A 57196-nucleotide genomic window follows, 5' to 3' on the forward strand; every position below is an offset into this window, starting at 1 on the left:
GGCGCCGACGCCGTCGTCAACCTGGCCGGAGCCGGCATCGGCGACAGGCCCTGGACACGGCGCAGGATCGAGGAGCTGTTCAGTTCGCGGCTGGCGCCCACCAGGACCCTGGTGCAGGCCATGGCTCGGCTGGAGGCCCCGCCCGCCACCTTCATCAGCCAATCAGCCTCAGGCTATTACGGCGACGCCGGCAACACGGTCCTGCGCGAGGACGCACCTGCCGGTTCAGGCACCCTGGCACAGATCTGCATCGAGTGGGAACGCGAAGCCAACCTGGCGCCAGCGGGTGTCCGCGTCGTGACGCCCCGCACCGGGGTGGTATTCAGCCGTTCCGGCGGAGCATTGGGCAAGCTGCTCCCCCTGTTGCGCCTGGGCGTGGGCGGCCCGTTCGGCAACGGCCGCCAGTTCTGGCCGTGGGTGACGCTTCCGGATGTCTCGGCCTCCTTCCTGTTCCTCCTAGAATCCCAGGTGGCAGGGCCCGTGAACGTCGCGGCACCCGGGCAGGCGGACGTCAATGCGATCGTCGCGGCACTGGCGCGGGCCCTGCACCGGCCTGCCGTGCTGCGGGTTCCGGCGCCCGTGCTGCGGACCGTCATGCCCGGCCTCGCCGAAGAGCTTCTGTTGTTCAGCCAGCGGATGGAGCCTGCAGTTTTGTCGGCTGCCGGCTTCCGGTGGCAGCACGGGAACCTTGACGCCGCAGCCCGCTGGGTGGCCGGGAAGGACAACGCCGGCTGACCCGGTGCTCCGGTGCGGCAGCCCCTGCCCGCGGGCGGTCAGCCACCCGGAAGGATGTCGCTGATCCTCCACCGGCCGTCGACGGACACCAGGACCAGCCTGAGCCGCTGCGCCGGGCTGGCCGGCCCTGTAGCCAGCACCTCGTCTTCCGGGCCCACGGCCTGGTAACCCGAGGAGGCGGAGGTCAGCTGCACGACGGCATAGTCCTGCGTCGACCCGGGTTCTGGCGTGACATCCGAGACCTTCGTGGCGAAACCGTCGAGGCGCTGGCGGGAAGCACCCAGAGGCCCGGCAATGTCCTGGTCAGCGGCCGCCGCGGGCGAACCGGGCGCGTTGACGGCGGACAGCAGATCCAGGCTGCCGGCAGAGAAGGCATAATCCCGCAGCGCGGCGAGCCCCCGCACAGCCACCGCAGGATCGGCAGCCGCAGCTTGCTGCCGGGCCTCGGCCAGCGCGTCGACAGGGCCACGCCCGGCGTCATGGCCTGGCGCGGCCGGTAAATGGGGAACGCCAGCAGCGGACGGCAGGCCCGGCGCGGCGTCGCCGAGCCCCGGTCCTGCACCGGCGGAAGCGGCCAGCCACCACATCCCAGCCGCCGCCACGCCCACTGCCGGCAAGGCAAGCCGGGCCGGCAGCCGCGGAATATGCAGTGCCCGGACCCCTGCAGGGCCGGCCGCATGCTTCCCATGCGACGTTGCTTCGGCCTGCGGCGAACGCACGGGGCGGATCCGGGCGCGCGCTGCCGGGCCCGGCCACCGCACGATGGAGACCCTCCGCCGCAGTCTCCGGAGCCTCGTACCCAGCGCGGTACCCTTCGCTTCGGCGGGGATACTGCGGCGGGTGAGCAGCTCCGGCAGGACCGTTGGATGGACGGCACCCGAGAGGTCAAGCGGCAGCGCCTCCGCACTGCGGAAGACGGCAGTACCCAGCGCCATGGCAGTGGGCCGCAGCCGGCGGTCCTCGTTCAACCCTTGTTCGAGGGCTGCGGCAAGCTCCTTAGGTACACCGGGAACCAGCAAGGACAGCGGCGGGCGGTCCAGCGTGCGGCCGGGCGCTTCGCCAGTCAGGCAAAACCAGCCAATCGCAGCCAGCGAGAACACATCGCGCCCGGGCTGAAGCCCCGCGCGGGCGGCATCAACCGGCGACGGGTCAACGAAGCCGCCGGTTCCAGGCATTACCGCACGGCCGGGATCGCCGAGCATCCGGGCGACACCGACGTCGGAAAGCATCGGTTTCCCCTGCCCGGTGAACAGGATGTTCCCGGGCGCCACGTCCGAGTGCGTGAACCCCTGGGCGTGCAGGTACCCCAGGGCCTGCGCAATGGGAGTCAGCACGGTGATGCTCTCCCCCACGCTGAGGCTGCCCCGGGATGCCACCAACTGCGCCAGCGAACCGCCCGCGGCGAAGTCCAGGGTCAGGGCTGTCCGCGGTGCGGGCCCGGCGACGCGCACGGCATCGTGGGCCCTGATGAGGTGCGGGTGGTCCAAGACGGAGAGGATGCGGATTTCCCTGCGCATCTCCTCCTCCGGCAGGGCCTCGTCCGGGGCACGGCCGGCCGGGGCACGGAAGCATTTCAGCGCGAAGTCCCTGCCCGTGCGCTGTTCCCTGGCCAGCCACACATCCGCGCTGCCGCCGCGGCCCAGCAGCCGGCCGACGTCGTAGCCGGGGACTTCCGGAGCCTGTGCACCATCCATGCTCCATGTCTATCGGAATCCCGGGCGCGCTGCAGAAGTTATCCACAGGCCTTGGCCGCTGCAGTCACATTGGGTGCCGCCGGTGAGCTTGGACACTAAACCGGGCCGGGACGGCTTCGGGGTCTAAGCTGGATCCCATGACTCTTGAGTTTTCACGGCTGGGTCTTGCCCCCGACTTCGTTGACTACATGGAAGGCTGGGAAGCCCAGCGCGAGCTCCATGACAAGGTTGTCGCCGGAGTTGCCCCCAGCACAGTCCTGCTCCTGGAGCACGCAGCCGTTTATACGGCCGGCAAGCTCACCGAGGACCACGAACGGCCGTTTGACGGCACGCCGGTCGTCGCGGTGGACCGCGGCGGCAAACTCACCTGGCACGGCCCCGGGCAACTGGTGGCCTACCCCATCCTGAAGCTGAAGAACCGCGCCGGCATCCGCGACTACGTGGAACGCCTCGAAGACATCATGATCACGGTCATGGCGGACTACGGCATCACGGCGGAACGCATCAAGGGGCGCGCAGGCGTCTGGATCAAGGCGGACGCCAACGGTCCCGACCGCAAGATCGCCGCCATCGGCATCCGGGTCTTGAACGGCGTCACCATGCACGGCATCGCCATCAACTGCAGCAACGACCTCGCCCCCTACGGCCAGATTATTGCCTGCGGCATCACCGACGCAGGCGTGACCACCATGTCCTTGGAAACAGGACAGGACATCCGTCCGGCCCACATCGTGGACCGGTTCGTGGAGGAATTCCACAAGCACGAAGAAGCATTGGTTTCGAGCCCTGAAGGAGCTCTACTGTGACATTGGCACCTGAAGGCCGGAAGATGCTGCGGATCGAGCAGCGCAATGCTGCCGTTCCGGTGGAGCGGAAGCCGGAATGGATCAAGGCCAAGGTCCAGATGGGCCCGGAGTTCGTCGGGCTGAAGAACCTGGTCAAAAAAGAAGGCCTCCACACCGTCTGCGAAGAAGCCGGCTGCCCCAACATCTTCGAATGCTGGGAAGACAAGGAAGCGACCTTCCTGATCGGCGGGTCCGAATGCACCCGCCGCTGCGACTTCTGCCAGATCGACACCGGCAAACCCTCCCCCGTGGACATGTTCGAACCCACCAAAGTGGCCCGCTCCGTCCAGTCCATGCAACTGCGCTACGCCACCGTCACCGGCGTCGCCCGCGACGACCTCGAAGACGAAGGCGTCTGGCTCTACGCCGAAACCGTCCGCAAGATCCACGAACTGAACCCCGGCACCGGCGTCGAACTGCTCATCCCCGACTTCTCCGGCAACCCCGACCACATCAAAGCGATCTGCGACTCCGCCCCCGAAGTCTTCGCCCACAACGTCGAAACCGTGCCCCGGATCTTCAAACGCATCCGGCCCGCGTTCCGCTACGACCGCTCCCTGGACGTCATCACCCAAGGCCGTAACCTGGGCATGGTCACCAAATCCAACCTCATCCTGGGCATGGGCGAAACCCGCGAAGAAATCTCCGAAGCCCTCCGCGACCTCCACGACGCCGGCTGCGACCTGATCACCATCACCCAATACCTCCGCCCCTCCGAACGCCACCTCCCCGTGGACCGCTGGGCCAAACCCCAGGAATTCGTCGACCTCCAGCACGAAGCCCAGGAAATCGGCTTCCTCGGCGTCATGTCCGGCCCCCTGGTCCGCTCCTCCTACCGCGCCGGCCGCCTCTGGGCCACCGCCATGCGCAAAAAAGGCCGCGACATCCCCGCCGAACTCACCCACATCGCCGACGGCATCCAAGACTCCGGCACCACCCGCCAAGAAGCCAGCACCCTCCTGGGAGCACGGTCCTGACGTGACCCCGCGCTGATTGGACACAGGGCCGGACACCGGAGGATTCCGGCGTCCGGCCCTGGCGTTTATGTCACGTAGAATTGAGGCACTATGGCTAAATCCCCTGACTCCAGCAACTCCACCCCGGCGGGCCCAAGCGCGGTGAAGCGCGGCCTGTTCTCGCGCAAGCCGAAGGAAGCGAAGGCCAAGAAGCCCAGCAGGCTCAAGCAGATCGGCGAGGTCTTCACCATGACCCGCCGCCACGACCCCATGGTTCCGTGGCTGATGCTCCTGGTGTTCCTGGGCGTTGTGGCTGTGAGCTTCCTGGTGGGCTTCTGGCTGGATAACTGGATCACCGGCCTGATCATCGGTATTCCGCTGGGCCTGCTGGCAGCAACCTTCATTCTCTCCCGCCGCGCAGAACGCGCAGCGTTCGCACAAATCGAAAACCAGCCCGGCGCCTCCGGTGCCGCGTTGGGCACGCTGCGGCGTGGCTGGATCACCGAGGAACAGCCTGTGGCTGTCAACCCCCGCACGCAGGATGCCGTGTTCCGCGCGGTAGGCCGTCCCGGCGTCGTCCTTGTCAGTGAAGGCCCCACCCACCGCGTGAAGCCCCTGTTGGATGCCGAGCGCAAGCGCCTCGCACGGATCCTGCCCAACGTTCCGGTCCACACGATCCAGACCGGGCACGGCGAAGGCCAGGTGCCGCTGAGCCAGGTGGCCAAGAAGATGGGCAAGATGAAGAACGAACTGACCAAGCTGGAGGTCAGCACCGTGTCCAAGCGCATCGCATCCATGGGCACCCGGCTGCCGATCCCCAAGGGCATCGACCCGTACAAGGCCCGTCCCAACCGCGGACGCTAGCTGGCCGAACGCCCCGGTACCGGCACAGCCGGCCGCCGGGGCGTTTTTGCATGCCGCCGAAACGGCGTCCACCGTACGACGAACCGGACAACCTACCAACGACAGGAACACCACCATGCCGCTGAGGACCACCGTGATCCGGGCTTTCCGGATCCTCGCCATCGCCGAAGCCTGCAGCTGGGCAGCACTGCTGGCCGGGATGTACTTCAAATGGATCGCCGGAACCACCGAACTTGGCGTCCAGGTGGCGGGCCCGGTCCATGGCGCGCTGTTCATCGGCTACGGTTTGGCAGCGCTCACGCTATGGCGCGTGCAGCGGTGGCCCTTCAGGGTGGCGGCGCTGGCAGGTTTCTCGGCGATCTTCCCGTTCGCGACCATCCTTTTCGAGCGCTGGGCCGGACGCCGCGGCTACCTTGGTGCGCCCATGCCGGAGAGTACGCCGGGCACCCTCACGTCCAACCGCACCTGACAAGCGCAGCGGCTACCGGCGGATAAGCAGCGTATTCATGGCCTTATCATGAAGGCCGCGCTGGTCGGGGTCGAATATGACGGCGGGGATGACCAGGCACAGCAGCACCGTCCTCACCAGGGCCGCGAGCGGTCCCGGGGTGCCGCCGCCTGGCCTCACCACGGCAATGCCCATGACCCGGTGGCCGATGCTGTAGCCGAGGGTTCCCACCAGCAGGATCTGCTCGATGGCGAAGACCGCAAGCGTCGCCCAGGAGTCGCCACCGAAGGCGAAGTTGCTGATCAGCAGCGCAATGCCCCAGTCGATCATGATCGCGACGATCCTCCGCCCTGCCCGCGCGATGGAGCCGGGACCGGACTCCGGCAGGCCCAGCCGCTCCCCCGGATATTTGGAGACGCCGGAGGTGTCCGGTCCGCTGAGCCAGGAGCCAATGTCTTTGCGATCTACCACCGTCCAAGCCTACCGGCCCTGCGGCCGGCAGGGGCGCCCACAGTGTGGATGGGGTTGGACCACACTGTGGACGGGCGATAGCGTTTCCATAGCAGGGCATTCTGTAACCTGCCCGAAACAATGCGGACACGGACGGGAAATGCCTGATCCATAGGCTGTGAGAAGTTTCAAGCAAATCCCCACGGCAGGTGTACCAGCAGGGAAAACCTTGCGTTCTCCCTGCCTTTGGATTGCGCTGGACCACATGGCTTGCATGCCAGATATTTACATATGCGTTAGGAGCATAGATGTTCAAGACTGCGGACGAAGTCCTCAAGTTCATCAAGGACGAAGATGTAAAGTTCGTCGATATCCGCTTCACCGATCTTCCGGGCGTCCAGCAGCACTTCAACGTCCCCGCCAAGAGTGTTGACGCCGATTTCTTCGTCAACGGCCAGCTCTTCGACGGTTCCTCGATCCGCGGCTTCCAGGGCATCGCCGAATCTGACATGCAGCTGATCCCGGACGTGACCACCGCGTTCCTGGACACTTTCCGCATGGAGAAGACCCTCGCGCTGAACTTCTCGATCGTGAACCCGCGCACCGGCGACCCGTACCACCGCGATCCCCGCGGCGTGGCCGAGAAGGCAGAGGCCTACCTGGCCTCCACCGGCATCGCCGACACCGCGTTTTTCGCTCCCGAAGCCGAGTTCTTCGTGTTCGACAACGTCCAGTACCAGTCCTCCCCGCAGGGCAGCTTCTACAAGATCGACTCCGAGGAAGCCCACTGGAACACCGGCCGCGAGGAAGAGGGCGGCAACCTGGGCTACAAGACCCCGGTCAAGGGCGGTTACTTCCCGGTCTCCCCCACCGACAAGCAGGCCGACCTGCGCGATGCCATGTGCGTGGCCTTGGACGAAGCCGGCCTCGAGGTCGAGCGCAGCCACCACGAAGTCGGCTCCGCCGGCCAGGCCGAGATCAACTACAAGTTCACCACCCTGACCCACGCGGCCGATGACCTGCAGAAGTTCAAGTACGTCATCAAGAACACCGCCGACGCCTGGGGCAAGTCCGTCACCTTCATGCCGAAGCCGGTCTTCGGTGACAACGGCTCGGGCATGCACTGCCACCAGTCGCTGTGGAACGGTGGCGAGCCGCTGTTCTACGACGAGAAGGGCTACGCCGGCCTGTCCGACACCGCCCGCTGGTACATCGGCGGCCTGCTCAAGCACGCCTCCGCCGTCCTGGCCTTCACCAACCCGACGGTGAACTCCTACCGCCGCCTGGTCAAGGGCTTCGAGGCCCCGGTCAACATGGTCTACTCGCAGGGCAACCGCTCGGCCGGTATCCGTATCCCGATCACGGGTTCCAACCCGAAGGCCAAGCGCATCGAGTTCCGCGCGCCGGACCCCTCCTCCAACCCGTACCTGGCGTTCGCCGCACAGCTTATGGCCGGCATCGACGGCATCCGCAACCGGATCGAACCGCCGGCTCCGATCGACAAGGACCTCTACGAGCTCCCCGCCGAGGAGGCCAAGGACATCCCCAAGGCACCGGGCACCCTTGAGGAGGCCTTGGAGGCACTGGCCGAAGACAACGAGTTCCTGCAGGCCGGCGGCGTGTTCACCCAGGACCTGATCGACACCTGGATCGAGTACAAGTACGAGAACGAGATCCGTCCGCTCTCGCTGCGCCCGAACCCGTACGAGTTCGAGCTCTACTACGGCGTCTAGCAGGCAGCCTGCCTGCCAGGCCTGCTGACCCAACGAAAAGGCGGCTGCCGGAATCATCCGGTGGCCGCCTTTTCCGTTGCCCCGGGCCGGAAGCCCGCGGGAACGGTGGGCAAAAAGGTGGGGGCCCGGCTCCAGACGTGCTGAGACCGGGAACCGGACCCCCTGACGAATGCCCCCCGAGACGAAGACTCAGTACAGCCTTCCCCCCAACAAGGTTGAAGAACACCGCCAATCCACATGATCGGGCAAACGCTTGCTGAGCGCAATGCCGGTCCGGCGAGTTACGGCCGCGCCACGCAGCCGAAACTGTGGAACATGGTCCGTTGCGGCCCCGCGGATCCACCCAGGTACTTCCCGGCATCGACGAAACCGGCGCGCCGGTAGGCGGACAGGCCCGCCAGGTTTGCCTCATTGACGGACAGCACGACGCCGGCCTCACCGCCTTGGTGCCGGGCGGTCAGCCGCCGGGCCGCATCCACGGCGGCCACGGCAGCGAGCGTCCCCAGCCCCTTGCCCTGATACCTGCGGTCAATGAGGAAACCCCGGAGCAGCCAGGCTGAATCGTCGTCCGGCCAACCGGCCAGCCCCGCAGCGCCCAGCTGCAGCGTCAGCACCCCGACGGCGGACCCGGAGGCCTCCACCACGTACGGGCGCCGGGAGTCTTCTTCCAGCCCTGCCAGTGCCATGCGCAGGGGGTCGCCGACGAAGCGTTCTTGGCCTGGCTGGAGTCCCAGACCGGCAACGGCACCGAGCTGGATGGCGCGGGCGTCCGGGTCCAGGTCGCGGAGCGGGATGAGCCAGACCCAGCCCGGATCCTCACTGCCCATAGAAGACGCGTTCAAAGACCGCCCGGGCCCGCCGGCTCACCCTCAGGTAGTCCTCCTCGAGCGCTGCGGCGCGGCCCGGCTCGTAGCCGCACCAGCGCGCTACGGCTTCCAGGTCCCGCCGGGAGGATGGCAGGAGGTCCGACGCCTTGCCGCTCCAGATAACGTTGGCGGACCGGATCCGGCTTGCCAGCCGCCAGGCGTCGGCCAGGAGCACCGCGTCGGCGTCATCCAGCAGCCCCAGGCCGGCCGCTGCGGACAGGGCTTCCAGGGTAGAGGTGGTTCGCAGCTCCGGATGCTTCCCGGCGTGCTGGAGCTGCAGCAGCTGCACCAGCCACTCGACGTCGCTCAGGCCGCCGCGCCCCAGCTTCAGGTGCCGTGCGGGGTCGGCGCCGCGCGGCAGCCGCTCCGATTCCACCCTGGCCTTGATCCGCCGGATCTCGCGCACGTCCTGGTCGGATACCGACGCCGGATACCGGATGGGATCGATCAGGTCCAGGAAATCAGCGGCGAGGGCATCGTCGCCGGCCATCGGCCGTGCCCGCAGCAGTGCCTGCGCCTCCCACACCAGGGACCACCTGCGGTAGTACTCGGCAAAGGAGTCCAGGGAGCGCACCATGGCCCCGTTCTTGCCCTCGGGCCGGAGGTCGGCATCCATCTGGAGCACGCGTTCGGCCATGATGGCCGGTTTCAGCGGCTGGGTGAGCAGGCTGGAGACCTTTGCCACGAGGCGGGTGGCCTGCTCCTGTGCCTCGGCCTCCGTGAAGCCCGGGAGTGCCCGGTGCACGTACATGACGTCGGCATCGGAGCCGTAACCGATCTCCCTGCCGCCCTGGCGGCCCATGGCGACCACCAGGACGGTGGTCTTCAGCGGGCCGCCGGCGGAAACGATCCCCTCGGCCACCCTGAGTGCGCCCAGGACGGCGGCACGGTCCGTGTCCGCCAGTGCCCTGCCCACCCGGTCCTGGTCAAGGAGGCCCGCCGAGTCGGCGATGGCAATGCGCAAGATCTCCCGGCGCCGGATCAGGCGGATCAGGCGCATGGCGCTCTCCGGGTCCGCGTGCCGGGACATTTTGGCGGTGATTTCATGCCACTGGGCTTCAAAGCCCACCGGCACCAGGTCCTTGTCTTGCCCGAGCCATGCCACGGACTCCGGCGAGACCTCCAGCAGGTCGGCGATCAGCCGGGAATTGGACAGCATGTGGCACAGCCGCTCGGCGGCGGCGTTGGAGTCCCGGAGCATGCCCAGGTACCAGTGCGTGGTACCCAGCGCCTCGCTGACGCGCCGGAACGCGAGGAGGCCGGCGTCGGGGTCGACCCCCTCAGCGAGCCAGTCCAGCAGGATGGGCAGCAGCTGCCGCTGGAGCGCCGCGCGGCGGCTGACTCCGGCCGTCAGCGCCTCGATGTGGCGCATCGCCCCTTGCGGGTCCCGGTAGCCGAGGGCGGCAAGGCGCCCCTGGGCGGCTTCCGGCGTCAGTTTTGCGTCTTCGGTGCTGAGCTTGGCTGCGGTGTTCAGCAGCGGCCGGTAGAAAATGCGTTCGTGCAGTTCCCGGACCGAACGTTTGGTCCGCTGCCACGCGGACAACAGTGCATCGGGTCCGGGGCGCTCGTTGGAGAACGGTCCCAGGACTGCCTTGGCCAGGGAGCGCAGGGCCGGTTCCGCCACGGGCATGAGGTGGGTACGGCGCAGCTGGAACAGCTGGATCCGGTGTTCCAGCAGGCGCAGGTACCGGTAGGCGTTGTCGAACGCGGCAGCGTCAGACCGGCCGATGTACCCTCCGGCGGACAATGCGGCGATCGCCGAGGTGGTGTCCCGTCGTCGTAATGACTCATCAGCCTTGCCGTGCACCAGCTGAAGCAGCTGGACGGTGAATTCGACGTCACGCAGGCCGCCACGGCCCAGCTTGATCTGCCGCTGTTCCTCCGCGGGCGGGATGTGTTCGGTCACCCTGCGCCGCATGGCCTGGACGGATTCAACGAAGCCTTCGCGCCCCGCCGAATTCCAGATCAGCGGTGCCACGGCTTCCTCGTACCGCCGGCCCAACGCGGCGTCGCCGGCCATGGCCCGTGCTTTCAGCAGCGCCTGGAATTCCCAGCTTTCAGCCCACCGGGCGTAGTACGTTTCGTGCGAGGCAAGGGTGCGCACCAGCGGACCGGATTTCCCTTCCGGACGGAGGTTCGCGTCCACCTCCCACAGCCCGGGCTCCCGGGCCACGGACGAGATGGCCCGCGAAATGCCGCTGGCCAGTGCGGTGCCGATGGTGTTGGCGTGCGCGTCGTCCAGGCTTCCGGCGTCCACCACGTAGATGACGTCGACGTCGGAGATGTAGTTAAGCTCGCGGGCTCCGCATTTGCCCATCCCGATGACGGCCAGGCCCACGTCCGCGACGTCGGCGGCACCGAACTGGCCGGCCGCCTCGGCGCGGGACACCGCGAGGGCGGCTTCGATGGCGGCGGCGGCGAGGTCCGCCAGTTCACGGCCCACCGACGGCAGGAAGTCCAGCGGATCGGCGGCGCAGAAGTCCTTGACGGCCAGGTCCACCAGACCGCGCCGGTACGCCGTGCGCAGGGCGGCATAGGCGTCGACGCCGGTCACGGCGGCGACGGGACGGGCGGCGCGCGGGTCTGCGCCCACTGACTGCAGGAGTGTGGCCCGCAGCCTGTCAGGATCGGCGGGCAGCGGTTCGGGACTGGCGCGGACCCAGAATGCGTCCAGGTGTTCGGGGTGCCGGATGAGGAACTCCCCCAGCGCCTCGGAGGCCCCCAGGACGCGGTACAGCGGTTCGCTGGCCTCCGGTTCGGCGGCTGCCAGGTCCCGGAGCTGCGGGTGCTTTTCGATCAGCCGGACCAAGGACTGCAGTGCAGTATCCGGGCTGGCCGCAAGCTGCAGTCCGGCGAAGAGCCTGTCCTGGTCCAGCCCCTCGAGTTCGCGCGCGGCCAGGAACCGTTCGCCCTTCTCCAGGTCGCTGAATCCGGCCGCGATGAGGCGGCGTGCCAGGCTCACGCCGGGCACCTAGAGGATGCCGAGGTTGCGCTGCAGCTCGTAGGGCGTCACCTGCAGGCGGTAGTCCTGCCATTCCGCTCGCTTGTTGCGCAGGAAGTGCTCGTAGACCTGTTCGCCGAGGATCTGCGGCATCAGCTCGGAATCTTCCATGGAACGGATGGCATCGTGCAGGCTCGCCGGGAGCGGATCGTGGCCCATGGCGCGCCGTTCTGCCGAGCTCAGCGACCAGACGTCGTCTTCTGCGGCCGCAGGCAGGTCGTAGCCTTCCTCGATGCCTTTCAGGCCCGCACCGAGCAGGACGGCGTAGGCCAGGTAAGGGTTGGCCGCTGAGTCGATTCCACGGTATTCGATCCGTGCGGACTGGCCCTTGCCCGGCTTGTACAGCGGCACGCGGACCAGCGCGGACCGGTTGTTGTGACCCCAGCTCAGGTAGCTCGGTGCCTCGCCCCCGCCCCAAAGGCGCTTGTAGGAGTTGACGAACTGGTTGGTGACGGCGGTGAACTCCGGGGCGTGCTTGAGGATGCCGGCAATAAACTGCCGGGCCGTCTTGGACAGCTGGAACTCGGCGCCGGCTTCGAAGAACGCGTTGGTGTCGCCTTCGAACAAGGAGAAGTGCGTGTGCATGCCGGAGCCCGGGTGGTCGGTGAACGGCTTGGGCATGAAGGTGGCGTACGTGCCCTGCTGCAGCGCCACTTCCTTGATCACGGTGCGGAAGGTCATGATGTTGTCCGCCGTTTGGAGGGCGTCGGCGTAGCGGAGGTCAATCTCGTTCTGTCCGGGTCCGGCCTCGTGGTGGCTGAACTCCACGGAAATGCCCACCGATTCCAGCATGGTTACCGCGGTGCGGCGGAAATCCTGCGCCACGCCACCCGGGACGTGGTCGAAGTAGCCGCCCTCGTCAACCGGCACCGGTGCACCGTTCGGGCCCGGTTCCTGGGACTTCAGGAGGTAGAACTCGATTTCCGGGTGGGTGTAGCAGGTAAAGCCCATGTCCGCGGCCTTGGCCAGCGTGCGCTTCAGGACGTTGCGGGGGTCCGCTGCGGAGGGTTCGCCGTCGGGGGTGAGGATGTCGCAGAACATGCGTGAGGTCTGTTCCGTCTCGCCACGCCAAGGCAGGATCTGGAACGTGGACGGATCGGGCTGGGCCAGCATGTCGGATTCGAAGACCCGGGCCAGCCCTTCGATGGCGGAGCCGTCGAAGCCAAGGCCTTCTTCAAAGGCGCCCTCGACCTCGGCCGGCGCCAGGGCTACGGACTTCAGCGATCCCACGACGTCGGTGAACCACAGGCGCACGAAACGTACGTCGCGCTCTTCGATCGTGCGCAGGACAAATTCTTGCTGGCGGTCCATGATGGCCTCTTCTCCGGTCAACGTTCATGCTCCGGGGCCCGCGCAAAGGGGAAAGCCGGCAGCAGTTCATCAACACTGTACTAATCATTCGGCGCCGATGCTTGAGCCTGAGCCGTGCGTAACACAGCATTAACCTCCGGAGCGGTCCGGGAAGCGCCCTGGCGGCTTTCGTGCGGGATATCGACGGCGTCCCGGGACGGCCGCTATGACGCTAATCACCTTTGCCCGGAACGGGCTGCGGTAGAAAGCACGGCAGGTCCCGCACTACGCTCATCCCATGGCCACCAGCAACAGCTCCGACTCCAGCGCGTCCGCCGAAGTACCCGCCCCGTACGGCAGCGGACCCGGCCAGCACGAGGCTCCGGCCGCCGGCCGGAAACCAGCCAAGGTCCGGATCCACCACCTGCAGCAGGCCAAGCGGGACGGCACCAGGTTTGCCATGCTCACCGCCTACGAGCAATACACGGCGGAGATCTTTGACGCCGCCGGCATTGAGGTGCTGTTGGTCGGTGATTCGGCCTCGAACAACGTCTACGGCAACGAAACCAGCCTTCCGGTCACCGTGGACGAACTGCTGCCGCTGTGCCGGGCCGTGGCCAGGACCGCCAAGCGCGCCATGGTGGTCGCGGACCTGCCTTTCGGCAGCTACGAGGTCAGCGCGGAACAGGCCGTCGCCACCGGCGTCCGCTTCCTGAAGGAAGGCCTGGCGCATGCGGTGAAGATCGAGGGCAGCGCTTATTACGCCCCAACGGTGCGCGCAATGGTTCAGGCGGGCATCCCGGTGATGGCCCACATCGGCTTCACGCCGCAGAGCGAACACGCACTGGGCGGATACCGGGTGCAGGGCCGGGGCGAGGACGCCCGGCGGCTGATCGATGATGCCCGCGCCCTGGCCGACGCAGGCGCCTTCTGCGTGCTCATGGAAATGGTCCCGGCCGACACCGCGGCCGCGGTGGACGCTGCCGTGGACGTTCCCACCATCGGCATTGGCGCCGGGAACGCGACCACGGGCCAGGTACTTGTCTGGCAGGACATGGCCGGCCTGCGGGGCGGCCGGATGGCCAAGTTCGTCAAACAGTATGCGGACCTGCGCACCACGTTGCTCGACGCCGCCACCGCCTACGGCGACGACGTCCGCTCCGGCCAGTTCCCCGGCCCGGAACACTCTTTCTAAAGGCGCCGACGGAACAGGCGGGCCGGCACCCGGCCGGCCTGGCCACCCAACCGGTCAGTCGTCGTCGCCCTTTTCCCAGGCCTCGTTGCGCGCCTTGACCTTCTCGATGGCGTGTTCGGCTTCTTCCCGGGTCTTGTAGGGCCCAATGAGCTGGCTCCAGTCGGAGAGCCGGTCTTCTTCCACTTCGTGGGTGTTGACGTTGAACCAGTACTCAGTCATCGTTGCTCCTCGTTCCGGCGACAGGAAAGCAGCGGGGTGATCCACGTAACACAAATACTTACGTGTGCCCTCCGCCGCTTGTCGGTTGTTAGGCGTTCTGCGGTGCCTTATATGATCAATCTATGCCTTCCCTTGCCTCTACTGCACCCACCGGAACCCTCACCCCGGGTACCGTAGGCCCGCAGCGTTCCGTCCCGGCGTCCATCCCCCGTCCGGAGTACGTCGGCAAGCCTGCCCCGGCCAAATTCATGGGTTCGGAGGTCAAGTCCGCCGAAACGATCGAGAAGATCCGCGTCGCCGGGCGGATCGCGGCCCAGGCCATCGTGGAGGTCGGCAAGCATATCCAGCCCGGTGTCACCACCGATGAGCTGGACAGGGTGGGCCACGAATTCCTGCTGGACCACCACGCGTACCCCTCCACGCTCGGCTACCGCGGATTCCCCAAGTCCCTGTGCTCGTCGCTGAACGAGGTCATTTGCCACGGCATCCCGGACAGCACCGTGGTCCAGGACGGCGACATCCTGAACATCGACATCACCGCCTTCATCAACGGGGTCCACGGCGACACGAACTACACGTTCCTGGTGGGTGACGTGGACGAGGAATCACGGCTCCTGGTGGAGCGCACCCAGGAGTCGCTCAACCGGGCCATCAAGGCGGTGGCACCGGGCCGGGAAATCAACGTGATCGGCCGCGCCATCCAGTCGTACGCCAAGCGTTTCGGCTACGGCGTGGTGCGGGACTTCACCGGCCACGGTGTCGGCGAGGCTTTCCACACCGGACTGATCATCCCGCACTACGACGCCGCCCCCGCCTACAACACCGTGATCGAAACGGGGATGGTGTTCACTATCGAACCGATGCTCACCCTCGGCACCGTCGAGTGGGACATGTGGAGCGATGACTGGACCGTGGTGACCCGCGACCACAAGCGCACCGCCCAATTCGAGCACACCCTGCTGGTTACCGAAACCGGTGCGGAAATCCTCACCCTGCCGTAGTCTGTCCCCTGCCCGCACACGGCATCCGATGCCGGTGCAGGACCCACCCTGTTGTGGGGCTGCCCCCGGCCGCCCCTTCCCTGCCCGCCCCAGCCTAGAACGGAATCCCATTGGCCAAGAAGGACGAGAAGTCGCACAAGAACGCACCACTGATCGGCATCGACATCGGCGGTACGGGCATCAAGGGCGGCATTGTCGACCTGAAGAAGGGCAAGCTTCTGGGTGAGCGTTTCCGGGTGCCCACCCCGCAGCCCGCCACGCCCGAGGCCGTTGCCGAAGCAGTGGCCCTGGTAGTCGCCGAGCTTTCTGCGCGCCCCGAGGCCCCGGAAGCCGGCTCCCCCGTGGGCGTAACCTTCCCCGGCATCATCCAGCACGGCGTGGTCCACTCCGCCGCCAACGTGGACAAGAGCTGGCTGGATACGGACATTGACGCCCTCCTCACCGAGCGACTGGGCCGCCCCGTCGAGGTCATCAACGACGCCGATGCCGCCGGACTGGCCGAAGCCCGGTACGGTGCCGGCGAAGGAGTCGCCGGCACCGTCCTGGTCATCACCCTGGGCACGGGCATCGGCTCCGCCTTCATTTTCGACGGAAAACTGGTACCAAACGCCGAACTGGGGCACTTGGAGATCGACGGCTTCGATGCCGAATCCAAGGCCTCCGCCGTGGCCCGCGAACGGGACGGGCTTTCATGGGACGAATACAGCGTGCTGCTGCAGCGGTACTTCTCGCATGTCGAGTTCCTGTTTTCCCCTGAGCTGTTCATCGTCGGCGGCGGAATCTCCAAGCGCGCGGACGAGTACCTTCCCAACCTCAAGTTGAGGACGCCTATTGTTCCGGCCGTCCTGCGGAACGAGGCCGGGATCGTAGGCGCGGCCCTGGAAATCGCATTGCAGCACAAACTCACCAAGTAAAGGTGGTGCCGGTGGCGGCCGCGGCTTCCCCTCCGCTGCCGCCACCGGAGCTTAGAGCGGGCTCTTCTCGGAGCTCTTCGGGCCGGGGGCGCCCTTGGCGCCTTCCACGGCTTCGTGGCGGAGCAGGGCAATAGCCGATTCGAAGTCCTCCAGGGACTCGAACGCCTGGTACACACTGGCAAACCGCAGGTACGCTACCTCGTCCAGCTTCTGGAGTGGTCCGAGGATGACCAGTCCGACCTCGTGCGCGTCAATTTCGGCGGCGCCGGAGGAACGGATCTGTTCTTCCACCTCCTGGGCCAGCATGGCGAGGTCGTCTTCGCTGACCGGGCGGCCCTGGCATGCTTTGCGCACGCCATTGATCACCTTGCTGCGGCTGAACGGCTCGCCCACGCCGGAGCGCTTGATGACGGACAGGCTGGTGGTTTCGACGGTGGTGAACCGGCGCCCGCATTCGGGGCACTGGCGACGGCGTCGGATAGCCGAGCCGTCATCAGCCATCCGGCTGTCAACGACGCGGGAATCGGGGTTGCGGCAGAACGGACAGTACATGGCGTTTCCCCTTCCCTTCCGGCGTTGAACGGCAACGAAACCGGCAGTGCCGCTGGACACTGTTGTTAGGGTCCCAGTTTACGGCTGAGGCCCGGGTAATAACAAGCCTGTAATTACTACATGTTGTGCCCGCCGGCCTACATGTAGTGGCTAGTCCCGTGCAGGAAACCGCGCGCTGACGGCGTCCCCGTGGGCCGGCAGGTCCTCGGCACGGGACAGGCTCACAATGTGGCCGCTGACCTCCGCCAGGGCCTCCCGGCTGTAATTGACCACCTGGATGGCGCGCAGGAACGTGGTGACGTTCAGCCCGGACGAGAACGCAGCGGTCCCGCTGGTAGGCAGCACGTGGTTCGAGCCTGCGCAGTAGTCCCCCAGGCTGACGGGGCTGTAGTCGCCCACAAAGATCGCACCGGCATTCCGGATCCGCGCTGCCACGGCGGCGGCGTCCCGCGTCATGATCTCCAGGTGCTCGGCAGCGTAAGCATCGCACGCGGCAATTCCCTGGTCCAGGTTGTCAACCAGGACGACGCCGGACTGGGGCCCGGACAAGGCCTCCCGGACGCGGGCGGAGTGCTTGGTTGCGGCGGCCTGCCGCTCAAGCTCGTCCCGTACCGCCATGGCCAACGGCTCCGAATCGGTGACCAGCACCGATGCTGCCTTGGGGTCGTGCTCGGCCTGGCTGAGCAGGTCGGCGGCCACCAGCGCGGGCTGGGCGGAGTCGTCGGCAAGGATGGCGATCTCCGTGGTTCCGGCCTCCGAATCGATGCCCACCACTCCCTTGACCAGGCGCTTTGCGGTGGCGACGAAGATGTTGCCTGGCCCGGTCACCACGTCCACCGGTTCCAGTGCGGGGCCGGCGTCGCCGGCGTCCACCCCATAGGCAAACGCGGCGATGGCCTGTGCGCCGCCGATGCCGTAGACCTCGGTGATACCCAACAGCGCCGCTGCAGCGAGGATGGTGGGGTGCGGCAGGCCACCGAATTCCTTCTGGGGCGGCGAAGCAAGGGCAATGGATTCCACACCTGCCGCCAGTGCCGGCACCACGTTCATGATCACCGATGACGGGTACACTGCCAGGCCGCCCGGAACGTACAGTCCCACGCGCGCTACGGGTACCCAGTTCTGGCTGACGACGGCGCCGTCGCCCAGTTCGACGTCAACGTTGCGGGGCCGCTGCCGGTCGGCGAATTTCCGTGCCCGGCTGATGGATTCCTCCAGTGCTGCCCGCACCTCCGGGTCAAGACCGTCCAGGGCTGCCGCGATCGCCTCCCGGGGAACCAGCGGATGGCGCTGCTCCACGCCGTCGAACCTTGACGCAAGGTCCGACAACGCCGCGAAACCGCGCTGCCGGACGGTGGCGATAATGTCCAGGACCTTTTCCTCGGCGTCCGCCACGGTCTGGCCCTTGGCGCGCGGAACGGCGGCGCGCAGGGCCGCGAGGGTCAGGGTGCGGCCGCGAAGGTCGATGGTGCGGAAGTCGACGGCGGTTGTCGCGGGGGCAGGAGGCTGCGGGGAAGTGGTCACCGGACTATTTTACGGCGCTGTTCCTGCCCGCCGGTCCGCCGCCGCTGCCGGCGGGCTTCCGGCCTGCCATCCCCACCAACTCCAAAACAAAAACCGAGACCGCCGTGGCAGCCGGCCACAGCAGCAGCACCGGCAACGCCCGGAGTGAAAAGGCGATGCTGGCATTGGCCGAGGCGTCCACCGCCGGGCCCCAGAGCCGGGCTGCAAGGAGGCCGGTTCCCCAAGCCGCCAGGCTGCCGGCCACCGCACCGACCAGGCCTGCCAGCAGCGCCGCCTGGGGGTCCGGACGCTTGCCGTCGGCCAGGAACACGGCCAGCAGGCAGCCGGCCAGGACCATGATTCCGGCGAGCGTCAGGTCGCGTGGCAGCCACACCAGCGGTGCCGTTCCCGATGCCAGGGAGGCGTTCCGGGTGATCAGGTTCAGGCCGCCCGGGGCAAGCAGCCACCAGAGGAGTCCGGCCGGGACTCCTGCCGCGGCCGGGACCAGCAGCAGGGACCAAGGCAGCCGCCGCGCGGGGCGGCCAAAGTTCGTCATGACAGACACCTTAACAAAGGTTCCTGCGGAGCCCGCCAGCGGTTCCAAGGCTCTGTGTTTTCCCGCCTGGCCCGGGGGCCAATACGCTTGGGGAAAGAGATATGCCACTTAGTGCAGGAGTTCCGGTGACCGACAACAGCGAGCCCTTTGAGCAGACGTTCAGGGAGATGTTCCGGCGGCATGCCGCGGGCGTCGCCATCATTACCGTGAACTACCAGGACGAGCCCTACGGGTTCACCGCGACATCGGTGGCCTCCCTGTCCGCCAAACCGCCGCGCTTCACGTTCAACATGGCCCGCAGTTCCAGGTCCTGGCCTGCCGTTGCCAACACCCAGTTCCTGGGCGTCCACATGCTGGGCCTGGAAAACCAGGAACTGGCAGCCCGGTTCGCCCGGCCCGGCAACCGGTTCGAGGGGAACCACTGGGAAATCGGTCCGCACGGGGTGCCCATCCTGAAGGATGTGGCCGGCTGGCTCATCGGCGAGGTGCAGATGCGGCTGTCGTTCGAAAACAACGCCGTGGTGGTGGTCCAGGTGGTGGACGGCCAGGTGGGCGGCGACGGTGCGCCGCTGCTCTACCACGGGGGCGCTTACGGGCAGCCTGTCCCGCTGGACTACGAAATCTAGCGCACTCCGCCGTTCCGGGTCCGGGCTGAAGCGACCCGGAGCCAAGGGCGCGGACGACGCCGGAAGCCGGCTTCCGGCGTCGTGCTCCCTTGTGTCAGGCGTCCAGGCAGGCGGGCCCCAGCAGCACTTTCAGGTCGCCGAACAGGGACGGGCTGGGGTTCACCCGCAGGTGGACGGGCAAGCCCATGATTTCCGTGCGGGTGTCGCCCTGGAGGTGCAGCCGCACCTCCGAGTTGCCGCGGTGCGTGCGCAGCACGTCCCCCAGCTCCGTCACCACGGCCTCGGTTGCCTTGTAGGTGGGCATGGTGATGACCAGCGGCCCGTGCAGGCCTTCGCTCAGGTCCGGAACGGACAGCTCCATGCAGTTCAGGGTGATTGCGCCGTCGTCGCGCTTTTGCAGGCGGCCCTTGACCACCACGATCAGGTCCTCGGCGAGCACGGAGGCGATGGGCCCGTAGACCTGGCCGAAGAACATCACTTCGATGGAACCGCCCAGGTCCTCGATCTCGGCCCGGGCGTAGGCATTGCCGCTGGCTTTGGCGATGCGGCGGCTCAGCGAGGTGATCATGCCGGCGATGGTGATGATGGCGCCGTCCTGCGGTCCGTCCTCGCCGATGATGGTGGTGATGCTCATCTCCGCGTGCTGGCTCAGCAGCCCCTCGAGGCCCTGCAGCGGGTGGTCCGAGACGTACAGGCCCAGCATGTCCCGTTCGAAGGACAGCTTGTCCTTCTTCTCCCACTCGGGCAGGTCCGGGATTTCGATGCTGAGCGACGCTTCCGATTCGGCTTCCTCAAAGCCGGCGAAGAGGTCGAACTGGCCGATAGCCTCGTTCCGCTTCAAGGTGATGACGGAGTCGATGGCCTCTTCGTGGATCATGGCCAGCGCACGCCGGTGGTGGCCCAGGGAGTCGAAGGCCCCTGACTTGATGAGGGATTCGATGGTCCTCTTGTTGCAGACCACCGCCGGCACCTTCATCAGGTAGTCCTTGAAGGACGTGTAGGCACCTTCACTCTCGCGTGCGGTGACCATGGCCTCGACGGCGTTCGCACCCACGTTGCGGATGGCGCCCATACCGAAGCGGATGTCGTTGCCCACCGGGGTGAAGTTAAGGGCGGACTCGTTGACATCCGGCGGAAGCACCGTGATGCCCATGCGGCGGCATTCGTTCAGGTAGATGGCCGACTTGTCCTTGTCGTCACCGACGGAGGTCAGCAGTGCAGCCATGTATTCGGGCGCATAGTGCGCCTTCAGGTAGGCCGTCCAGTAGGAGATCACCCCGTAGGCGGCGGAGTGGGCCTTGTTGAAGGCGTAGTCGGAGAAGGGCAGGAGGATGTCCCACAGGGTCTTGACGGCTTCCATGGAGTAACCGTTGTCCTGCATGCCCTGGGAAAATCCGGCGAACTGCTTGTCCAGTTCCGACTTCTTCTTCTTGCCCATGGCACGCCGGAGGATATCTGCCTGGCCCAGCGAGTAGCCGGCCAGTTTCTGCGCCACGGCCATGACCTGCTCCTGGTACACGATCAGGCCGTACGTTCCGCCGAGGATCTCCTTGAGCGGTTCCTCCAGCTCAGGGTGGATGGGAATGACTTCCTGGATCCCGTTCTTGCGCAGTGCGTAGTCGGTGTGGGCGTTGGCGCCCATGGGGCCGGGCCGGTACAACGCCAGGACGGCGGAGATGTCCTCGAAGTTGTCAGGCTTCATGAGCTTGAGCAGGGACCGCATGGGGCCGCCGTCGAGCTGGAACACGCCCAGGGTGTCGCCGCGGGCCAGGAGTTCGTAGGATGGGGCGTCGTCGAGCTCGAGGTTTTCCAGGTCGAGTTCGATGCCACGGTTCATCTTGATGTTCTCGAGGGCGTCGGAAATGATCGTCAGGTTCCGCAGGCCCAGGAAGTCCATCTTGATCAGGCCGAGGCCCTCGGACGTCGGGTAGTCGAACTGGGTGATCACCTGGCCGTCCTGGAAGCGGCGCATGATGGGGATGACGTCGATGATGGGGTCCGAGGACATGATGACGCCGGCCGCGTGCACGCCCCACTGGCGCTTCAGGCCTTCGATGCCCAGGGCCGTTTCGAAGACCTTGGCGGCTTCCGGATCAGTGGCAATCAACTGCCGGAAATCGCCGGCCTCGCTGTAGCGCTTGGCTTCGGGGTTCTGGATGTCCGCAAGCGGAATGTCCTTGGCCATCACGGCAGGCGGCAGGGCCTTGGTCAGCTGTTCACCCATGCTGAACGGGTAGCCCAGGACGCGGGAGGAGTCCTTGAGGGCCTGCTTGGTCTTGATGGTGCCGTACGTGACGATCATGGCAACGCGTTCGTCACCGTACTTGCGGGTCACGTAGTCGATGACTTCGGAACGGCGCCGGTCATCGAAGTCGACGTCGAAGTCGGGCATGGACACGCGGTCCGGGTTCAGGAAGCGTTCGAAGATCAGGCCGTGGCGCAAGGGGTCCAGGTCGGTGATGCGCATGGCGTAGGCCACCATGGAACCTGCACCCGAGCCACGGCCGGGGCCCACGCGGATGCCGTTGTTCTTGGCCCAGTTGATGAAGTCGGCAACCACCAGGAAGTAGCCCGGGAACCCCATGGACGTGATGACGCCGAGCTCGTAGTCCGCCTGCTTGCGGACCTCGTCCGGGATGCCTCCCGGGTAGCGGTACTGCAGGCCCTTGTCCACTTCCTTGACCAGCCAGGAGGTTTCGTCCTCGCCGGGTGGGCAGGGGAACCGGGGCATGAAGTTGGCGTCCGTGTTGAAAGACACCTCGCACCGCTCAGCGATCAGCAGGGTGTTGTCGCAGGCTTCCGGGTGGTCGCGGAAAAGCTCACGCATCTCCTGCGGGGATTTGAGATAGTAGCCGCTGCCGGAGAAGGCGAACCGCGAACCGCCGTTGTCGTACGTGGGTTCGAGCAACGTGGAGCCCGACTGGATGGCCAGCAGGGCCTCGTGGGCCTTGGCATCGTGCTCATGGGTGTAGTGGAGGTCGTTCGTGGCCACCAGCGGCAGGTTGAGGTCCTTGGCGAGCCTGAGGAGGTCGCCGGTGACCCGCCGCTCAATGTCCAGTCCGTGGTCCATCAGCTCGCAGAAGTAGTTTTCCGCGCCAAAGATGTCCCGGAATTCGGCGGCTGCTTCCAGCGCTTCGCGGTACTGGCCGAGCCGGAGCCGGGTCTGCACTTCGCCGGAGGGGCATCCGGTGGTGGCGATCAGCCCTTCGGCGTAGGTGTTGAGCAGTTCGCGGTCAAGCCGAGGCCACTTGCCGAACACGGAATCGAGGGAAGCGATGGAGGAGGCCCGGAAGAGGTTCCGCATGCCCACGTTGTTGTAGCTCAGGAGCGTCATGTGGGTGTACGAGCCACCGCCGGAGACGTCGTCCTTGCGCTGCGATTCGTCGCCCCAGCGGACGCGTTCCTTGTCCGTGCGGGCCGTACCGGGGGTTACGTAGGCTTCGACGCCGATGATCGGTTTGATGCCCTTGTCCGTGGCCTTGCGCCAGAAATCGAACGCCCCGAACAAGTAGCCGTGGTCTGTGGTGGCAAGGGCCGGCATGCCCAGGCGCTCGGTTTCATCGAACAGCTCGCCCAGGCGGGCAGCTCCATCCAGCATGGAATATTCGGTGTGGGTGTGCAGGTGGACAAACGAATCTTTGCTGGAACTCACCGCACTATTCTAAGCGCTGGCGGCTGTCTCCCCGGCCAGTCAACCGTGTCAGGCCTGTCCCGATTCCAGCACTTCCAGGGCGTAGGCCAGGTCCTGCGGGTAGTCGCTGGTGACGGTGACGCGTTCCCCGGTCACCGGGTGGTCGAATCCCAGCTGGCGGGCGTGAAGCCACTGCCGGGTAAGCCCCAGGGTGGCCGCAAGGCGCGGGTCGGCGCCATAGGTGAGGTCACCGGCGCAGGGATGGCGGAGGGCTGAGAAGTGGACGCGGATCTGGTGCGTCCGGCCCGTCTCCAGGTGCACTTCCACCAGGCTGGCCTTCCCGAAGGCCTCCAGGACTTCGTAATGGGTTACCGAGGGGCGGCCGTCCTCGATGACGGCAAAGCGCCAGTCGTGGCCGGGATGCCGACCGATTGGGGCGTCGATGGTGCCTGTCAGCGGGTCCGGAAGGCCCTGGACCACCGCGTGGTACACCTTGTCCACGGTGCGCTCCTTGAAGGCCCGCTTGAGGGCTGTGTAGGCCCGCTCGGACTTCGCCACCACCATCACCCCGGAGGTTCCGACGTCGAGCCGGTGCACGATCCCCGCCCGCTCCGGTGCGCCGGAGGTGGAGATGCGGTAGCCCGCCCCGGCCAGTCCGCCCACCACGGTGGGGCCAACCCAGCCCGGCGAGGGATGCGCCGCGACGCCCACAGGTTTGTCGACGACGACAAAGTCCTCGTCATCCAGCAGGATCTTCAGGCCTTCCACAACTTCCTCCACGACTTCCAGCGGGTCCCGCCGCTCCGGGACGGTGACATCAAGGACATCCCCCGCCACAAGTTTTGCCGATTTCCCCAGCGCCTTCCCCCGGGTGAGCACATGGCCCTCGGCCAGCAAGGAGGCAGCCACGGAACGGGACACGCCCAAGAGGCCGGCCAGTCCGGCGTCGGCCCGGGTCCCGCCGAATTCCTCGGCCACGACGATTCGCTCACTCATGGCCGGGCTTGTCCTTGTGTGCAGAACCGAGGCGCGTTCCGTCCAGGGCGATTCCGCGAATGGTCAGGATGCAGATGATGGCGACGGCAGACACGACGGCGGAGTCCGCGATATTGAAGATCGCGAAGTTGGGAAGCTGAATGAAGTCCACCACATGGCCCATGCCGAAGGAGGGCTCACGAAAAAGCCGGTCGGTCAGGTTGCCCAGGGCACCGCCCAGCAGCAGCCCAAGAGCAAGGGACCACCAGGCCGAGCCCAGCCTCCGGACCTGGAAGAGAATTGCGACGGCGACGCCGGCCATGATGATCGAGAACACCCAGGTGACGTTCTCCCCAATCGAAAACGCGGCACCTGAGTTCCGGATGAAGTACCAGTGCAGCAGGGGCGGCAGGACCGGAATCCTTTCGCCTTCCACCATGTTGGATGTCACCCAGAGTTTGGTGAGCTGGTCCAGGACGTAGGCAAAGACCGCGAACCCGCCGAAGAGGGACAGCAGCACAGCCCGTCGGGGGCGCGGAGAGGAGGGGGCCGGCCGTGCGGCGTCGGCTGCAAGTTCGTCAGTCATGGTGCTTTCACTTCGAAAAACTTAGGTGTCAATGCCAAAAGCCGGTGGCCGAGGAATCCTCAGCCACCGGCTTTCAGAATACGTGTTGCCAGGGTTAGTTCGCTTCGCTGACTTCCGGCGTTGCAACGGAACCACGCGCGTCCAGGTCGCGGAGCTGGCCTTCGATGTAGGCCTTCAGGCGTGAACGGTAGTCGCGTTCGAAGCCGCGGAGCTGCTCCACCTTGCGCTCGAGGACCGAACGCTGCTGCTCCAGCGCGCCCAGGATCTTGCGGGACTTTTCCTGTGCGTCGTTGACGAGGCTACTGGCTTCGATCTGCGCCTCGGCGATGATCTTGTCCTTCTGGGCCTGGCCTTCGGCGACGTGGCGGTCGTGCATCTGCTGCGCCATGGCCAGCAGGCCGGCAGCGGACTCGGCGGAAGGAGTGGAGGCGGCGGGCGCTGCGGGGGCGGCTGCAACCGGAGCGGCCGGCTCGACTTCCTTCTTCTTGCTGGCTTCGGCGGCCTTCGCTTCGGCTTCAGCCTTCTCGCGGGCCTCATCCTTGTCGGACTTGACCGGGGCGGGGACCTTCTCAACCACAGGCGCGGCGGTGGTGCTTGCCGGGACGCTGGAGCCGGCGTCGGCGAGCTTCTTGCGGAGCTCGTCGTTTTCCTGGTTCAGGCGGCGGAGTTCGACGACGATTTCGTCCAGGAAGTCGTCAACCTCGTCCTGGTCGTAGCCCTCGCGGAACTTGGTGGGCTGAAAGCGCTTGTTGACAACGTCTTCTGGCGTCAAAGCCATCTGGTCACCTCACTGGTCTGGTTAGTCAGTAGGCCTTCCGGCCGTCAAAACTACGGTACCTAAATTTGGTCTGCTTACTCTAATTCAACACCGCGGTGTCAAACGGGAGGTTTCTTCGCTTTACAGTAGCTGTTCCCGGGAGGATCATCCTGCATTGCCAAGTCTTTGTTGGTGGATCAGGCCAGGTTCCTGGTGATGCTCATCGCAATGCTGACGCCGATGAACAGGATCAGGAAGCCCAGGTCCAGGGAGATGCCGCCAAGCCGGAGGGGCGGGATCAACCGCCGCAGCCCCTTGAGCGGCGGATCAGTGATGGAATACACAGCGTGCGCCACCACGAGGGCCGCGCCGCGTGGCCGCCATTCCCTCGCGAACATCTGCACCCAGTCGTAGACCAAGCGGATGATGAGGGCCACGAAAAACAGCAGCAACACGAGATAGAGAAGTCCGAAAACAATTCCCATGACTTATTTCATATCTCCATATTTCGTGCGGACCATCCCGTTCGGATGCCGCGGTGCGCTGCAGTTGTCTTGTCTATTTCAGCACAGATGCCAGACAGGTGTCCCTGCCTGGCATCTGTCGTAGGCCTTGGCCGTCAGCTCTGGTTGAAGAAACTGGCCTGCGTGTCGCTGACTTTTTTGTCGTCACCGATCACTTCGACGTAGGACGGTGAGAGCAGGAACACCTTGTTGGTCACCCGTTCGATGCTGCCGCGGAGGCCGAAGACGAGTCCGGCCGAGAAGTCCACCAGGCGCTTTGCGTCTGCCTCGCCCATGTCCGTGACGTTCATGATCACCGGGATACCGTCCCGGAAGCTCTCACCGATGAGCTTGGCATCGTTGTAGGAGCGGGGATGGATGGTGGTGATCTGCCGAAGTCCGGTGTTCTCTTCACGGCTCGAGGCCGCACGCTTAATCGGGGTCACTGGGGCGCGGTATTCCTCTTCAGGGGTGTAGGACGCCTCACGGCTGACTTCGCGGACCGGTGCCGGAGCACGGCGTTCCTCGCGGTCGACTTCCATGGGTTCGTCCTCATCCTTACGTGTGGTCTGTTGCTCGGACTCGTAATGCTCATCGCCGTCGGCGAGCCCAAGATAGATCATTGTCTTGCGCAGAGCGCCGGCCATGGTCGACTCCTAATCGTGTCCCGTAAGCGGGCCGCCCAATGACTTGACAGCACTGGAGTCCCCCGCCCATCACTTCCAACAGGTCCGACGCTACCCCACCGCGGGACGCGAACCGAGAATATCGGAACCGATCCGCAGGTGTGTCGCCCCGAACTTGATGGCCGCCTCCAGGTCCTGGCTCATGCCGGCCGAGATGGCAGCTGCCCCCGGGTGGTCGGCCACCAGACGGGCCGATACCGCGGCGAGCTTCTCGAAGGCCGGCTCCGGCGGCGCGCCCAGCGGCGCAACGGCCATGACGCCGGCAAGGTGGAGGCCGGCTGACGCGGCGATCCGCTCCGCCAGGAGTGGCACGTCGGCCGGCGCCGCCCCGCCGCGGTGCGTGCCGCCGTCGTCCTCCAGGCTGACCTGGATGAAGCACGCCAAAGGGTCCCGCCCGGCGGAATCCATCTCGTTCCGCACTGCCTTGGCGAGGGCGTCCACGAGCTGGAGGCGGTCCACTGAGTGGACGGCGGCGGCGTACCGGACTACCGACTTGGCCTTCTTGCTCTGCAGTTGGCCCACGAAATGCCAGTTGAGGGCCAGCCCGGCCAGTTCGGCGGCTTTTGCGGCCGCCTCCTGGTCCCTGTTCTCGCCCACATCGGTGACCCCGAGGGCCGCGAGCCGGCGGATGTCCGCGGCCGGGTGGAACTTGGTGACCACGATGAGCGACGGCGGCCGGCGGCCGCGGCCGCTCGCCTCGGCAGCGGCCTCGATCCGGTTGCGTACCGCGGCGAGCCTGATGGCGAGTTCCGCGGCGCGGGGATCGGACGCCGGGTCCCCGCCGTCCTGCGGATACTCAGTCATGGCACCACACCAGCCCGGCGAAACGTCCGGTATTCCGGTCGCGGCGGTAGGAGAACAGCGTATCGGTCTCGAGGGTGCAGGGACCGGAATAGGCCACTTCCACTCCGGTGGCCTCGAGCTGGCTCCGGGCACCGGCCGGGAGGTCCAGCCCGGGGGTCCCCCAGGACGTGGTACTCCAGGTTGCGGGCACCTTGCCGGCCACCTCCTCGCGCAGGGCAGCGGGTACTTCGTAGCAGGCTCCGCAGATGGAGGGCCCCAGCCAGGCACGGATCCGGGACGCCCCCAGGGTTTCCATCGCCTCCACGGCCGCGGGGATCACACCGTTGGCGGTCCCGGGACGGCCGGCGTGGACGGCGGCGAGGACGGGCCCGTTGGACGACTCCCCCGCGAGCAGGACCGGGATGCAGTCCGCCACCATGACGGCCAGGGGAATGCCCTGGGACACCATAGCGTCGGCTTCGGGAGCGGGAGAGCCCGCGGCCATTAAAGCGACGGAGGTACCGTGGACCTGGTTCATGAAGCGCAGTGACCGCGGAGCGGCACCGATGGATTCCTCCAGGCGGCTCCGGCGCTCCATGACCCGGGCGGGATCATCTCCCACGTGGAGGGCCAGGTTTCCGGCACTCGCGTCAGTGAATGCGGCCGACACCCCGGGCAGGATGTCGGCGCGCCAAAGGAACAAGCCGGTGCCTACTTCAGGAAGTCGGGGACATCCAGGTCATCCGGGTGGTTGCCGGTCAGGTCCGGCTCCACGACGGAAGGGAGGTCGACGTCGAAGCCGGAGTCGGCCGGGACGGCAGACGGACGCTGCTGGCCCCAGTTGCTCAGGCCCGCCGCACCGACGCCGGCGTGAATGGGCTGGACGTTCTGCTGGTGGCTTCCGTTGCCCTGGTGGTTTCCGCCCTGGGAGTGGGCCGAGGCAGGGGCCGCAGCGGGAGCAGCGGGCCGCTGGGGGGCGGCCTGCGGCTGTGACTGGTCCATGGACGGTGAGGTGGCCTTGACGTCGTCGAAGCCTGCGGCGATAACGGTGACGCGTGCTTCGTCGCCCAGGGCGTCGTCAATGACGGCACCGAAGATGATGTTGGCCTCGGGGTGGGCCACTTCCTGGACCAGCCGTGCGGCTTCGTTGATCTCGAACAGGCCCAGGTCGGAGCCGCCCTGGATGGAGAGCAGCACGCCGTGGGCGCCGTCGATGGAGGCTTCCAGCAACGGGGAGGCAATGGCCAGTTCGGCAGCCTTGACGGCGCGGTCCTCGCCGCGGGCCGATCCGATGCCCATGAGCGCGGAGCCGGCACCCTGCATCACGGACTTGACGTCCGCGAAGTCGAGGTTGATCAGGCCGGGGGTGGTGATGAGGTCGGTGATGCCCTGGACACCGGACAACAGGACCTGGTCGGCGGAGCGGAAAGCATCCAGCACCGAAACGTTGCGGTCGCTGATGGAGAGCAGGCGGTCGTTGGGGATCACGATCAGGGTGTCCACCTCGTCGCGCAAGGCGTCGATGCCGGCCTCGGCGGAGCCGGCGCGGCGCCGGCCCTCGAAGGTGAACGGGCGGGTGACCACGCCAATGGTCAGGGCCCCCAGGGAGCGTGCGATCCGGGCGACGACGGGAGCGCCGCCGGTGCCCGTTCCGCCGCCTTCGCCGGCGGTCACGAAGACCATGTCGGCGCCGCGGAGGACTTCTTCGATCTCGTCCGCGTGGTCCTCGGCAGCCTGCTTGCCCACCTCCGGGTTGGCGCCGGCCCCCAGGCCGCGGGTCAGCTCGCGCCCGACGTCGAGCTTGACGTCGGCGTCGCTCATCAGCAGGGCCTGGGCGTCGGTGTTGATGGCGATGAACTCAACACCCCTGAGGCCGACCTCGATCATGCGGTTGACTGCGTTCACGCCACCGCCGCCGATGCCGACGACTTTGATGACGGCCAAGTAATTCTGCGGAGCTGCCACGTTACGTGTCCCTTGTTCGTGTCTGTATTGCGAAAACTGATGGTGAGCTTGAAGCCTGCAACCTTAACCTTCGACTTGAAGGTTATAGTTATGTCAAGTAACTCATGTCTGTGACGGTATTTCCTCTGGTTCCGACATTCAATAACCGGGTCCGCGTGTCGGATTAATACCGGGAAAGAAAGCGCTCAGCGCGTCACTGGGTGCCGGGGCACACTGACATCGTAGACCCTGACGGGGTTCTTCGGATCCGCCGGAACCTTCAGGAGCGCGGCCAGCACCTTGGCCTTGAGTTCCTTCTCCGAGGCGTTGCCCCAGACGATCGTCTGGCCGTCCACGAGCTTCAGTTCCACGGCGTCCACGGACTGGGCTGAGGCGTTGGACAGCTTGGCCAGCACATCTGCGGGCAACGCACCCAGGACTGCTGCCGTGGCACGGAACAGATCCTGGCCGATCGCTCCTGCGCCGCCGTCGATCACCGGCAGGGAGGCCGATGCCGGGTCGGCCGTGGTTCCCAGCTGGACGCCGTCGACGTCCACCAGCTGGTACTGCTCCCCCTGCTTGACCAGGGCTACCGGAACCCGCTCATGCACGGCGATGGCGAGCGTGGAGGGCGGCCGCGCCTCGACCGAGACGGACTTGACCTGGACCAGGGGCCCGAGGAGGCCGCGTACGTCGTCGTCACTGATCTGTGGCAGAGGCTTGCCGCGGAGCGGCTCCAAGGCGGCCTGGACCTGGGCGGGCGTCAGGAGCCGCGTGCCGCTGACAGAGATCGTCTGCAGGGCGAGGACGGGTGAATAGATGGCACCGGCCAGGATGCCCGCCACCAGGACCACCACGGTTCCGAGGGCAATGAGGAATCTCTTCCGGCGCCGCTTGGCTTTGGGCTCCGGGAACGCCAGGACCGTCGCGCCGGCGGGTTCCTGGACTGTGGCCGCTTTTTCCGGGGCCGGGTCCTGGATCCCGCGGGAGGCGGTAATGACGTCGCCACCGGTGGCAGGGGGCGCCCCGTTCGCCGGGTCCTTCCGGGAAGGGGTGCCCGCCGCGGTGTCGGCACGATTGCTCCGCTTCGGAGGGGCGTAGGTTGGGCGGCGCGAGCTAGGCATGGAGCGCCTCCACTATCCGGGGGCCGTAGGCCGTGACGTCGCCGGCACCGACGGTCAGGATGACGTCGCCGTCGCCCGCGGCTGCCGCGAGGGTGGGGACGGCGTCACCGGCGGCCACCAGATGTCCTCCCCCGGTGAGGTGGTCGGCGATGAGTTGGCTGGTGACGCCCGGAATGGGGTCTTCCCTGGCCGGGTAGATGTCCAGGACCAGGGCGGTGTCTGCCAGGTTCAGGGCATCGGCGAATTCGGCGGCGAACTCCCGGGTCCGGGAGAACAGGTGCGGCTGGAACAGGACGTGCACCTTGTGGTCTCCGGCGACGGAGCGGGCCGCGGCAAGGGCAGCGCGAACTTCCGTGGGATGGTGGGCGTAGTCGTCGAAGACCCGCACCCCCCTGGCTGTGCCCTTCAGTTCGAAGCGGCGGGACGCTCCCGAGAAGCTGGCAAGGCCGGCCGCAGCGGCCGCCGGCTCCACCCCGAGTTCCAGGGCCACGGCAAACGCCGCCGCGGCGTTGAGCGCGTTGTGGCGGCCGGGAACCTGCAGGGCCAGCGGAAACTGCCCGGCGGGATTTGCCACGGCGACGCGGCCGGGGCCGTCGTCGAGCAGCCGAACATCCGCGGCTTCGTTCGTGCCGTAGAGGACCACCCGCGTGGCGCCGCGGGCCTTGGTCCTGCCGGCGAGGGCCAGCGCCCCGGCGTCGTCAGCGCAGGCAACGAGGAGCCCGTCAGCGGGCAGGAGGGCGGTGAACCGGTCGAAGGACTCGTAGACGGCTTCGGCTGTGCCGTAATAGTCGAGGTGGTCGGGCTCGACGTTGGTGACGACGGCGATCCGTGGCCGGTAGTTGAGGAAGGAGCCATCGGACTCGTCGGCTTCCGCAACGAAGATGCCTGATGTCCCGTGGGCGGCGTTGACGCCAAGCGCCGGAATGTTGGCCCCCACGGCGAAGGAGGGGTCCAGCCCGGCGGCCCGCAGCAGTACGGTAATCATGGAGGTCGTGGTGGATTTTCCATGCGTTCCGGCCACCGTCACCACGGCGTCATTCCCCATGGTGGCGGCGAGGGCCTCGGAGCGGTGCAGGACTGGCAGCCCTGCCTGCCTCGCGGCAGCCAGTTCGGGGTTGTCATCCCTGATGGCCGACCCGGCCACCACCGTCTCCGCGTCCCCCAGGTTCTCCGCGTCGTACCCGACAGCAATGCGGGCACCGGCCGCCGCGAGGTCCGCCATGACGGGCAGGTCCTTGGCATCGGATCCGCTGACCGGGACACCGCGGGCCACCATAATCCGTGCCACGGCGGACATGCCTACGCCCCCAATGCCGATGAAGTGCACCTTGCCGAGGATGTCCGTGCCTGCGTTGGTGTGGGGGTTCATGCGGATACCGCTTCCAGGACAAGACCAGCCATCCGCTGGTCGGCGTTTCGGATACCGAGACGGTAGGACTTGGCTTCCATGGCCGCGAGCCGGGCCTTGTCGGTGATCAGGGGGATCAGTTCGCGTTCCACCCAGTCGGGCGTGAAATCACGGTCGGCCACCAGCAGCGCGCCGCCTGCGGCCACCAGCCCAGCGGCGTTAAGGGCCTGTTCGCCGTTGCCGATGGGCAGCGGCACCAGGACCGCGGGAACTCCGACGGCGGCGACCTCGCAGACCGTGGCGGCGCCCGAGCGTGCCAAAAGGAGGTCCGCCGCGGCGTAGGCGAGCTCCATACCGTCGATGTACTCCACCTGCCGGTACCCCTTCGCGGCGAGGGGTTGGCCGGCCTCGTCCAGCACGGTCTTGCCGCGGCCAGTGACGTGCAGCGTCTGGATGCCGGCGTCGGCAAGCCGGCCAACGGCGGCGGCGATGGTCCGGTTGATGCTTTGCGCTCCGGAGGACCCGCCCGTCACGATCAAGGTGGGCTGCTGTGGATCGAGCCCCAGGGCTTCCCTGGCCGCAGTCCTGGCAGCTTTACGGTCCAGCCCGGAGATTTCCTTCCGCATGGGCATTCCCACGTGGACAGCGTTCCGGAGCGAGGTGCCTTCGAAGGCCACGGCCACCCTGCCGTTGAGGAATGCCCCGACCCGGTTGGCCAGTCCCGGGCGCGCGTTGGCCTCGTGGATCACCACGGGAATGCGGCGCTTTCGTGCGGCCAGGTACATGGGGGTGCAGACGTATCCTCCCACTCCCACCAGAACATCGGCGTGGGCCCGGTCCAGGATGGCACCGGCCTGGCGGACAGCGCCGGCCAGCCTGCCGGGCAGGCGGAACAGGTCCGCTGACGGTTTCCGCGGGAAGGGCACGCGGTCGATCGTAGCCAACTGGACGCCGGCAGCGGGCACCAGGCGGGTTTCCATCCCTGATGGCGTTCCGACGGCGAGGATGTCCGCCCCCGGTGCTTCGCTCCGGAGTGCCGCGGCGATGGCGAGCAGCGGGCTGATGTGGCCGGCTGTTCCGCCGCCGGCCAGGACGATAGAGGGTGTGGCAGGTGTCATCTGAGGTTAGGCACGCTTTCTGGAATTCTTGGGTTGGCTCTTGTCGCGGTCTTTCCGGGCCTTGAGCTTGAGCATCCGTTTGGGCCGGATGGCAGGGGCCATTTGTTCCCGGGCGAGGGATAGAACCACGCCGATGGCGCACAGTGACATCAGCAGGGCCGAGCCGCCGTAGGAAATGAACGGCAGCGGCACGCCGATGACGGGCATCAGCCCGGTGACCACGGACATGTTGACGGTGGCCTGCCCCAGCAGCCAGACCATGATGGTGCCGGCCAGGACGCGGTGGAACATGTCTTCCTGTGCCACCACCACGCGGTAGATCGCGGCGCCCAGGATCGCGAACAGGACCAGTACGACGACGGTCCCCACCAGTCCGAGTTCCTCGCCGATGATGGCGAAGATGAAGTCGTTGTGGGCTTCGGGGATCCAGCTGTACTTTTGCCGGCTCTGGCCCAGCCCCACCCCGAGCCAGCCTCCGGAGGCGAGGCCGTAGAGGCCGTTGGTTGCCTGGTAGTTGGCGTCGATGCCGTCGGCGCAGGATTGCCCGGTCCACCAGGAGGTGATCCGGCACATGCGGTTGGAACTGGTGATGGCCATGAAGGCGGTGCCGGCGGCGGCGATGATGCCCGCGATCCCGAACAGATAGAGCGGTACGCCTGCGAAGAAGAGGGCCGCGGCCACGATCATCATGATGATCATGGCCGTGCCGAGGTCGTTGCCCACCAGGATCAGGACTATGACGACCGCGGCCATGGGCACCGCCGGAACCAGCACGTGCTGCCAGCGGCTGAGCAGCCTGCCCTTCCTCGCCAGGACCGTGGCCATCCAGAGGGCAAGCGCCAGCTTTGCCGCTTCCGAGGGCTGGAAGGTGATGCCGCCGACGTCGATCCAGTTACGGTTGCCGTTGATTTCCGAGCCCACGACCTGGACCAGCCCCAACAGCAGGACGGCGGCACCGACGGCGGGCCATGCCAGCCGCTTGAGCCACACGACGTTGACGCGCGAGAGGACGAACATGGTGAAGATCCCGATCGCCGCGAAAACGCCCTGCTTCATGGCGTCCCCATAGGGGGATTTGCCGGCTGCGATCGATTCGACGCTGGAAGCGGAGAGGACCATCATGATGCCGATGGCGGTCAGCGCAAGGGTGGCGCCGAGGATCAGATAGTAGGTGGAACCGTTCCTGGAGGTTCCGGTCCCCTCCAGGGCGGACCAGAATTTCCGGTGCAGTGCCTGCAGCCTCATCCGGGCTGAAGCCGGCCGCCGCGCCTCCTTGGCTGCGGAGCCGGTGCGCGGCTTGCTGCCCGGTGGCCGGGTGGGCGTGCTGACCATCGTTACTCCTCGCCGGTCTGGGCCTGCCCTTCCACCAGCTCGCGGACAGCGTCGATGAATGTACCACCACGGTGAGCGTAGGAAGAGAACTGATCCATGGAGGCCGCTGCCGGAGCCATCAGCACGGTGTCGCCTGATTCGGCGATCCGGGCTGCTGACGCAACGGCCCGGGTCATCACCAGTTCTCCGTTGGCCGGGGAACCGGCCGGTGTGGCACCGGGCGCCGAAGCAGTCTCCACGTCTTCAGTGTCGCCCGCCCCCAGCTCGATGACCGGGACATCCGGCGCGTGTCGCCGCAGGGCCTCACGCAGTGGGCCGGTGTCGGTTCCGATCAGGACCACCGCTTTGAGCCGGTCGGCGTGCTGCCTAACAAGGTCGTCGTAGCTGACGCCCTTTGAGAGTCCACCGGCTATCCAGACCACCTTGGTGAAGGCGGAGAGGGATGCCGACGCGGCGTGCGGGTTGGTGGCTTTCGAGTCGTTGACCCAGAGGACGCCGTTCATCCGGGCCACCGGCTGGATGCGGTGGTCGCCGGGGACATAGTCAAGGATGCCTTGGCGGACGGCCTTGGCCTCAACCCCGTAGGCGCGCACCAGGCCGGCGGCGGCGAGGGCGTTGGCTACCATGTGGCGCGGTGCCAGCGGACCGAGGTCGGCCATGGAGGCAAGTTCCGCCGCGCTGTCGCGGCGTTCTTCGATGAACGCCCGGTCCACGAGCAGCCCTTCCACCACGCCGAGCATGCTGATGGCGGGCGTGACCGTGGTGAAGCCCACTGCACGGCAGCCCTCAACGACGTCGGCGTTTTCCACCATGCGCTCGGTTTCAATCTGCTCGGCGTTGTAGATGCAGGCCTTCTGGGTGTGCTCGTAAACCTTGGCCTTGTCGGCCAGGTACGAGTCATAGGAGCCGTGCCAGTCCACGTGGTCCTCGGCCACGTTGAGGCACACGCTTGCCACCGGCGAGAGCGATTCGGCCCAGTGCAGCTGGAAGCTGGAGAGCTCGACGGCGAAAACGTCGTAGTCAACCGGATCGCGGAGGGCATCGAGGATGGGCGTCCCGACATTGCCGACGGCGATGGCCTTGAGCCCGGCGGCCCGGAGCATCGATTCCGTCATGCCGACCGTGGTGGTCTTTCCGTTTGTTCCCGTGATGGCCAGCCAGTCGGCAGTCTTGCGGCCTTCCCTGATCCGGACCCGCCAGGCGAGTTCGACGTCCCCCCACACGGGGATGTGGGCACGGGCCGCCGCCGCGAGGAGGGCCTGGTCCGGGCGCCAGCCTGGTGAGGTGACAATGAGTTCGGGGAGTTCGCCGTCGATCAGCGGAATATGGTTGACGGCTTCCGCGCCGAGCAGGACGTCGGCCGCACCCACGATCTTCAGGGTGTCGGCGTGGGCCCGTGCCGTGTCGCTGGTGGCGGCGTCCACCACCACCACGCGTGCGCCGAGTTCGATCAGGGTGTCTGCCGCGGCGAACCCGGAGACGCCGATGCCGGTGACTGCAACACGCAGGCCAGCCCAGTCGGAGTCCCAGGAGACGAGGTTGGCCAGGCGGGGGGAAACGGTCACAGCAATACAACCCATTCAGCGTAGAAGATGCCCAGGCCCACGGCGACGAAGAGGCCGCCCAGGATCCAGAACCGGACCACAACGGTGACCTCGGCCCACCCCTTCAGCTCGAAGTGGTGCTGGAGCGGTGCCATCTTGAAGACGCGCTTTCCGCCCGTGGCTTTGAAGTAGCCCACCTGGATGATGACGGACAGGGTGATCAGCACGAAGAGGCCGCCAACGATGCCCAGGAGCAGTTCCGTCCTGGACAGGATGGCGAATCCGGCCACCGCTCCACCGATGGCAAGCGAGCCGGTGTCGCCCATGAAGATCTTGGCCGGCGAGGTGTTCCACCAGAGGAACCCCACCAGTGCTGCGCTCAGGATGGCGGCAAGGAGGGCGAGGTCCAGCGGATCCCGGACCAGGTAGCAGCCACTGCCGGCTTCCCGGGGGGAGCCGCAGGCCTGGTTGCTCTGCCATATGCCCATGAGCGTATATGCACCGAACACCATGATCGAGGCACCGGCGGCCAGGCCGTCCAGGCCGTCGGTGAGGTTGACGCCGTTGGTGGCCGCCGTGACGATCAGGTTGGACCAAATGACGAACAGGATCGCCCCGAGGACGGTCCCGCCAAAGGCGAGGTCCAGCCATGGCAGGTCCCGGACCAGGGAAATCTTGGTGGACGCCGGAGTGAGCCCTGCGTCGTTGGGAAAGTTCAGCGCCAGGATGGCGAAGATGATGCCTACGGCCGCCTGGAGGATCAGCTTGGCCTTGGCGTTCAACCCAAGGCTCCGCTGCCGGGAGATCTTGATGAAGTCGTCCAGGAATCCGACCAGGCCCATGCCTACCATCAGGAACAGCAGGATCAGGGCAGAGGCGGACGGACCGGGCGAGTCGGGGTTCATCATCAGCATGATGAGGTGGGTGAGCCCGTAGCTGAGCAGCACAGCGGCAACCACGACGGTGCCACCCATGGTGGGCGTGCCGCGTTTGGTGTGGTGCGAGGTGGGGCCGTCGTCCCGGATGAACTGGCCATAGCCGCGGCGGACCAGCAGCCGGATGAACAAAGGGGTGCCGACGAGGGCGCACAGCAGGGCAAGGCCCGCACCGATCAGGAGAGCAATCACAGCAGAGTGCTCCTTTCATCGGCAGGTGTCGGGGATGTGGGTAATGCTATCCGATCGCCCAAATGGCGGAGTCCAACGCTGTTGGATGACTTGAACAGCACCAGGTCCCCTGGCTGCAGTTCTGCGTCAAGGATCTGGTATGCCTCTTCGGCGGTTTCGGCGAACAGGCATTCGTCGCCCCAGGATCCTTCCTGGACGGCGGAAACGTAAAGTGCGCGGGCTTCGCGGCCAACCACCAGCAGCCTGGAGATGTTGAGCCGCACCACCTGGGTGCCCACAGCAGTGTGCTCGCGGATGGAGTCTTCGCCGAGCTCCAGCATGGCCCCCAGCACAGCCCAGGTCCGGCGGCCCCGGCCAAGGTCGGCCAGGGTGCGCAGGGCGGCACGCATTGATTCGGGGTTGGCGTTGTAGGCGTCGTTGATGATGGTGACGCCGTCCGGGCGTTCAGTGCGTTCCATCCGCCAGCGGCTGGCGGCGGCCTGCTTGCTCAGTGAATCAGCGATGTGGTCCCCCGGCACCCCTGCGGCCCAGGCGGCTGAGGCCGCCGCCAGCAGGTTACCCACGTGGTGCGCGCCGATGAGCCGGCTGCGGACGTGCCGTGGTGCTTCGCCGTCCGGCAACTGGAGGTCGAACTCCGGGCAGCCCTCAGCGTTCGTGTCGGCATTCAGCGCCTGCACTACGGCATCCGGGCGGCCTTCCGCGGAGAAGCCGAGGACCGTCGCGGAGGTCCGGCCGCGCATCGCAGCCACGCGTTCGTCGTCGAGGTTGATGATTGCGGTGCCCGCGCCGGTAAGTCCTTCAACCATCTCGCCCTTGGCCAGTGCGATGTTCTCCACTCCCCCGAATTCGCCTGCGTGGGCCGTTCCGACGGCGAGCACGACTCCGACGTCGGGCTTGACCATCTCCGCCAGGTAGCGGATATGGCCAATCCCTGTGGCACCCATTTCAATGACCAGGTAGCGGGTGTCGGTCCCGGCCCGGAACACCGTCAGCGGGACGCCAACCTCACCGTTGTACGAACCCTGGGGCGCTACGGTTGGCCCCTGGGTGGAGAGTATCCCGGCCAGGAGGTCCTTGGTGGTGGTCTTACCCGCTGAACCGGTGATGCCAACGACCGTCAGCAGGTCACCTGCTGCCGAGCGGGCGGCGCGAATCCGGCGTACTGCTTCGGCGGCGAGGGCGCCCATGGCGAGGACGGCGTCGGCAACCAGGACCGTCGGGTAGCCCCGGCCGTCCGGCGCAGCGACCGGGCGTTCAACGAGGGCCAGAATGGCTCCGGCGGCAAAGGCGGCGTCCACGAAGTCGTGGCCGTCGGCCTGTTCGCCCGGCTTCGCGACGTAGAGCGAACCCTGGGTGGCTTCGCGTGAATCCGTCACCACCGAAAGGGGCGTAATTCCGGGATCGGCGTCCAGGCGCCCGTTGGTGATTTCGGCGATTTCCGCCGCAGTAAATGCAATCATCTCGGTCTAGGACTCTATCCGGTCGTCATGGAGAACGTTGAATCCCCTGGCTGTCAAGGCGCTGCGCAGTTCCACCCGGTCGTCCAGGGCGAGGTTGACGCCCTTTACCTCCTGCCAGACCTCATGGCCGCGGCCTGCGACAAGAACGGTGTCCTGCGGTCGTGCGAGTTCTGCGGCGCGGCGGATGGCCTCCGCCCGCGGGAAGACTTCCAGCAACTCTGATTCGAGCGATTCATTCTGCACGGCCTCCCGGGCCCCGGCCAGCACGTCCGCGCGGATGGCCGCGGCATCTTCGTCGTGCGGGTCGTCATCGGTAATGATCACAGTGTCAGCGAGCCGCGCGGCGATGGCGCCCATTGCCGGACGCTTGCCTTGGTCCCGCTGCCCTGTGGCGCCGAACACCACGATCAGCCGTGAGCCGGGCTCGGGTGAGCGGACCGCTTCCAGTGCCCGCGCCAGTGCGTCGGTGTTGTGGGCAAAGTCGACGACGGCGGCGGGCCGGTCGGAGACAAGCTGCATGCGGCCCGGGACTGCAACGGTAAAGGGGTCGGCGCTGTCCAGTGCGGCTTGGAGGTCTGCGGCGTCCACGCCGGAGGCGAGGACCATCAGTGCGGCAAGGGCGGCGTTGGCAACGTTGAAGCTGCCCGGCAGCCCGGTGTGGAGGTTCAGGACGGCCCCTGCCGGCCCCGTGAGGGTGAAGTCGGTTCCGAGCCCGCGCGGCGAAGTCGATGTCACGCGCCAGTCGGCGGGCGTGTCGCCGCCGGTGCTGAGCGTGGTGACCGGCACCTGGGCCTTGCCGGCCAGCCGGCGGCCCCACTCGTCGTCGACCGTCACCACGGCCTTCCGGGCGCGCGCGGGGGTGAACAGCTCCGCCTTCGTGGCGAAGTAGCCGTCCATGGTGCGGTGCAGGTCCAGGTGGTCCTGGGTGAGGTTGGTGAATCCGGCAACGTCGAAGAGCAGCCCGTCCACCCGCTGGTAGGAGATGGCGTGCGAGGACACCTCCATGGCTGCCGCGTCCAGCCCGCGCTCGTGCATGAGCGCCAGCAGTCCGTGGACCTCGGGTGATTCCGGCGTGGTGAGCAGGCTGGGAATGGGCTCACCCCCGGCCTGGATTTCGATGGTGCCGATCAGGCCCGCCTGCCGTCCCAGGGCTCGCAGGAGCGAGGTGATGAAGTAAGTGGTGGTGGTTTTCCCGTTGGTTCCGGTAACCCCGAAAAGCTGCAGTGGACGGCCATCCGCGGACTGGCTCCGGTAGATCAGGGCGGAGAGGGGCCCCACCTCGTTCCGCGGGCTGTCCACGACCAGTACCGGGACGGGCGCGTCCGCGGCGAGGGCAAGGAGACGGGCGCCGGCGTCGTCTGTCAGCACCGCGGCCGCACCGGCTTCTATGGCGTCCGTGGCGAAGTCCGCGCCGTGCCGGCTTGCCCCGGGGAGTGCCACATACAGGTCACCGGGTTCCACGGTGCGGGAGTTAATGGAGATGCCGGTGACCTGGACCTCGGCGGCCGGAGCGGGAACTGCCGCTCCCAGGGCATTGCCGACGGCGGCCAGCGGGACGGGCGCTACGGCAGCCGGCCGGAAGCGGGCCGGGCTTTCATCCCGGGCAGCGTCGCCGCCGGGCGTGGTGAACTCTGACAAGGGGATCTCCGATGGTGCTAGTGCGTGCCCGCCATGGTTCGCGCCGGGCACTGTGATGCGCTGGATGCTGCTGGTGTTTCCAGCGTGGCGCAGCGGCTACTTCGCGTACTGGGGCAACCTGGCCGGCTCCCCGGTTGAAGGCTGGACGTTGTAGGTCCGCAGCGTCTGGCTCATGACGGACCGGAAGACCGGCCCGTTGGTGATGCCGTAGATGCTGCCCTTCGGCCGCTGGAGCACCACCTCCACAATAAACCGCGGATCATCCATCGGCGCCATTCCAACGATGGAGGCCGTGTAGCCGCAGTAGCCTGATTTGCCGTCGTCACAGGGCGATTCCGACGTGCCGGTCTTGGCGCCCACCCGGTAACCGTCGATACCGGCGTCCTTGATCTCGCCTTCCGTGACGGCGCTTTCAAGGATGTCCTTGACCTGCTGCGCGGTGCTGCCCGAGACCACCTGGCGTGAGGGTTGGGCCGGGACTTTCTCTTCCGTGCCGTCGGGGGAAATGTACGAATCGATCAGCCGCGGTTGCAGCATGACACCGTTGTTGGCGATGCTCTGGTAGGCGCGGACGGTCTGGAGCGTGGACTGGGAAACGCCCTGTCCAAACAGGACGGTGTACTGCTGGCGTCCGTCCCACTGGTCAGCCGGCGAAAGGATGCCCGCTGCCGTCGCGGGCAGTCCGATGTCAGGGGCTTCGCCGATGCCGAATTTCTTGAGCCAGTCGTAGCGCTGTTCCTTGCTGAGCCGCTGGCCGGCCATGACGGTTCCGGTGTTCATGGAATACCCGATGATGCCAGCCAGGGTCCGTTCCTCTGTCCCGTGGGTAAAGGCGTCACTGAAAGTCTGGCCGTCCACGGTGTACGTAGGCGGAATAGTGAACTTGTCCAGCGGGCTGGCCAGCCCTTCATCGATGACCGCCGCCGCGGTCATCATTTTTTCCACCGATCCAGGCTCGTAGGCAGCGGTCACTGAGCGTGTGCCGCGGTCCTTTGCGGCCACCAGCCCCGGGTTGTTGGGATCGGGGGCGTTGGTGTCCGCCAGGGCAAGGAGGTTGCCGGTCTTGGCATCCATCACGATGATGACGCCCCATTCGGCACTGAGCTTGTCCGTTTGGCTCTGGATGGCCTGCTGGGCGAAGTACTGGAGGTCGGAGTTGAGGGTGAGCTTGACGTCCTTGCCATTTTGGGGCGGGGTCAGCTGGTCCAGGCCCACGGGGATGCGCAGTCCGTCTGCGCCGATCTCGAACAGCCGCTTGCCGTCCGTGCCCTTCAGCTTGTCGTCCTGTGTCTGCTCGATGCCCGCCTGGCCGGTGGTGCCGTCCTGCAGGAATCCCACCACGCCGCCGGCAACCGCGCCGTTGGGGTAGACGCGTTTGCTGACGCCCTCGGCAACAATGCCCGGGACCTGGAGCTTGGAGATACGGTCCTCGACGTCGGGTTTCACGTCCTTGGCCACGATGTAATAGGGCTGCTGGCCGGTCACCGCATCCCGGACGGCGGCGGTGTCCATTCCGAGGGCCGCAGCAAGTTCCGAGATCGCCTGGTCGCGGCTGACGTCCACCAGTTTGTCGTGGCCGTCAGCCTGCGGTTCATAGCGCTTGTAGGAGTCGGTCTTGGTGTTGACTCGCTGGTCCACCACGATGTTGTAGCGGATAACGCTGTTGGCGAGCACGGTGCCGCGGGAGTCCAGGATGCTGCCGCGTTCGGCCGGCAGGATCGCCGAGGTCATCCGGCTGTTCAGGGCTGCTTCCGCCATGCCGCCGACGTCGAGTCCCTGGACCAGGAACAACTTCCCGCCCACCACCAGCAGGAGGGTGAGCATGATGCCCAGCCCCAGGCGCAAGCGCTTCGTGGCGTTGGGTGCCTTGCCTTTTCCTGCTTTGCCGGTCGTTTGCGCCACCGTGATATTCCTTGCTGTTCGACCTGCTGATTGTCCTGCCTGGCGACTTACTGTCCGGGGACCTTCTGCTGCGGGGCCGGGATGGAGCCGCCGTGCAGTTCAGGCGCCGGAGCTGCCGCCGCAGCCGCTGCTGCGGCCTGCGCGGCGGCTTGTGCCTGTGCTGCCGCCTGGGCCGCCTCCGCTGCCGGGGCCGAGGACGTCCTGCCGGCGTCCGGCGGCGTCGCCTTGCCGGCGGTTGCGTCCTTGGCAGCCGGGGGCACGATGAGCTGGCCCGCCACAGCCGGCGACGGGATGACTGCCCCTGCCGGTGCGCCCTTGACCGCAGGCGTCGCCTTTCCGGTCACGGACAATGTGGACAAGTCGATCTGGCCTTTGACCGTGGAGGCCACCATTCCCAGTTCCGTTGCCTTGGCGGCCAGGTTCTGGGGTGCCTCGAAGTTCTGCACCTGCTGGGTGAGGTCCTGGTTTGCCTTGGTCAAGGAGCTCTGCTTGGCCCGCAGCTCAACGAGCTGGTACTGGGCCGTGGAGACCGAGATGTTGAGGACGAGCACTGCCACCAGCGCGACGGCCAGCATGGCGAAGCACATCACGACGAAGGGGGCCCGGCGCTTGCGCGGTGCCGTTCGGACCACAGAGAGCGGGGTCCGTCCCTTGCGGCCTTCGTCAGGCCGGCCCGCGGGCCTGCTGGCGGGCGCCGAGCTGCCGGAAACGACGGGAAAGTTCTTGACGGCGGCGGTGCTCATGCAGCTCTCCTGGCTCTGATTCGTTCTGCGGCACGAAGCCTGGCGGAGGCAGCGCGCGGGTTTTCGGCGATTTCGACGGCGGTGGGCACCTCAGTGCCCTTGGTGAGGGTTTTCAGCTCGGGCTTGTGCTCCTCCAGCTCCACCGGGAAGCCGAGGGGAGCCGATGACTTGGACCGCGCCTGGAAAACGCCCTTGACGATCTTGTCTTCCAGCGAGTGGTAGGACATGACCACGATGCGCCCGCCCATGGCCAGGGAGTCGACGGCGGCAGGTACAGCCCGTTCCAGGACGTCCAGTTCCTCGTTGACCTCGATCCGCAATGCCTGGAACGTCCGCTTGGCGGGATGTCCGCCCGACTTCGCGGCAGAGGCAGGGACAACCGAGCGGATTTGGTCAACGAGCTCGCCGGTGGTGGTGAACTCCTTGACGGCGCGGGCCGCGACAATCCGGTTGGCGATGCGTCCTGCAAACTTTTCCTCGCCCCATTTGCGGATGATCCTTACCAGGTCCGCTTCGCTGTAGGTGTTGACAACATCCGCCGCAGTTTGTCCCCGGCTGGTGTCCATCCGCATGTCAAGGGGTGCGTCGAAGGAGTAGGCGAAGCCGCGCTCACGCTCATCCAGCTGCAGGGAGGAGACGCCCAGGTCCATCAGGATCCCGTGTACTTCGGCTACGCCGAGGTCCGCCAGCACGTCCGGGATTTCGTCATAGACGGCGTGGACGAGGTCGGTCCGTGACGCGAATGGGGCCAGCCGCTCCCCCGCGAGGGCAAGCGCTTCTTCGTCGCGGTCGATCCCGATGAGGTGGAGGTCGGGAAACCGCTGGAGCATTGCCTCGGAGTGCCCGCCCATGCCGAGGGTGGCGTCAACGGCTATTGGAGTCTGTCCCCGCAGCCTCGCCGCTTCGAATCCCGGTGCCAACAAATTGATGCACCGGTCCCGCAGGACCGGCACATGGCGTTCGGACGTGGGCTTTGGTTCATCTGTCATGCCTGGTCCTTTCCCGCCGTCGTTGTCACCTGGCCTGCTGCTTCTGGGACCAGATCCCCATCCGCGCCTACCGTCCTGCCCGCCTGGCTCAGGGGAAGTTGAGCCAGGTTGGCAGCCGGTGGGCCGGCTGGAGATCTCATCCAAGAAGCCACCTGCTGCCCGTTCCGGATTCAGAGAATGCCAGGAATGGGATCGTCAGTTTCGGAGAAGGCGGTTTCCTTCTCCGCAAGGTATTCATTCCAAGCCTGGGCGTCCCAGATCTCGGCGCGGGTACCGGCGCCGATCACGGCAAGTTCCCTTCCGAGTCCTGCATACTCCCGGAGCGCTGGTGGAATGGTCACGCGCCCCTGCTTGTCAGGTACCTCGTCCGAGGCTCCAGAGAGAAATACACGGATGTAGTCACGTGCCTGCTTGGAGGAGATTGGCGCCTCCCGCATCTGCTCGTGGACCCGTGCAAATTCCTTCTCACTGAAGACGTAGATGCAACGTTCCTGGCCCCTTGTGAGCACCAGCCCGCTGGCAAGCTCCTCCCGGAACTTTGCGGGGAGGATGATCCGTCCCTTTTCATCCAGACGTGGCGAGTGAGTGCCCAGAAACACTGGCCCACCGCCTGTCCGCCGTCAGGAACTGCACATCCCCTGTGTTGCAACCACCCTCTTATGTCCTCCACATTACTCCACTTTCCACCACAGTCAACGCAAAACAGCCATTCCAGCACGGCGTTTATGGGATGCGACCCCTGAAAAGATGCGGAAAATGCCTTGGTGGTGGAAAGTGGAGGACTTTTACCCAAAATTGGGCCAGCCGGGACCATAAAGCGGCCCATCGCCGGTTAAACGAGGAAAGGCCCGCCGAAGCGGGCCTTTACGTGTGTTTCCCCTGACGTCAGGGGAGCGAAATGGAGGGGCGGAGCGGCTTAGCCGGAAGGCCGCTCAGGACTCTCCCCTGCGGCGCTCGTCCCAGCGTTCCTCGAGGCTGCTCATGAAGGAACTCCGGGGCTTGCCGGCTTTGCCGTTTCCGGCCTTGGAACCTGGGCGGCCCCGGGAACTGCGCATGGTGGCAAAATAGACTCCGCCGCCCATGACCACAAAGCCCAGGACGCCGACGAAAATGTTCTGGAGGGTGACGCCAACCAGTAACAGGAAGACGCCGGCGAGCGCGCACAGGACTCCGATGACCACGTGCCTCGTGGACCATGAACGCCCGGGGTCCGAACCCATCGAGTTCGCGAACTTCGGATCGTCCTCGTGAAGCTGCTTCTCAAGCTGCTCAAGCAGCTTCTGTTCGTGCTCCGACAGCGGCATCACGACCTCCTTTTGTAGGCCAACGTCCGGGCTGATCCCAGCCACTACTTCTGACCCCTAGAACGTCTGCTGTAGCTGGAAAGTTCCCGTCAGGCCGGCGGCGGCCAAGACGGGAACCTTACATGCAGTCGCGGGGGCGGGAGCATGTCCAAGAGGGTCCGGCAGTAAGTCCATTCACTCGAAAACTATGTATATCTAAGGATAGATTGTTGAGGCCTGATCTGAAAGACGGCAATGACTTCGGCGGTCAGGCCGGCCCTGCCGTTTCATCCCCCGACGGAATGTCCGGCTCCATCAGCCGTGCGGGCAGGACGGACTTGCTGCCGAACCTGCGCGTTACCTCGTCCAGCACCTGCTCGGCGGCCCGCCAGTTCTCATCCCTGCGGTCAATGCTCAGCTGCAGCGAGGTCCGTGCCGCTTCCTCGAGCTGTTCAGCCCGGACCCCCACGAGCCGCACGGTCATAGCCCTGGTTCCGAGGGACTCCAACAACTGGAGTACCACCGCGTAGATCAGCTGGGCGCTGTCGACGGGCGTGTGGACCGTCCTGCTGCGGGTGATGGTGGAAAAGTCTGCAAACCGGAGCTTCAGGGCTACGGTCCGCGCAACCATGCCCGAGCTGCGCAGCCTGGTCGCCGTCCGGTGGGACAGCCGGAGCAGTTCGCGCCTCAGGAGCGCGTCGTCGGCAGTATCCACGGCGAACGTCTCTTCAGCCCCGATGCTCTTTTCCAGCCGCACCGGGGTCACTGGACGGGGGTCAATGCCCCAGGCGAGCTGGTGCACATGTTCCCCTGTGGCGCCGAGGACCTTCTTTAACGACGAGACCGGGGTTGCCGCGACGTCGGCCACCGTCCTGATGCCCATGTTCGCCAGCGCCTCACCCGTCTTGGCACCGACGCCCCACAGCGCGCCCACCGGGAGGCTGTGGAGGTACGGAACGGTTTCGTCAGGCCCAATCATCAGGAGCCCGTCGGGCTTGCACCGGGTGGAGGCGATCTTGGCCACGAACTTCGTTTCCGCAATCCCCACCGAGGCGGTGATCCCCAGTTCCGCAGCCACCCTGCGCCGGATCAGCTCCCCGATCCCCCGGGGCGGCCCCAGCCGGCGCAATGCACCGGTGACGTCAAGGAAGGCTTCGTCGACACTCAACGGCTCCACGAGCCCGGTGATGGATTCGAAAATCGCCATCAGCTGCCCGGAGACCTCGTAGTAAAGCTTGTGCCGGGGTTCAATCACCACGGCCTGCGGGCACATCCGCATCGCCACGGCCATGGGCATCGCAGACTTCACGCCAAAAGCCCGGGCTTCATAGGAACCCGACAGGACCACCGACCTCTCCCCCGGGAACCCGACAATCACGGGCTTCCCGCGGAGTTCGGGGCGGGTCCGGAGTTCGACAGAGACAAAGAAGGCATCCATGTCCACATGCATGATGCAGGAACGCCGGCGGCCCGGAAGGGGCGCGGCGGCTGGCTGGTTCAAACCTGCGGGCACCACGGCTGCAATCCTATCGGTTTGCGCCGCCCCCTCCGGAGGCTGGCTAAACTGGAGGCTGATTCCGCCCACAACACCAGGAGGAAAGTCTCTGTGACGGTTATTGGAAACTTCAAGCCAGCTGGCCTGGCCACGCTTGCCGCCGTTGGGGTACTCGCCCTGGCCGCGTGCAGCCAAGCCCCGTCAGGCCAGTCAGAGTCCTCCCAGACCGCTTCCATTGCCGCCACGCAGTCCACCCTCACGGCCTCACCCAGCCCATCGGCATCCCCGAACACGTCGGCAACGGTGGGCGCCGTCGTCGAAGGGTTCCCCCAACAGCTTCTTCCCCTGATGACCGGGGCCACGGTGGTGTCCAGCAGCTTTGACAAGGCATCCACCCCGGCAACGGCCGCGTTGGTGGGCACGGTATCGGCTCCCACCAGCGCCGTCATCGACTTCTACACCAAGGCCCTCGAAGGCCAGGGCTTCAAGGCCGTGCCGGGCGATACTGTGGGCGGGGTTGCCTCAAAGGACTTCGTCCGCGGTGACAATGAGACGGTGAACCTCTCGGTGGTGGAGGCTTCCGGCGTCTCCACGTTCACGATCGGTGCGAACGTCGCAGCTGAGTCGGCCAAGTGACGGCCGCGGAGCAGCTGAGGAATGAACAGGCAGACTTCGTGGCGGGAGTTGCGGGCGAACTGACCGGCTTCCTGACCGAGCGACAGTCCATCATGTCCGGCATCTCGCCGGACATCGAGCCCATCATGGGCTCCATCTCGAACCTCGTCACCGGCGGCAAGCGCCTCCGGGCGCTCATGTGCTACTGGGGCTGGCGGGGCGCCGGCGGCGAGGCCGGAGCCAGGCAGGTTGTGACGGCAGGTGCCGCACTTGAGCTGTTCCAGGCCGCTGCCCTGATCCACGACGACATCATCGACCGTTCAGACACCCGGCGTGGCGGTCCCAGTGTGCATCGGCGTTTCAGCCAGCTGCATACCGCGCAGGGCTGGGCCCTGGACAGCGAACGCTTCGGCCAGGCAGCAGCCATCCTTGCCGGCGACCTTTGCCTGTCCTTCAGCGAGGAAGCGTTCACTGACATCGGCGAGCGTGCTGCCTCCGGCAGCAGGGCACGGCTGATCTTCAACCTCATGCGCGCAGAGGTAATGGCCGGACAGTACCTGGACATCCTGGAGGAAGTGGCGGGGCCGGTCAGGGACCGCGCCGGAGCGGTCGGCAGGGCCCAGTCCATCATCCGGTTCAAGAGCGCCAAGTACTCCACCGAACATCCGCTGGCGCTGGGCGGGGCCCTGGCCGGGGCGTCCAACGAGCTCCTCCGCGGCTATTCTGCGTTCGCCTTGCCGCTCGGCGAAGCATTCCAGCTCCGCGACGACGTCCTGGGGGTATTCGGTGATCCGCTGACCACAGGCAAGCCGGCGGGGGACGATCTGAGGGAAGGCAAGCGCACTGTCCTGGTGGCGCTGGCCCTGGACCAGGCATCCCCTGCCGAGTCTGCCTTTATAGACGCCAGCCTCGGCAGCCCCGACCTTTCCGAGGCGGACATCCTCGAAATCAGGCGGATCATCGAGGATTCCGGTGCGCTGCAGGCGACGGAGGTCCTGATCGGAGAGTTCGGTGCGGCGGCATTTGATGCCCTCGACGAACTCGAGTTGGAGGACCTGCCCAAGACCGCCCTGCGGAAGCTGGCTGAAGCGACCGTCAGCCGAGCCTCCTAAAGCGGGAATTTACCAGGCGAGAGTTTGGGCCCTGCGCCTGATTTCGGTTTTGCGGCCTTCACGCAATGCATCAATAGGGCGGCCGCGCAAAGATTCGTCGGCAGTAAACAGCCACACAATGAGGTCTTCATCCGAATAACCTGCATCGGAGAGCACCACAATGGTGCCTTTGAGGCTGTCCACTACCTGGCCATCCTGGATGAATTCTGCGGGAACCGAACGGATCTTCCGCTCCCCAACCCGCACTGCGGCCAAAGCATGGTCGTCAATCAGGCCATGGACTTTCGTGACGGAAACATCCAACAAACGTGCGACGTCGGGCAGCGGCAACCATTCGCCCACAAGGTTTTCTACATTACTCACGGACCAAGGTTGCCACGCTGCGTACCCTGTCGCCTAGTCGGCGCAATTCATTTGCCGGCGCGCCCCGAGACACTCCGTGAAACCGGGCATTCCGGACAATCCCAAGAATCTTGTGCTAATCGCAAATTCGTGAGAGATTCACTTTGATCACAGTTGTAACACGAATAACTTAAGTCACAGTAGTATCAAGATTGACAGCGGCATCCCCGCCCGCGTCCGCGCCCGCAGTTGAGAAGAGGATTCTTTCCATGTCGATGTCCCGCTCGCCCAAGCAGCCCCCCAAGCCGAGCCTGCCGATGATTGCCGCCACCACCGCGGCACTGCCAGCGGTCGTCCTGTCATCCTTGGCCCTTGCCCAACCCGCAGCGGCAGCGCAGCCCCTACGCACCATTCCCAGCAGCCTCGCAGCGGCAATGAAGGCCCAGGCAGCGGCCCAGGTTTCCGGCGCATTCATCCCCGCCTCTTCTGTCTCCACCACCATTCCTGCCACCCTGCAGCCCGCACAGCCGGCGGCCCCCGCGGAATACACCATCGTCCGGGGCGACACAGTGAGCGCGATCGCCGGACGCTTCGGACTGGACACAGGGGAAATCCTCAAGCTCAACAACCTCCAGCCGAACACCATCATCTACCCCGGCCAGAAGATCAAACTGTCCGGCTCGGCAGCACCGGCAGCCCCTTCGCCGGCTCCCGCAGCGCAGGCCCCTGCGGCGCCGGCCGCCCCGGGCGGCGCCACCTACACGGTGAAGCCTGGAGACACCTTGGGTGCCATTGCCGCGCGGCACAATGTTGGCCTCTCCGACGTCTTTGCCTGGAACAACCTGTCGATGCGCTCCATCATCTACCCCGGCCAGAAGATCAAGGTCAGCGCCGGAGACGCCGCTCCCGCGGCTGCTGCGCCGGCACCGGCGGCTCCCGCACCCGCCTTGGCTGTCACGTCCGCCCCGGCCTCCGGTTCCTACACGATCAAGGCCGGTGACACCCTCTCAGCCATTGCGTCCCGTCACGGGGTCAAGTTGTCGGACCTGCTCTCCGCGAACCAGTTGGGCATGACCACCGTCATCTACCCCGGCAGCAAACTGGTCATCCCGGGCGGCGCCGGACAGGCAAGCCCGCAGCCCGCCCCCGCAGCCCCCCAGCCTGCCGCCGCTCCCCTGGTTCCCAGCACGTTCCTTGGCTTCAGCTACCCGGCTGCGGTCGTGAGTTCGGCCAACGAGAATAAAGCCCTCCTCAACGCCTCTCCTGTCCCTTCGAGGGATGAAATGAAGAACATCGTGGCGGATACCGCCCGCCGGATGGGCGTGGATACTTCCCTTGCCCTCGCCTTTGCCTACCAGGAGTCAGGCTTCAACCAGCGGGCCGTGTCACCGGCGAATGCGATCGGCACCATGCAGGTCATTCCCAGCTCGGGGCAGTGGGCATCCGACTTGGTCGGGCGCAAGCTGAACCTGCTCGACCCTTACGACAACGCGACGGCAGGCATCGCCATCCTCCGGCAGTTGCTGGCAACCAGCAAAGACCAGGACACGGCCATCGCCGGGTACTACCAAGGCCAGTACTCGGTCAGCAAGTACGGGATGTACGACGACACCAAGGCCTATGTCGCAGCCATCAAGGCAAACCAGAAGAACTACCGCTGAGCCCCCGGGCATCACCGCCTACGGATGAAACGCCGCGGGTCCGAACCGTTACCGGTTCGGACCCGCTTCCGTTTCGGATGCTTTTCGCCGCGGGATTAGGATCGTAAGGTGCAGGAACACGTGACAGACCCCCTTGCAGGGACACTGGTGGACAACCGCTACGCAGTGGCCTCCAGGCTTGCCCGCGGCGGAATGTCCACCGTCTACCTGGCCGTCGACCAGAGGCTGGACCGCGAAGTGGCGCTCAAAGTGCTCCACCCGCACCTCGCAGCCGACGAAAGCTTCCTTGGCAGGCTTGGCCGCGAAGCGAAGGCCGCAGCGCGCCTCTCGCACCCGCACGTGGTGGGTGTACTGGACCAGGGCAACGACGGCAACACGGCCTACCTCGTCATGGAGTACATCAAGGGCCACACGCTTCGGGACGTCCTCAGGGAACGGGGCGCCCTTTCGCCGCGGCTGGCACTGGCCCTGATCGACCCCGTGGTGGAGGGGCTGGGAGCCGCGCACGCAGCGGGCTTTATCCACCGGGACGTCAAACCGGAGAATGTCCTGATCGCCGATGACGGCAGGATAAAGATTGGCGATTTCGGCCTGGCCCGCGCTGTTACCAGTTCCACCAGCACCGGTGCACTGATCGGCACCGTCGCCTATATCTCCCCCGAACTGGTCCTGGGCCAACCGGCGGACGAACGCAGCGATGTCTATTCCGTGGGCATCATGTTGTACGAAATGCTGACGGGGCGGCAGCCGTTCGAGGGTGACGTCCCCATCCAGGTCGCCTACCAGCATGTCAACGGAACGGTCGGGCCGCCGTCGGCCCTGGTTCCCGGCCTCGCAGCGGAAGTGGATGAGCTGGTGCAGTGGTGCACCGCCAATGATCCCGAAAACCGGCCGGTCGACGGCAATGCGCTGCTCCAGGAACTGCGCCACATCCGGACCAACCTCACGGATGCCGAACTTGACCTGCAGCCGCCCGCCGCTGCAGCCGCAACGGCCCAGCACCAGACCGAGGTCCTGGCCCGCGCCAGCAATCCAACAACGCTTATGCCTCCCGCACGGCCGACGGCCCCCGGCTATCCGCCCGGACGGCAACCGCTGCAGCAGGAGAGCCCGGCCGGCGGGGCTGCTACCGAAGCCCTGATGTTCCACTCCCGGCGGCCGGACCTCGCACTCCCCGACGACGACGCCTGGACTCCCCCGCCGCCACGGCTCAGCAAGCGCGCGCAGCGCCGGTCGGACAGGGAGGACGAAAAGGTCCGCGCGCGGGCAGCCGCCACTCCGGCGCGGACGCTCCGGGACGGCAACCCCCGCCGGCGTGGCATCCTGTGGATCGTCGTCCTTATTATTGCCGCCCTCCTGGCCACCGGCGCCGGATGGTTTTTCGGCATGGGCCCAGGCGCCGCGGCCGCCGTACCGGCCGTCGCCAACAAAACGGTGGCGCAGGCCCAACAGCTGCTCAACGGGGTGGGTTTCCATTCCACCACCAGCGATGTCTTCGATGACCAGGTGCCGACCGGACTGGTGGTGGGCAGCGACCCGTCTGCCGGAACAGAGATCCGCAAATTCCAGCCAGTGTCCCTGCTGGTCTCAAAGGGCCCGCAGCTCTTCTCCCTGCCCAAACTCACCGGCGGAACCTTGACGGACGCGAAGAACGCCCTCAACGCGGCGGAAATGGCGCTGGGCCCGGTCACAGAACAATACGACGACCAGGCCGCCGCCGGAACCGTGCTGTCGCAAAATCCCGCTGCCGGCACGCCCGCCCGGCATGGCACCCCTGTGGGGATGGTGGTTTCAAAGGGACCACAGCCAATACCCGTACCCTCTGTGGTGGGCAAGGCCAAGGACGACGCCGTGGCCGCCATCAAGGCCGCGGGGCTCTCTGCCGACACATCACCCGACGCAGTGTTTGACAAGACCGTTCCCGAGGGCGCCGTGGTCAGCCAGTCCCCGGCCACGGGCACGCTGACCCGCGGCGGGACGGTCATCCTGACCATTTCCAAGGGGCCCAAGTTGGTGGATGTCCCCAGCTACATCGGCAAGCAGGCAACAGAAGCGCGCAAGGCCTTGGAGGCGCTGGGCTTTCAGGTCCGGGTCAACAACATCCTCGGCGGCTTCTTCGGCACCGTCCGGGACCAGGAACCGGTGAACCGGAAGGTTCCCGAGGGGTCAGTCATCACCATTACCGTGGTGTAGGTGTAGGTGGAGGCGGGCCGGCAGCGCCGGCCCGCCTCCCGGCCTAGTTCTTGGCGAGTGCGCCGGCGACGAGGAACGCCATTTCCAGCGATTGCATGTGGTTCAGGCGGGGATCGCACACAGACTCGTAGCGGTCCAGGAACGCATCCTGGTCGATCGGGTCCGCACCGCCCAGGCACTCGGCCACATCGTCGCCGGTCATCTCCACGTGGAGGCCACCGGGTACCGTACCCAACCCGTGGTGCACTTCAAAGAAGCCGCGCACTTCGTCGATGACGTCGTCGAAATTGCGCGTCTTGTAGCCGTTGGGGGACGTGACGGTGTTGCCGTGCATGGGGTCGGTGACCCACAGCACCTGGGCACCGGACGCTGTGACCTTCTCGACGACGGCAGGCAGCTTCTCCCGGATGTTGCCCGCCCCCATGCGGGTAATGAAGGTCAGGCGGCCGGGCTCGCGGTCAGGGTCCAGCTTGTCGATGAGGCGCAGGGCGTCATCACCGGTGGTGGACGGGCCGAGCTTGACCCCAATGGGGTTGCGCACCCGCGAGAGGAAGTCGACGTGGGCGTGGTCCAGCTCCCGGGTGCGCTCCCCGATCCACAGGAAGTGGGCCGAGGTGTCGTAAGGGAAACCGGTGCGGGAGTCGATGCGGGTCAGGGCGCGCTCGTAGTCCAGCAGCAGTGCCTCGTGGCTGGCGAAGAACTCCACCCGCTTGAGGGCTTCGAAGTCGGCGCCGCAGGAGTCCATGAACTTGATGGCGCGGTCGATGTCCCGGGCCAACGACTCGTAGCGCGCGTGGGCCGGGTTTTCGGTGAACCCCTTGTTCCACTGGTGTACCGAGCGGAGGTCCGCGAATCCGCCCTGGGTGAAGGCCCGGATGAGGTTCAGGGTGGAAGCAGAGGTGTGGTAGGCGCGGAGCATCCTGGCGGCGTCATGGCCGCGGGACTCGGGCGTGAAATCGTAGCCGTTGACAATGTCGCCGCGGTAGGCGGGCAACGTGACGCCGTCGCGGGTTTCGTCGTTTGAGGAACGGGGCTTGGCGAACTGGCCCGCCATCCGGCCCATCTTGATGACCGGCATGGCCGCCCCATACGTGAGCACCACTGCCATCTGCAGAATGGTCTTGACGCGGGCACTGATCTTGTCCGCGGTGGCGGCCTCGAACGTTTCGGCGCAGTCGCCGCCCTGCAGCAGGAAGGCCTTGCCCTGGGCCGCAGCGGCGAGCCGCTCGCGCAGCACGTCCACCTCACCGGCGAACACCAGCGGGGGAAGGACGGAAAGTTCCTTTACCGAGGCTTCGAAGACGCCGCGGTCCTGCCAGCTGGGCTGCTGCGAGATGGGAAGGTCCCGCCAGTTGTCGAGTCCGGGATAGTTGGCCGCCCCGCTCTGGGCGGTACTGGACAGCGAAAAGGCAGGTTTTGCGGATAGCTCAGTCACCATCTAAGACTAGCGTCCGGGCGGGACCGGCGGGCACAGCGTCGTCACTCAGCCCGGCCCCGGCGTCACAACGGCACCGGAAACCCCCGTGCCACTACGTGGCGGCGGTTGTCCCGGCGTCGTCCTCCGCGGCCGGAGTGCCTTCCTCCGGTGCCTTTGTGCCGCTGCCGTGGACGAATTCGCCTTCGGCCGCGACCGGCGCCGCCAGTGGCTCGGCTGCCGCCTGGGGTTCCACGGGCTTGCCGGCAAGCCGGAGCTTAACCACGGCGGCGTACTCGTCCACGTACTCCTGGCCGGACAGCTGCATCAGGTTTGTCATGATCTCGTCCGTGACAAGCCGCTGCACGGTGCGGTCTTCCGCCTGCTCGCGGTATTGGCTGAAGTCCAGCGGCTCGCCGAAGATCATGCCGATCCTGCGGATGTTGGGCAGCCGCTTGCCGATGGGCTGGACTTTGTCAGTGCCGATCATGGCCACGGGAATGACGGGAACGCCCGCCTGCAGCGCAAGCCTGGCTACGCCCACTTTCCCGCGGTACAACCGGGCGTCCGGGCTGCGCGTGCCCTCGGGGTAGATGCCAAGCAGCCCGCCTGAGGTGAGCACGTCCATCCCGGCGTTGAGGGACGCCGCCGAGGCCGCGCCACCGGACCGGTCCATGGGCAGCTGGTTGGTCAGGCGGAAGAACGCCGCCGTCAACCTGCCCTTGATCCCGGTTCCCGTGAAGTACTCCGATTTGGCCAGGAACACCACGGGGCGGCGGACCATGAGCGGCATAAAGATGGAATCCGAGAATGACAGGTGGTTGGAGGCGATAATGGCAGCCCCCTGCGCCGGGATGTTGTCCAGGCCCTTGACCCACGGCCGGAAAAGCAGCTTGATCACCGGACCGAGGAAGATCCTTTTCATGACCCAATAGAACACGTGGCGAACCTCTCCGGAAGGCGGCTTCCAGCCCCGGCGTCGGGCCTGGCCAGCGATTCAATGCAACCCTACTCTAGTGAGATTTGGCAGGAACAGTGACACGATGGAGTCATGACTGAAAGCAGCACCCCGCCCCGTCCGGCCGCTTTCAGCTATCCAGGCCACGGCCCCAATGCGCGGATTGGCATCGCCATCTGCCACGGGTTCACCGGCAGCCCGCTGAGCGTGCTGCCGTGGGCAACGCACTTGGCGGGCCAGGGATACGCGGTTTCCGTTCCCCTGCTGCCGGGACATGGAACCGACTGGCGCCAGCTCGCCCGGACGGGGTGGCAAGACTGGTACCGCAGCTACGAGGAAGCCTTCCTTGACCTTTCCGCGCGGACCGATATGACGTTTACGGCCGGCCTGTCCATGGGCGGTGCCATCGCCCTGCTCGCGGCCTCCCGCCACCACGTTGAGGGGGTGACCATCGTCAACCCGGGCCTGAGCTTCTATGACCGCCGGGTGCGCGTGATCGGTGTCCTCAAGTACTTCCAGCGGACCACGATCCCCATCCAGGAGGACCAACCTACGGCGGCAGCAACGGACGACGGCGACTATTCGCGGACTCCTCTGGCGGCCGTGCATGAGCTCAAGAAGCTTTTTGGCGCCGCCACCCGCGGGCTGCCCAAAGTGGACGCCCCGGTCCAGGTCTTCAAGTCGCGGACGGATGCCGTGGTCCCGCCAACATCCCTGGCCCTCCTGGAGAAGGGGCTGCGGAGAAACCTCGCCGAGGTGGTGGAGCTTGCCAGCAGCGGACATGTGGCTACTCTGGACGTGGACGCGCCCGTGATCTTCGAGGAATCGGAAGCATTCGTCGCCGCCCACGCCCGCCGCACCAGTACCTTGGAGACGCCATGACCTCCGGCCTAGACCACAGTCCCTTCTCCAGCGCCTTCAGCGGCGAAGGTCCCCGCACCGGAATCGTCCTGTCCCACGGCTTCACGGGAAGCCCGCATGGCTTGCGGGCCTGGGCCACGGCCTTCGCCGCGGCCGGTTTCGCCGTCCGGATGCCGCTGCTTCCTGGCCACGGCACGACGTGGCAGGACCTCTCGCGGACCCGCTGGCAGCAATGGCACGGCGCCCTCGATGAAGCGTTCCTCGAGCTGGACGCCCAGTGCGACCGGGTTTTCGCCGCCGGCCTGAGCATGGGCGGTGCCTTGGCCCTGCGGATTGCCGCCACAAGGCCGGTGGCGGGAGTTGTCCTGGTGAACCCCGGCCTGGTGGTCGACGACCCCCGCGCGCCGCTGGCCGGCATCCTGAAGCTGGTCCTGAAGAGCACCCCGTCCATCGGCAACGACATCCTCAAAGCCGGTGTGGACGAGGGCGCCTACGCACGCACCCCGGTGGCGGCCGCCCACGAACTCAACAAGATGTTCAAGGACACCGTCCGGCTCCTTCCCCGGATCACCGCCCCGGTCCAGGTGTACCGGTCAACCGTGGACCATGTGGTGTCCGATGCCAGCATGGCGGTCCTTCGGCGCGGGCTGGCGAACGCGCCCCTGGACGTGGTCCGGCTGGAAAACAGTTACCACGTCGCCACGCTGGACAATGATGCAGAGCTCATCTTCGAGGGCTCGGTGGAATTCATTCGGCGCATCCTGAACGCCGCGCCCCCGGCCAGTCCCGCCGCTGCAGGGCAGGAGGGCCGCCATGAACAGGCATGACCCGGACCAGCCGGACCCGGGGGCCAGCCAGGACGACGCCGTCTGGCTGGACCTGGTGGCACGGCTCGAATCGGACACCGTGGCAACGCGCCCGGAGACCCCGGCGGGCGGCCAGCTGCCACCGTCGGGGAAGGCATCCGGGACGCCGGAAACCCGCCAGCCGCCGTCGTTCCAGGACTTCGACCCCCTGGGGCTGGCCGGGATGCCGCCCGCCGAGCTGTCGGCGGCGGAGCGCCAGGCGGCAGCAGCGGGCGGGACGGGCGCAGAGCCTGCGGGCCCGTCCGAGGGACCCCGGGACTATGAGGTGGACGACGACGGCGGTGAGTTCGTGCCCGAGGAACCGCCCAGCCTGGCCGGCACCGATCCGCTGACTATGCTGGCGTGGCTGGGGGCCGTGGGCGGACCCGTGGCGCTTCTGTTGTCGGCAATGTTCTGGCGGTCGGCACCCTTGCTGGCGATCGTGGGCATTGTTGCCGTCTTCGTGCTCGCGACCGTGTACCTGATCATGAAGCTGCCGCAGGAAAAGAACGGCGACGACGACGGCGCGAGGGTCTAGCGGGGCTGCCGGTCAGCTCAGCCGCGGACGCGGCTGCTGACGCGGGAGAGGTCCGCGGCGCCGATCAGGCCGGCGTTGGGCCCCAAGGCCGCCCGTTCGATGGCCGCTTCCGGCCGGAAGCCTCGGCCGGTGAGGTTCCGGGAGAACGCCTTGCGGGCCGGCTGCACCAGCAGGTCACCCGCAGAGCACAAGCCTCCGCCGATGACGAACATGCCTGGATCGAGGGCTGCGGCCAGGTTGG

At 66.5% G+C, this 57196-nt stretch carries 53 protein-coding genes (2 of these 53 only partly in view); 17 read left to right on the forward strand and 36 right to left on the reverse strand.

The features are described 5' to 3' along the window. Positions 1 to 735, forward strand: the 3' portion of a protein-coding gene (locus tag QRM95_RS18770; protein ID WP_285248958.1) for a TIGR01777 family oxidoreductase. It extends 168 nt beyond the left edge of the window; the window shows 735 of its 903 coding nt (coding positions 169-903); its start codon lies beyond the left edge, outside the window; it ends in the stop codon at positions 733 to 735. Positions 736 to 773: 38 nt separating this feature from the next. Here the strand turns inward: QRM95_RS18770 and QRM95_RS18775 are convergent, their stop codons facing one another. Beyond that, on the reverse strand, positions 774 to 2429 hold the full coding sequence (locus tag QRM95_RS18775) for a serine/threonine-protein kinase (RefSeq protein ID WP_285248959.1): 1656 nt from the start codon (positions 2427 to 2429) through the stop codon (positions 774 to 776). Between the two features lie 137 nt (positions 2430 to 2566). Between QRM95_RS18775 and lipB the strand changes: the two genes are divergently transcribed. The 4 genes from lipB to QRM95_RS18795 all read left to right on the forward strand — a co-directional run bounded on the left by lipB (position 2567) and on the right by QRM95_RS18795 (position 5563). Then, positions 2567 to 3235, forward strand: coding sequence for a lipoyl(octanoyl) transferase LipB (gene lipB / locus QRM95_RS18780; RefSeq protein ID WP_285248960.1), 669 nt, complete (start codon positions 2567 to 2569; stop codon positions 3233 to 3235). Then, positions 3232 to 4251, forward strand: a complete 1020-nt coding sequence (gene lipA / locus QRM95_RS18785) for a lipoyl synthase (protein ID WP_285248961.1) — start codon at positions 3232 to 3234, stop codon at positions 4249 to 4251. The genes lipB and lipA overlap by 4 nt, the downstream gene beginning before the upstream one ends. Positions 4252 to 4341: 90 nt before the next feature. Next, complete coding sequence (locus QRM95_RS18790; RefSeq protein WP_018763580.1) at positions 4342 to 5094, forward strand: DUF4191 domain-containing protein; 753 nt, start codon at positions 4342 to 4344, stop codon at positions 5092 to 5094. A 115-nt stretch (positions 5095 to 5209) separates the two neighbouring features. Then, a complete protein-coding gene (locus tag QRM95_RS18795) occupies positions 5210 to 5563 on the forward strand; it encodes a DUF3817 domain-containing protein (RefSeq protein WP_285248962.1) in 354 nt (117 codons plus the stop codon). 12 nt (positions 5564 to 5575) lie between these two features. On the opposite strand, the gene QRM95_RS18800 is transcribed toward QRM95_RS18795, so the two are convergent. Further along, positions 5576 to 6013, reverse strand: a complete 438-nt coding sequence (locus tag QRM95_RS18800) for an RDD family protein (RefSeq protein ID WP_285248963.1) — start codon at positions 6011 to 6013, stop codon at positions 5576 to 5578. A gap of 287 nt (positions 6014 to 6300) precedes the next feature. Between QRM95_RS18800 and glnA (QRM95_RS18805) the strand changes: the two genes are divergently transcribed. Then, positions 6301 to 7725, forward strand: coding sequence for a type I glutamate--ammonia ligase (gene glnA / locus QRM95_RS18805; protein WP_285248964.1), 1425 nt, complete (start codon positions 6301 to 6303; stop codon positions 7723 to 7725). A gap of 281 nt (positions 7726 to 8006) precedes the next feature. Here the strand turns inward: glnA (QRM95_RS18805) and QRM95_RS18810 are convergent, their stop codons facing one another. The 3 genes from QRM95_RS18810 to glnA (QRM95_RS18820) are packed head-to-tail and all read right to left on the reverse strand — an operon-like array spanning position 8007 to position 12903. Continuing rightward, positions 8007 to 8552, reverse strand: a complete 546-nt coding sequence (locus QRM95_RS18810; protein ID WP_285248965.1) for a GNAT family N-acetyltransferase — start codon at positions 8550 to 8552, stop codon at positions 8007 to 8009. Beyond that, entirely contained in the window at positions 8542 to 11553 is a 3012-nt protein-coding gene (locus QRM95_RS18815) for a bifunctional [glutamine synthetase] adenylyltransferase/[glutamine synthetase]-adenylyl-L-tyrosine phosphorylase (protein ID WP_285248966.1), read from the reverse strand. The genes QRM95_RS18810 and QRM95_RS18815 overlap by 11 nt, the downstream gene beginning before the upstream one ends. A gap of 9 nt (positions 11554 to 11562) precedes the next feature. Then, entirely contained in the window at positions 11563 to 12903 is a 1341-nt protein-coding gene (gene glnA / locus QRM95_RS18820; RefSeq protein WP_109864349.1) for a type I glutamate--ammonia ligase, read from the reverse strand. Between the two features lie 277 nt (positions 12904 to 13180). Between glnA (QRM95_RS18820) and panB the strand changes: the two genes are divergently transcribed. Then, complete coding sequence (gene panB, locus QRM95_RS18825) at positions 13181 to 14077, forward strand: 3-methyl-2-oxobutanoate hydroxymethyltransferase (RefSeq protein WP_285248967.1); 897 nt, start codon at positions 13181 to 13183, stop codon at positions 14075 to 14077. A gap of 54 nt (positions 14078 to 14131) precedes the next feature. Here panB and QRM95_RS18830 read toward each other — a convergent pair whose 3' ends face one another. Further along, positions 14132 to 14296: an SPOR domain-containing protein gene (locus QRM95_RS18830; RefSeq protein WP_018763572.1), complete on the reverse strand. Its 165-nt coding sequence runs from the start codon at positions 14294 to 14296 to the stop codon at positions 14132 to 14134. A gap of 122 nt (positions 14297 to 14418) precedes the next feature. Between QRM95_RS18830 and map the strand changes: the two genes are divergently transcribed. Then, positions 14419 to 15297 carry a type I methionyl aminopeptidase gene (gene map / locus QRM95_RS18835; RefSeq protein WP_285248968.1) on the forward strand — a complete coding sequence of 293 codons (879 nt, stop codon included), beginning with the start codon at positions 14419 to 14421 and terminating at the stop codon, positions 15295 to 15297. Between the two features lie 110 nt (positions 15298 to 15407). Beyond that, a complete protein-coding gene (ppgK, locus tag QRM95_RS18840) occupies positions 15408 to 16211 on the forward strand; it encodes a polyphosphate--glucose phosphotransferase (protein WP_018763570.1) in 804 nt (267 codons plus the stop codon). A 51-nt stretch (positions 16212 to 16262) separates the two neighbouring features. Here ppgK and nrdR read toward each other — a convergent pair whose 3' ends face one another. From nrdR to QRM95_RS18855, 3 genes are all read right to left on the reverse strand, one after another. Further along, on the reverse strand, positions 16263 to 16763 hold the full coding sequence (gene nrdR, locus QRM95_RS18845; protein ID WP_285248969.1) for a transcriptional regulator NrdR: 501 nt from the start codon (positions 16761 to 16763) through the stop codon (positions 16263 to 16265). Positions 16764 to 16913: 150 nt separating this feature from the next. Further along, complete coding sequence (hisD, locus tag QRM95_RS18850) at positions 16914 to 18287, reverse strand: histidinol dehydrogenase (protein WP_285248970.1); 1374 nt, start codon at positions 18285 to 18287, stop codon at positions 16914 to 16916. A 4-nt stretch (positions 18288 to 18291) separates the two neighbouring features. After that, positions 18292 to 18822, reverse strand: coding sequence for a hypothetical protein (locus QRM95_RS18855; RefSeq protein WP_285248971.1), 531 nt, complete (start codon positions 18820 to 18822; stop codon positions 18292 to 18294). 125 nt (positions 18823 to 18947) lie between these two features. On the opposite strand from QRM95_RS18855, the gene QRM95_RS18860 reads away from it, so the two are divergent. Then, positions 18948 to 19448 (forward strand): flavin reductase family protein, encoded by a 501-nt coding sequence (locus QRM95_RS18860; RefSeq protein ID WP_018763566.1) that lies wholly within the window; start codon positions 18948 to 18950, stop codon positions 19446 to 19448. Positions 19449 to 19542: 94 nt separating this feature from the next. Here QRM95_RS18860 and dnaE read toward each other — a convergent pair whose 3' ends face one another. From dnaE to dinB, 23 genes are all read right to left on the reverse strand, one after another. Beyond that, positions 19543 to 23100, reverse strand: a complete 3558-nt coding sequence (dnaE, locus tag QRM95_RS18865) for a DNA polymerase III subunit alpha (protein WP_285248972.1) — start codon at positions 23098 to 23100, stop codon at positions 19543 to 19545. Between the two features lie 48 nt (positions 23101 to 23148). Next, positions 23149 to 24075, reverse strand: a complete 927-nt coding sequence (locus QRM95_RS18870; RefSeq protein ID WP_285248973.1) for an RluA family pseudouridine synthase — start codon at positions 24073 to 24075, stop codon at positions 23149 to 23151. Then, the gene (gene lspA, locus QRM95_RS18875) at positions 24068 to 24640 is read right to left on the reverse strand and encodes a signal peptidase II (protein WP_285248974.1); all 573 of its coding nucleotides are present in this window, start codon (positions 24638 to 24640) and stop codon (positions 24068 to 24070) included. The genes QRM95_RS18870 and lspA overlap by 8 nt, the downstream gene beginning before the upstream one ends. A gap of 94 nt (positions 24641 to 24734) precedes the next feature. After that, a complete protein-coding gene (locus QRM95_RS18880) occupies positions 24735 to 25418 on the reverse strand; it encodes a DivIVA domain-containing protein (protein WP_285248975.1) in 684 nt (227 codons plus the stop codon). A 176-nt stretch (positions 25419 to 25594) separates the two neighbouring features. Beyond that, positions 25595 to 25882: a YggT family protein gene (locus QRM95_RS18885; protein ID WP_018763561.1), complete on the reverse strand. Its 288-nt coding sequence runs from the start codon at positions 25880 to 25882 to the stop codon at positions 25595 to 25597. 134 nt (positions 25883 to 26016) lie between these two features. Next, a complete protein-coding gene (locus tag QRM95_RS18890) occupies positions 26017 to 26547 on the reverse strand; it encodes a cell division protein SepF (protein WP_018763560.1) in 531 nt (176 codons plus the stop codon). 90 nt (positions 26548 to 26637) lie between these two features. Further along, positions 26638 to 27390: a YggS family pyridoxal phosphate-dependent enzyme gene (locus QRM95_RS18895; protein ID WP_285248976.1), complete on the reverse strand. Its 753-nt coding sequence runs from the start codon at positions 27388 to 27390 to the stop codon at positions 26638 to 26640. Continuing rightward, positions 27383 to 28072 carry a purine nucleoside phosphorylase YfiH/LACC1 family protein gene (locus QRM95_RS18900; RefSeq protein WP_285248977.1) on the reverse strand — a complete coding sequence of 230 codons (690 nt, stop codon included), beginning with the start codon at positions 28070 to 28072 and terminating at the stop codon, positions 27383 to 27385. The genes QRM95_RS18895 and QRM95_RS18900 overlap by 8 nt, the downstream gene beginning before the upstream one ends. A gap of 8 nt (positions 28073 to 28080) precedes the next feature. Then, entirely contained in the window at positions 28081 to 29334 is a 1254-nt protein-coding gene (gene ftsZ, locus QRM95_RS18905; RefSeq protein WP_285248978.1) for a cell division protein FtsZ, read from the reverse strand. A 185-nt stretch (positions 29335 to 29519) separates the two neighbouring features. Then, a complete protein-coding gene (locus QRM95_RS18910; RefSeq protein ID WP_285248979.1) occupies positions 29520 to 30437 on the reverse strand; it encodes a cell division protein FtsQ/DivIB in 918 nt (305 codons plus the stop codon). Further along, on the reverse strand, positions 30430 to 31806 hold the full coding sequence (gene murC / locus QRM95_RS18915) for a UDP-N-acetylmuramate--L-alanine ligase (RefSeq protein WP_285248980.1): 1377 nt from the start codon (positions 31804 to 31806) through the stop codon (positions 30430 to 30432). The genes QRM95_RS18910 and murC overlap by 8 nt, the downstream gene beginning before the upstream one ends. Beyond that, a complete protein-coding gene (murG, locus tag QRM95_RS18920) occupies positions 31803 to 32903 on the reverse strand; it encodes an undecaprenyldiphospho-muramoylpentapeptide beta-N-acetylglucosaminyltransferase (RefSeq protein WP_285248981.1) in 1101 nt (366 codons plus the stop codon). Before murG ends, murC begins: the two co-directional genes overlap by 4 nt. A 6-nt stretch (positions 32904 to 32909) precedes the next feature. After that, a complete protein-coding gene (ftsW, locus tag QRM95_RS18925) occupies positions 32910 to 34235 on the reverse strand; it encodes a putative lipid II flippase FtsW (protein ID WP_285248982.1) in 1326 nt (441 codons plus the stop codon). Positions 34236 to 34237: 2 nt separating this feature from the next. Continuing rightward, positions 34238 to 35815: a UDP-N-acetylmuramoyl-L-alanine--D-glutamate ligase gene (murD, locus tag QRM95_RS18930; RefSeq protein WP_285248983.1), complete on the reverse strand. Its 1578-nt coding sequence runs from the start codon at positions 35813 to 35815 to the stop codon at positions 34238 to 34240. Further along, positions 35797 to 36906, reverse strand: coding sequence for a phospho-N-acetylmuramoyl-pentapeptide-transferase (gene mraY, locus QRM95_RS18935; protein WP_018763551.1), 1110 nt, complete (start codon positions 36904 to 36906; stop codon positions 35797 to 35799). Before mraY ends, murD begins: the two co-directional genes overlap by 19 nt. Beyond that, a complete protein-coding gene (locus QRM95_RS18940) occupies positions 36903 to 38366 on the reverse strand; it encodes a UDP-N-acetylmuramoyl-tripeptide--D-alanyl-D-alanine ligase (RefSeq protein ID WP_285248984.1) in 1464 nt (487 codons plus the stop codon). Before QRM95_RS18940 ends, mraY begins: the two co-directional genes overlap by 4 nt. A 6-nt stretch (positions 38367 to 38372) precedes the next feature. Continuing rightward, positions 38373 to 40004 (reverse strand): UDP-N-acetylmuramoyl-L-alanyl-D-glutamate--2,6-diaminopimelate ligase, encoded by a 1632-nt coding sequence (locus QRM95_RS18945; protein ID WP_285248985.1) that lies wholly within the window; start codon positions 40002 to 40004, stop codon positions 38373 to 38375. Positions 40005 to 40100: 96 nt separating this feature from the next. Further along, on the reverse strand, positions 40101 to 41906 hold the full coding sequence (locus QRM95_RS18950; RefSeq protein ID WP_285248986.1) for a peptidoglycan D,D-transpeptidase FtsI family protein: 1806 nt from the start codon (positions 41904 to 41906) through the stop codon (positions 40101 to 40103). Between the two features lie 47 nt (positions 41907 to 41953). Then, positions 41954 to 42649, reverse strand: a complete 696-nt coding sequence (gene ftsL / locus QRM95_RS18955) for a cell division protein FtsL (protein WP_285248987.1) — start codon at positions 42647 to 42649, stop codon at positions 41954 to 41956. Beyond that, positions 42646 to 43638 carry a 16S rRNA (cytosine(1402)-N(4))-methyltransferase RsmH gene (gene rsmH / locus QRM95_RS18960; protein WP_285248988.1) on the reverse strand — a complete coding sequence of 331 codons (993 nt, stop codon included), beginning with the start codon at positions 43636 to 43638 and terminating at the stop codon, positions 42646 to 42648. Before rsmH ends, ftsL begins: the two co-directional genes overlap by 4 nt. A gap of 170 nt (positions 43639 to 43808) precedes the next feature. Then, complete coding sequence (mraZ, locus tag QRM95_RS18965) at positions 43809 to 44237, reverse strand: division/cell wall cluster transcriptional repressor MraZ (protein ID WP_018763545.1); 429 nt, start codon at positions 44235 to 44237, stop codon at positions 43809 to 43811. 333 nt (positions 44238 to 44570) lie between these two features. Beyond that, positions 44571 to 44942 carry an SCO2097 family morphological protein gene (locus QRM95_RS18970; RefSeq protein WP_285248989.1) on the reverse strand — a complete coding sequence of 124 codons (372 nt, stop codon included), beginning with the start codon at positions 44940 to 44942 and terminating at the stop codon, positions 44571 to 44573. 247 nt (positions 44943 to 45189) lie between these two features. After that, positions 45190 to 46371, reverse strand: a complete 1182-nt coding sequence (gene dinB / locus QRM95_RS18975; RefSeq protein WP_285249028.1) for a DNA polymerase IV — start codon at positions 46369 to 46371, stop codon at positions 45190 to 45192. A gap of 156 nt (positions 46372 to 46527) precedes the next feature. Here dinB and QRM95_RS18980 point away from each other — a divergent pair, with 156 nt between their 5' ends. Continuing rightward, positions 46528 to 47052, forward strand: a complete 525-nt coding sequence (locus QRM95_RS18980; protein ID WP_285248990.1) for a hypothetical protein — start codon at positions 46528 to 46530, stop codon at positions 47050 to 47052. Further along, entirely contained in the window at positions 47049 to 48143 is a 1095-nt protein-coding gene (locus QRM95_RS18985; protein WP_285248991.1) for a polyprenyl synthetase family protein, read from the forward strand. Before QRM95_RS18980 ends, QRM95_RS18985 begins: the two co-directional genes overlap by 4 nt. A gap of 9 nt (positions 48144 to 48152) precedes the next feature. Here the strand turns inward: QRM95_RS18985 and QRM95_RS18990 are convergent, their stop codons facing one another. Continuing rightward, entirely contained in the window at positions 48153 to 48506 is a 354-nt protein-coding gene (locus tag QRM95_RS18990) for an Rv2175c family DNA-binding protein (protein WP_026265088.1), read from the reverse strand. 248 nt (positions 48507 to 48754) lie between these two features. Here QRM95_RS18990 and QRM95_RS18995 point away from each other — a divergent pair, with 248 nt between their 5' ends. Next, entirely contained in the window at positions 48755 to 50146 is a 1392-nt protein-coding gene (locus tag QRM95_RS18995) for a LysM peptidoglycan-binding domain-containing protein (protein WP_285248992.1), read from the forward strand. A 108-nt stretch (positions 50147 to 50254) separates the two neighbouring features. Next, complete coding sequence (gene pknB, locus QRM95_RS19000; RefSeq protein WP_285248993.1) at positions 50255 to 52339, forward strand: Stk1 family PASTA domain-containing Ser/Thr kinase; 2085 nt, start codon at positions 50255 to 50257, stop codon at positions 52337 to 52339. 43 nt (positions 52340 to 52382) lie between these two features. Here pknB and QRM95_RS19005 read toward each other — a convergent pair whose 3' ends face one another. Together QRM95_RS19005 and QRM95_RS19010 are read right to left on the reverse strand one after the other, a co-directional pair. Beyond that, positions 52383 to 53777, reverse strand: coding sequence for a class II 3-deoxy-7-phosphoheptulonate synthase (locus QRM95_RS19005; RefSeq protein WP_018763537.1), 1395 nt, complete (start codon positions 53775 to 53777; stop codon positions 52383 to 52385). 91 nt (positions 53778 to 53868) lie between these two features. Next, positions 53869 to 54693 carry a lysophospholipid acyltransferase family protein gene (locus QRM95_RS19010; protein ID WP_285248994.1) on the reverse strand — a complete coding sequence of 275 codons (825 nt, stop codon included), beginning with the start codon at positions 54691 to 54693 and terminating at the stop codon, positions 53869 to 53871. 111 nt (positions 54694 to 54804) lie between these two features. Between QRM95_RS19010 and QRM95_RS19015 the strand changes: the two genes are divergently transcribed. From QRM95_RS19015 to QRM95_RS19025, 3 genes are read left to right on the forward strand one after another with little or no spacing between them, the layout of a single operon-like run. After that, a complete protein-coding gene (locus tag QRM95_RS19015) occupies positions 54805 to 55593 on the forward strand; it encodes an alpha/beta hydrolase (protein ID WP_285248995.1) in 789 nt (262 codons plus the stop codon). After that, positions 55590 to 56399: an alpha/beta hydrolase gene (locus tag QRM95_RS19020; RefSeq protein ID WP_285248996.1), complete on the forward strand. Its 810-nt coding sequence runs from the start codon at positions 55590 to 55592 to the stop codon at positions 56397 to 56399. Before QRM95_RS19015 ends, QRM95_RS19020 begins: the two co-directional genes overlap by 4 nt. Continuing rightward, the gene (locus tag QRM95_RS19025) at positions 56386 to 56955 is read left to right on the forward strand and encodes a hypothetical protein (RefSeq protein WP_285248997.1); all 570 of its coding nucleotides are present in this window, start codon (positions 56386 to 56388) and stop codon (positions 56953 to 56955) included. Before QRM95_RS19020 ends, QRM95_RS19025 begins: the two co-directional genes overlap by 14 nt. A 17-nt stretch (positions 56956 to 56972) precedes the next feature. Here the strand turns inward: QRM95_RS19025 and QRM95_RS19030 are convergent, their stop codons facing one another. Then, positions 56973 to 57196: the 3' portion of an ROK family glucokinase gene (locus QRM95_RS19030; protein WP_285248998.1), read on the reverse strand. The gene runs 868 nt beyond the window's last position; 224 of the gene's 1092 nt are visible here — the last part of the coding sequence; its start codon lies off the right edge, out of view; it ends in the stop codon at positions 56973 to 56975.

It is taken from the genome of Pseudarthrobacter sp. efr-133-R2A-89 (assembly GCF_030209315.1).
GTDB lineage: Bacteria > Actinomycetota > Actinomycetes > Actinomycetales > Micrococcaceae > Arthrobacter.

Coding starts and splice junctions, on each gene's coding strand:
- QRM95_RS18775 (WP_285248959.1), bottom strand. CDS start 2,429: ATGGATGGTGCACAGGCTCCGGAAGTCCCCGGCTACGACGTCGGCCGG.
- lipB (WP_285248960.1), top strand. CDS start 2,567: ATGACTCTTGAGTTTTCACGGCTGGGTCTTGCCCCCGACTTCGTTGAC.
- QRM95_RS18790 (WP_018763580.1), top strand. CDS start 4,342: ATGGCTAAATCCCCTGACTCCAGCAACTCCACCCCGGCGGGCCCAAGC.
- QRM95_RS18795 (WP_285248962.1), top strand. CDS start 5,210: ATGCCGCTGAGGACCACCGTGATCCGGGCTTTCCGGATCCTCGCCATC.
- glnA (WP_285248964.1), top strand. CDS start 6,301: ATGTTCAAGACTGCGGACGAAGTCCTCAAGTTCATCAAGGACGAAGAT.
- QRM95_RS18810 (WP_285248965.1), bottom strand. CDS start 8,552: ATGGGCAGTGAGGATCCGGGCTGGGTCTGGCTCATCCCGCTCCGCGAC.
- glnA (WP_109864349.1), bottom strand. CDS start 12,903: ATGGACCGCCAGCAAGAATTTGTCCTGCGCACGATCGAAGAGCGCGAC.
- panB (WP_285248967.1), top strand. CDS start 13,181: ATGGCCACCAGCAACAGCTCCGACTCCAGCGCGTCCGCCGAAGTACCC.
- QRM95_RS18830 (WP_018763572.1), bottom strand. CDS start 14,296: ATGACTGAGTACTGGTTCAACGTCAACACCCACGAAGTGGAAGAAGAC.
- map (WP_285248968.1), top strand. CDS start 14,419: ATGCCTTCCCTTGCCTCTACTGCACCCACCGGAACCCTCACCCCGGGT.
- nrdR (WP_285248969.1), bottom strand. CDS start 16,763: ATGTACTGTCCGTTCTGCCGCAACCCCGATTCCCGCGTCGTTGACAGC.
- QRM95_RS18855 (WP_285248971.1), bottom strand. CDS start 18,822: ATGACGAACTTTGGCCGCCCCGCGCGGCGGCTGCCTTGGTCCCTGCTG.
- QRM95_RS18870 (WP_285248973.1), bottom strand. CDS start 24,075: ATGAGTGAGCGAATCGTCGTGGCCGAGGAATTCGGCGGGACCCGGGCC.
- lspA (WP_285248974.1), bottom strand. CDS start 24,640: ATGACTGACGAACTTGCAGCCGACGCCGCACGGCCGGCCCCCTCCTCT.
- QRM95_RS18880 (WP_285248975.1), bottom strand. CDS start 25,418: ATGGCTTTGACGCCAGAAGACGTTGTCAACAAGCGCTTTCAGCCCACC.
- QRM95_RS18885 (WP_018763561.1), bottom strand. CDS start 25,882: ATGGGAATTGTTTTCGGACTTCTCTATCTCGTGTTGCTGCTGTTTTTC.
- QRM95_RS18890 (WP_018763560.1), bottom strand. CDS start 26,547: ATGGCCGGCGCTCTGCGCAAGACAATGATCTATCTTGGGCTCGCCGAC.
- QRM95_RS18895 (WP_285248976.1), bottom strand. CDS start 27,390: ATGACTGAGTATCCGCAGGACGGCGGGGACCCGGCGTCCGATCCCCGC.
- QRM95_RS18910 (WP_285248979.1), bottom strand. CDS start 30,437: ATGCCTAGCTCGCGCCGCCCAACCTACGCCCCTCCGAAGCGGAGCAAT.
- murC (WP_285248980.1), bottom strand. CDS start 31,806: ATGAACCCCCACACCAACGCAGGCACGGACATCCTCGGCAAGGTGCAC.
- murG (WP_285248981.1), bottom strand. CDS start 32,903: ATGACACCTGCCACACCCTCTATCGTCCTGGCCGGCGGCGGAACAGCC.
- ftsW (WP_285248982.1), bottom strand. CDS start 34,235: ATGGTCAGCACGCCCACCCGGCCACCGGGCAGCAAGCCGCGCACCGGC.
- murD (WP_285248983.1), bottom strand. CDS start 35,815: ATGGGTTGTATTGCTGTGACCGTTTCCCCCCGCCTGGCCAACCTCGTC.
- QRM95_RS18940 (WP_285248984.1), bottom strand. CDS start 38,366: ATGATTGCATTTACTGCGGCGGAAATCGCCGAAATCACCAACGGGCGC.
- ftsL (WP_285248987.1), bottom strand. CDS start 42,649: ATGAGCACCGCCGCCGTCAAGAACTTTCCCGTCGTTTCCGGCAGCTCG.
- rsmH (WP_285248988.1), bottom strand. CDS start 43,638: ATGACAGATGAACCAAAGCCCACGTCCGAACGCCATGTGCCGGTCCTG.
- QRM95_RS18970 (WP_285248989.1), bottom strand. CDS start 44,942: ATGCCGCTGTCGGAGCACGAACAGAAGCTGCTTGAGCAGCTTGAGAAG.
- dinB (WP_285249028.1), bottom strand. CDS start 46,371: ATGCATGTGGACATGGATGCCTTCTTTGTCTCTGTCGAACTCCGGACC.
- QRM95_RS18995 (WP_285248992.1), top strand. CDS start 48,755: ATGTCGATGTCCCGCTCGCCCAAGCAGCCCCCCAAGCCGAGCCTGCCG.
- QRM95_RS19005 (WP_018763537.1), bottom strand. CDS start 53,777: ATGGTGACTGAGCTATCCGCAAAACCTGCCTTTTCGCTGTCCAGTACC.
- QRM95_RS19015 (WP_285248995.1), top strand. CDS start 54,805: ATGACTGAAAGCAGCACCCCGCCCCGTCCGGCCGCTTTCAGCTATCCA.
- QRM95_RS19020 (WP_285248996.1), top strand. CDS start 55,590: ATGACCTCCGGCCTAGACCACAGTCCCTTCTCCAGCGCCTTCAGCGGC.
- QRM95_RS19025 (WP_285248997.1), top strand. CDS start 56,386: ATGAACAGGCATGACCCGGACCAGCCGGACCCGGGGGCCAGCCAGGAC.